Raw genomic sequence first — 57671 nt, 5'->3', positions numbered from 1 at the left:
GCCCTTAGCCTCGTCCAAGGAGGCCAAGGCCAAAAAATCGCCCTGGTATTCCCAAAATCCTCTTGAAATCCAACGAAGCCCTTGATCTGTTCTTGTATTGTAATGGGGAGATTCCGGTTCAGATCCTTCGGGATAGGGAGTAAGGAATTTAGGTTTTTCCCATTCTAGGCCATCCTTGCTGGTGGAGTATTTTACTACTTGTCCCACCCTGTCCTCAACCCCTGGACCATCGCTCCACATAATCCAATAACGATTGTCATGGTACGCCAGGTAATTGTGTTGGTTAACTCCGTCTGGGGTAACATCGCTTACCACGGTATGTTCCAAGGGAATTTTAGGGAGTTTGTCAAAATCAATTTCATGTGGATCTTGAAACCAATGCCCATCCAGCATCAATTTGGCTTCAGGATTGGTCACGGGATCTGGGTAGTCTTGGGTTTTATTCCCTTTACAACCATAGCACAGGAGGGTAACTGTAAATAACAGCAATATGGCCGTGAAATATAATTGTACCGAACCCCTCAAATTTCTCATGCTTATTTTTTGTTTATCATAAGTGTTTCCAGACTATCCCATCTACCATTTTCCTATGCCAGGTTATAGTTGCTTGGGGTCTATGACCACATGTTTAACGGACTGTCTTACATAGGTGTAGGTAATGTGCACCAAGCCATCCGCAGTTTGTATGATGGCAGGGTAGGAGTATCCTGATTCTGCCGGAACATTTTCCAAGGTCATGACAGGCTTCCAATTGATGCCGTCATCGGATATCGCCAGATTGATCATATTTCTGCCTTTGGGCTCTTCTCCTTCCTTGGTGGTGTGATTGTAAATAAGCAACTGCCTGTTATCTTTTAATGTCACGGCATCTGTTCCCGAATTGGGGTTGGGAAGTTCTGTGGCGGTCATTTTACTCCAGGTCTGGCCTTGATCCTCGGACCAACTTTGGGAAATTACATTTTGTCTTGTTCTACATAAAACCTGCATTTTCCCATTGGGGTAGGTAAGGATGCTGGGCTGAATGGCATCAAATTCCTTCCCGTCGTTTATTGGTCCGACTACCTCCCAGTTCTTGCCATTGTCCTTGCTTATTTCAAAGTGAACCATCCAATCCACATCGCCATCTTCCAATTTAATTTCCGTGCTGCTAGGGCTAATGATAGTTCCGTCTTCCAATTGGATAGGTTTATTTTTGACAGGGCCCAATAAGTGCCCAATTTTTTCGTCCGTTCCCATTTTTTCCGGTTTGGACCATGTTATTCCCCCATCGGAAGATGTCATCAACATGCCCCACCAAGTCCTTGGGTCTGGTCCCTCTTTATAGAACAACAACAGCGGACCTTCTGCCGGCTGAAATAGTACTGGATTCCAAAGAGGGTAACGCAGAGTGTCATTTTGCACGCCATTCACCACTTCTTCCGGCCATGTCCATTTACCATCTACCATGCGTGATACCCGAATACCAACATCTGGGTTCTTCTCATGGGTACCTGCAAAAAATGCGCTCACCAGCCCAGTGGGTGTTTCCACTATGGTAGAGGCATGGCATTCCGGTGTGGGTTTGTTATCCAAGGGGTAGATAAGCTCTCCGCTTAGATAGGCACCTTGACCAGGTTGGGACAAGGGGGGCAATGTGAAATTACCTGTAATATCGCTGCCGCTTTTAAGTTCTTCTGTTGTTGCAGTTTTCTCCGTTTTGCTCTTGCAGGAGAAAATGATAAAAGTGAGTGCTGTTAGAAAATAGTGAATGCTTTTCATGGTGATTTTTGTTTTATCTATTTGACAATCAATAAATGGGAACTTATTTTAGGCTGTATGTTTATGATAATGAAATTTAATCTTCAGTGGATGGAGGATCCCAAATGGTGGCCGCAATATAGCGTTCAGGACCAGTATCCTTGTCCATAAAATAATAGAGGGCTACAATTTTACCATCTGCACGCTGTACTACCCTTGGGTAGCCAAGATCTTTTCCGGATCCGTCGTCACGTAACACATAATCCTTGCTCCATGTACGTCCATTGTCATTACTAATTTTGGCCCTGATTTCACTCTTGTCCCGCTTGTTATTGATATCCTCCTCTAAGGCCCGGTAACCATAGATCAGGCATATTCTTCCGTCTTTCATTTTAACCATGGCTGGGGGATTGCCCTGGCCGCAATTTTCCACTGGGTTGGGCAAAGGGCTCCAAGTTGCCCCATTGTCCTTTGATAAGTAGGCGTCTATAAATCTGCGTGAATCTTCCCTTCTGCGGGTAGTGACCAAAATTTCATTATTGGACAATCTTACCGAGGCGGGCATTATGGAAAATCCATCAGGTTCTGGTCCAATCCATGAAACGAAGTCCCAGTTTTTACCGCCATCAATTGTTTTTACACACATAACACGACCCTCTTTTCCATTGGCTTTGGCAGCAGTAAGAAAGAGCATACACTCATTTTTATCATCAATAATATAGTCGGTCCGAGCTCCAATTCCAGGTGTATTAAAATTGGGCAAGTTATACGGACCTTCCCAATCGCGTCCCCTGTCATAGGAATACCAAATGCGTGATTCTGCACCATGATGATCTGTCATACGTACCGTAAAGGCCAGATTAGGGTTGGTAAAATCTATTTGTTCGGCAGGAATCGGTTCAGGTGCCTTTACGTCTTTTCTTATTAGACCGTGATAACTGCCGTTATCGGGAACCACCAAATCTCCGTCTACCGCTCCAGGGTTTTCCACCGTCCATGTTTCACCCCCGTCAAGACTACGGGCCAGCATATGAAGCTCCGTCTTTTCTTTGTCGAAATTATGACGGTCGGGACCCAAATCTTTGTAATTGCCCTTAGAAAAACCTACCAAAATCTCATCGCCCCAATTCCATGCGCCATGGTTGGCGGGCCAGCCGCCAAACATACCCGGCTCATAATATACTTTTACATGTTTTACAGATTCTTGTACAAGCTGTGCATGTAGACTGAGGGTACAGAAAAAGTACAGCAGCGCAATAATCAAAGTGCATCTTTTGTTAGTCATATATTTTGTGTCAGGGTGAGGACATAGTTTTAATTTTCTTCAATATATAAAATATGGTGGTTCCTTGCAGTCCGAAAAATCTGTTACTGGCTTAATAAAGTGGGCCGTAATTTTGGCAAGCCCTGTAATCGGCCGCTTCTTGGTCCATTCCAAAGGAAGCCCAGTCCTTGGGCCTAAAAATACGTTCGGGTTCAACATTGTGCATATTTACCGGAATCCTGAGCATGGAACAGAGTGTTATTAATTCGTCCCCAAAATGGCCATAACTGAAAGCGCCGTGATTGGCCCCCCAATTGTTCATGACACTGTATACGTCCTTAAAGGCTTGATCTTGGTTCAATCTTGGAGCAAACCAGGTGGTGGGCCAGGTTGGGTTGGTCCTCGCGTCCAAAGTTTTATGTACATCGTCAGGTAGTTCTACCGTCCATCCTTCCACTATTTGCATTACAGGTCCCAAGCCTTTTACCACATTGATCCTGCACATGGTTACGGGCATTTCGCCTTTGGTAACAAAATGGGAGGAGTATCCACCTCCCCCAAAATACTCGTACATAGCTGGTGGCCAGTCTGTGGCTTCCAGACATTTTGTAACTTCTGATTCTGAAATCTCCCAGAAAGGTTTCATGGCGGGTTTCCCGTCTATTTCCTGTTGTCCTGTACCATCCAAGGTTGAAGATCCAGAATTGATAAGGTGTATAATCCCGTTGGATGCCTTGCCCTGAAGCTTGTGACCAGTGACCCTTTCTACGGAAGCGGGACTCCAGTAGGTTCTTACGTCTGAAAACATTTGTGCTTGGTTGGTTAATAGATAACCAAATAGCATGGAAATGCCGTTTAAACTGTCATTTTCAGTGGCCATCATATATGGTGGCCGAATGCCGCTCCAGTCAAATGAGGAATTGAGGATGGCCTCCATAAAATCCCCGTTGGGCATATAATCGTTCCATTGTCGTTGCCCTTGGAATCCGGCGGCAATGGCGCCGTGTCCCAGCGCTTCCTCACCGAAGCCCAATGCTGCCAATTTAGGGTTGCCGATCATTAAATCTCTGGAAATCAAGGTCATTTTAACAACGGTTTCCCATTCTTCATCCATACGCTCCCTAGATTTTTGAAGCTCTTTGGCGTTGTAATTTTTACCTTCCTTGCAGTTATCCTTGGTCCATTTTAGGGCTTTTTTAAATTCTTCAGGATCAAATATTCCAAGTTGCATCCTACGGTTTACCTCGCTCATATCTACATATTCGTTGCGCATCCCCAGATAGTCTTGGAAGAAATTTTCGTTTACGATAGATCCGGCTATCCCCATGGATACAGAACCTATGGATAAGTAAGACTTACCGTTCATCATGGCCACTGCCAGTCCGGCTTTGGTGAACTGCAACAATAGCTTTTGAACGTCCTCTGGAATGTTTTCGTCATCGCTGTCCTGCACTTCCTTTCCGTAAATACTAAAGGCCGGCACCCCTTTTTGCGCATGTCCGGCCAAGGCTGCGGCCAAATACACGGCACCGGGTCTTTCTGTACCATTAAATCCCCAAATAGCTTTTGGTCGGGTAGGGTTCATATCTATGGTTTCGGTGCCGTAACACCAGCAAGAAGTTACGGTAATGGAAAGTCCCACTCCTTCCCTAAGAAATTTTTCCTCACATTTCTGCGCCTCCGGTACCCTACCAATGGTAGTATCCGCAATGACACATTCTACCTTGCTGCCGTTGTAGTTTCTTAGGTTGTTGGAAAGGAAATTGGCCACACGTTCGGCCATGGCCATAGTGGTCTGTTCCAATGACTCCCTAATGCCGCCTAAACGGGCATCGATTACCGGTCTAATCCCTACTTTGGGTATTGCTCCTAGATGGTTGTGTTTGTTTTGCATTACTTAAATTTTGATGTATTATATATTGTTTTTTTAGGCTTTTTGTAATTCTTGGGTTTCTACAAAATCGCCCAATGCGTTGTAATTTTTATACAGCTCCAAGTACTTTTTGGCATTTTGCGGGATAGGGAAGTATTCTTTTTGAAATCCGCTGCCCATAGCGTTTTGTGCGTCAAGAAAGGTGTTGTAGATTCCCGAGGCTACCGCTGCTGCCATGGCTGCACCCAGCGCACAGGTCTGTTCCGATTTAATTATCCGAATGGGGAAGTTGAGCACATCGGCCAGGATCTGCATCACGAATTCTGACTTTTGGGCTACCCCGCCAATAGCGATAATACCGTCTATACGGACTCCCTCCGCTTGGAATTGCTCTACTATTTTTTTTGATCCAAAGGCCGTGGCCTCTACCAAAGCTCTAAAGATATGTGGGGCCGTAGTTCCCAAGGTCAGACCTTGAATGGCTCCTTTAAGATTTTGATTGCAGTCTGGAGTTCTCCTGCCGTTCATCCAGTCGAGCGCAATTATTCCAGAAGTGTCGATTTCTATTTTGCTGGCAGCCAAAGTCAATTCGGCAAGGATGCCATCGGCCATTTCTTCCAACAATTTTGATTTGGTTTCCCTATCCAATAAGTTGCTGTCCCCAATGATTTTGTTTGCGGGCCACATCAACAATTCCCTATACCAGGCGTAAAGATCGCCGAAGGCAGATTGACCAGCTTCCAATCCGATCATATTGGGAATAATGGAGCCATCTACCTGTCCACAGATACCGCGGATGGCCTTTTCCCCAATTTCCTCCTTTGGAGCAACCATCATATCGCAGGTAGAGGTGCCGATCACCTTTACCATATGATAGGGTTTTATGGCACTGCCAATGGCACCAATATGGGCATCGATAGATCCGGTGCCTATAATTACATTCTTGGGTAGGCCTAGTATTTGTGCCCATTCGTCGGAAATGGTTCCAACGGCCTCATCGGAAGTGTAGGTGTCTTTATATAAACGCGCTCTTAATCCGGTTAGGAGCGGGTCCAATTTGGACCAAAAGGTTTCAGGGGGCAAACCGCCCCAGTCTGGGTGCCACATGGCCTTGTGTCCTGCCGCGCACCTGCTTCTTTTTATACTTAGGGGATCGGTATTTCCTGTGAGGAGTGCGGGAATCCAGTCGCAGTGTTCTATCCAGGAGAAGGCCGCTTCACGTACTTTGTTATCTACGCGCAGGGTATGCAGTATCTTGGCCCAAAACCACTCAGAGGAATATTCCCCACCACTGTATTTGGTATAGTCAATGCCATTTTCTTGGTGTGCCAATTCGTTGATTTCTTTGGCTTCCCCAATGGCTGTATGATCTTTCCAAAGGATAAACATGCCGTTTGGATTTTCTTCAAAGCCCGTGAGCATTGCCAAGGGCGTGCCCTCCTTGTTGATAGCTATGGGTGTTGAGCCGGTGGTGGCGACGGACAAAGCGGCTATACTGTTTATGACTTCCTGTGAAAGTTGGGCAATGGTCTCTTTGACCGCTTTTTTTAGGCTTTCAATGTAATCCAAGGGGTGTTGTCTAAACAGATTGGTTTCTGATTGGCAATACTTGCCTTGGCCCCATCTTTCGTATGTGGCAACGGCCTGACCCATAATCTTGCCATTGCTGGTATCGATTACCATGGTCCTTACGGAGTCCGTTCCATAATCGACTCCAAGGGTATATTTGCGGTTTTGCATGAGCGGTCTGGAATAATTATTCAAATTAATTTAAACGTTTAAGCAAGCAATGTAAAAAAATATCTCCATACTCCTGTTATAAATCCAATTTTTTAACAAATGGGGGTATAGGATAAGAATTGTGGCATTTTAAGGATAGAAATCAGGAAATTCCTAATGTTCTATCGCAAAAAATCGTTCAAAATGAGGGTCCATTGCAATTATTCAAAAACTATCCATAAAGTATCGAGTATTTTTATCAAATAAATTTTACTTTTGCACCCGCGGTTTTAGATAATGAACTGCCAATGGCCTCATAGTTCAACGGATAGAATAGAAGTTTCCTAAACTTTAGATCCAAGTTCGATTCTTGGTGAGGTCACTTTTTAACTTGTAAAGTGGGTTAATTTAATACAAATTAAACTGATTTACAGTGTTTTAGATATATTTTGATATCAAATGATGTCATTTGATATCAAACGATAGAGTTCACAAATCGTCAACATTTTTTTTAAATGTTTTCGTAACTTGAAGCAACTTATTTTCAAGGTCTAAGATGAACTTTTTTTGGTGATTTGACTTTCGTCTTCAATTTAGTTCAACTTAAAGATGATTGTTATGCGCTCTACCACAACATTTTCTATCCTATTCTGGATATACGCTAAAAGAACCAAGAATAACCTTGCTCCACTCTATGCAAGAATAACCGTAGATGGGAAAAAGCTCAATATTAGCCTTAAGAGGCGAATCGATATACAGCTTTGGAACCCTCAGAAGCAAAGGATAAAGGGAACGGGTAAAAATGCGCGGGACCACAATCAATACCTTGACGAGGTGCATTCCAATCTTTTTCAATGCTATCAGGAATTAAGGGCAGAGGGCAGGCGTATCACTCCCCAGATAATCAAATCCAAATTTGTTGGGGATGCTAAAGTAGTGCATTACACAATAAAGGATATTATCGAATATCACAATGCCAAAATGTTCCACAAACTCCATCACAATACTTCACGGCTATACCTCATTAGCCAAAAGTATATCCTACTTTTTTTAAAAAAAGAATACAAAATGGACAACATAGAGTTGTCGGAACTCGATTACCAGTTTATTTTGAATTTTGAGAATTTCCTCCGTGGTCATACACCTAGGCACTACCAAAAGAAAATTGGAAATAATGCGGTTATGAAACATATACAGCGACTTCGCAGAATGGTTACCCTGGCTTATCAAATTGAATGGATAGACAAAGACCCTTTCCGTAAATTCAAACAAAAATTGGTTCCCACACATAGAGGATTTTTAACCGCCAAAGAACTGAAGGACTTAGAGGAATTAAATATTGACTCTGAACGTTTAAAGACTGTAAGGGACATGTTTATATTCAGTTGTTATACTGGGATTAGCTATGCAGATTTGATGCTTTTGACTAAGCAGAGTGTGGTATTGGGGGTGGATGAAAGCTACTGGATTATTACCAAAAGGCAAAAAACGGGAAATGCAGTAAAGATCCCTCTTCTATCAAAAGCATTGGATTTGATAAGATGTTATATGGATGATAAACGGTCTGTAATCAACGGCACCTTGTTCCCAAAAATATCAAATCAAAAACTAAATGCCTATTTAAAGGAAATAGCCCAGCCGGCGGGAATCCAAAAGAACCTCACCTTTCATATGGCTAGGCATACTTTCGCTACCACTGTCACCTTAACCAATGGGGTGCCCATTGAAACCATTTCTAAAATGCTGGGGCATACGAAACTGGCAACAACTCAAATTTACGCCAAGGTCATCGAGAGAAAGGTATCAGATGATATGCAATTGTTAAGGGAGAAATTGGAAGTAGATATTGAAGTTGGGGTACCTGATTAAGAAAATGAACCGATTTAAAAACAACGACTTAATAAAATTAAGAAAACTAAGCAAGGCTAATAGAGTATATTACGGCCTATAACTCAAGATTTATATTGGCAGAATAGTATAAGAATTGATTAAATCATAAATTTAAAGTATGATGAACTTCTGAAAGTTTTTTTAAATATATTGGAAGTGTCTACTTGAATATTTCAATTTTGTGAAGATCACACTTTAGCATAATTATTATGAGAACCCAAAGAAATTTTTTTATATCTGTTATTTCTTTGTTTATCCTTCTTTTTTCGTGTGCAAAACAGACTGAAGAAGAGGAAGTGCGGATAGGTTTCTCGCAGGCCATGTTAAATGACGAATGGAGGCAATCTATGAATAATGCCATGGAAGTACAAGCCTCTTTGTACCCCAATGTTACTTTGAGCATTTCTAACGCAAACTACAATGTTCAACAGCAAATAGCACAGTTAAAGGAATTCATATCTGACAGTGTTGATATTATTATTGTTTCCCCTATTCAATCCAAACCCATTACTCCCATTGTGGAAGAGGCAATGAATGCCGGGATTCCGGTTCTGGTAGTTGATAGGAAAACGGACAATCAAAAATACACGGCATATGTAGGTGCAGACAATATTGAAGTTGGCCGTAATGCTGCAAAAATCATTGTTTCCAATGTACAGGATTCTTTAAGTGTTATTGAAATAAGGGGTCTAGCTGGATCTTCCCCTGCTGACGAAAGGAGTCTAGGCTTTCATCAGATTTTGGATAAATTTCCCAAAATAAAATTTGCAGGAACCATAGAAGGGGATTGGGAGAAGGAATCCATCACGGAAAGTTTACGAGAATTATTGTCAAGAACCGGACCTGTAGATTATATTTTTGCCCATAACGACAGAATGGCCAAGGGTGCCTGGGAGGAAGCTAGGAATTTGGGCATGGAAGGCCATATAAAAATCATTGGTGTTGACGGACTTAATGGACCTAACGGAGGCATACAATTAGTAAAAGATGGGGTTCTAAATGCGACGATATTGTATCCTACAGGTGGTGCTGAAGCAATTAAGATCGCCTTGAAAATTTTAAACGCTGAGGTGGTGCCTACAAATAATATTCTGAGCACCACTGTTATTGATCAGTTTAATGCTGATATAATGCAGAATCAATTCAGTAAAATAAATGAACAGCAAGGTCTCATTGAATCTCAGATTTCCGCTATTAAAAGACAAGAGCAGCTCTACTATTCACAAAATAATATTCTGAAAATCATTATTATATTTTCGGTAATTATATTTGGTCTTGCCGTTTATAGCATATATTCCAAAATAGCTATTTCCAAGAAGAATAGACAACTGGAGTTGATCAATAAAAAGATTACTGTACAAAGAAATCAAATAGAGAAAATAGCCAATGAGGTAAAGGATAGTAATGAGGCAAAATTGAATTTTTTTACAGGGCTATCCCATGAGTTTAAAACTCCTATCACCTTGATTATGAGTTCCATAGAATCGCTAAAGGAAACGGACAGGCAAAAGGGATTTAAAACTGGATTTGAAGTGGAGCTGATTCAAAATAACTCCAATCGATTACTAAGGCTAATCAATAATTTATTGGATTTTAGGAAAGTGGAGGACCAAAATTTCAATGTTAGGGCTTCCGAAACCAATATTTTCAGATTCTCCAATAATATATTTAAAGAATTTATCGGGGAGGCCAAAAAGAGGGGTATCAAATTCAATATTACCACAAATAATGAAGATTTGGACTTGTTTATCGATCGAAATTTAATGGATAAAGTCTATTTTAACCTTTTATCCAATGCCTTTAAATTTACACCGGATAATGGAAGAATAGATATTGAGATTCACGATAATTTGGGGGAAAGCACGGTTAATATTCACTTTAAGGACAATGGAATAGGAATTCCGGAAAACGAATTAAAAAATGTATTCACTCCATTTTTTAAGGGTTCCAATAATAGGAAAAATAGTTCAGGGGTAGGTTTACATCTTAGTAAACAATTTGTGGAACTTCATCTTGGTAAAATTGAAGTTAAATCCTATCACGGAACAGAATTTATTATTACCCTATTTAAAGGAAATACCCATTTTAATGAAGATCAAATTGTAATTGACCCAGATTTGGCGGATACAACGTTGAGTGATTTTACCGAAGATATTACTATGGATGATAACTATATGGATCTCGATACCAAGATTAGGGAGGATAGTTATTCAATTCTACTTATAGAGGACAATCGGGATTTGAGTTTTTTCCTAAAGAATAAACTAGGTGTTGAGTATGATATGATCTTATCCGATGGTACCGATGGTATTGAGTTGGCATTTGAGAATATTCCTGATGTTATTATATGTGATGTAAACTTGCCCGATAAAAATGGATTTGAAATTTGTGAAATCTTAAAGAACGATTTGCGAACATCGCATATACCAGTTATTATTTTAACAGCCTTGGGCAATAAGGATTCTTTTCTACAGGGACTTAAAAGCGGGGCCGATTTATATCTAACGAAGCCATTTAACTATTCCATCCTAACACAATCTATAAAGTCGCTCCTTTATAACAGAGAAAAGTTAAGGTATTATTATACCAATAACATTCATAAAATTGATCAGGGACAAGCGTTTGGGAGCCCTGAACAATTATTTGTACGGCAACTAAATGAACAAATAAAAAAGAACCTTGACAATACCAATTTTTCTGTCGAAAATTTAGCTGAGGCGCTTAATATTTCTAGGGTTCAATTGTATAGAAAGGTCAAAGCAATAATAGGATTAAGTGTAAGCGATTACATTTCCAATTATAGATTGGAAAATGCAAAAACCATGCTAGAAAACACAGATCTTTCCATGTCGGAAATAGGGTATAGTACAGGATTTTCCTCCCCAAATTACTTTTCCACGGCCTTCAAAAGTAAATATGGTGTTACTCCAGGGGCCTATAAAAAATCACTTTAGGGTAATTTAAGCTTTTTTCCTCACTACCATGTATCAATTTTGAACTTTTGGGTTACCTCAGTGTAACTAGGTCAATCCTTCTTTGTTAAAATAATTCTATTAATGTGCTGGTTGTCAGTGTTTTGGGTTTGTTTTAATTAATGTTAACGAAATCATAACAGATTGTAACATTGACAAAATAATTGCCAAATAAATTGTAATAATATAGTCTTCGTATTTAATAATTGCGATATGAAGAAAATATTGGTTTGGTCTATTACTGCAGCTTTGGCGGGATTTCTATTTGGTTTTGACACGGTAGTGATTTCCGGAGCGGACAAAAAATTACAGATGTTATGGGGTTCTTCCGATGTATTCCATGGTACAATAGTAATGGCCATGGCATTGTGGGGAACTGTAGTGGGAGCATTGTTTGGAGGAATACCCACCAATAGGATGGGAAGAAAGAAAACGCTGTTCTGGATAGGGATTTTTTATACCGTATCCGCCTTGGGTTCTGCATTCGCAAACGACCCTGTTACTTTTGCCTTCTTTAGATTTTTAGGTGGATTGGGAGTGGGTGCATCCACTATTGCCGCGCCTGCATATATTTCTGAAATAGCCCCGGCCAAGGATAGGGGTAAATTAGTAGGCTTGTACCAATTTAATATTGTCTTCGGAATATTGGTAGCCTTTTTTTCCAACTACTTATTAAGTGGTATAGGTGAAAATGCCTGGCGCTGGATGGTTGGGGTAGAGGCCATTCCTGCCGTAATCTATACCCTGTTTGTTATGACCGTTCCACAGAGTCCAAGGTGGCTTCTGACCAAGCTTCGTACCGAAGAAGCTCTAAATGTACTAAAAGTGATAAATCCTGGTCAGGATGTAGAAAAATTGATGTTGGAAATAAATCAGGAGAATGAAAACAAAGTACCGGGCGAAAACATTTTTATAAAGAAATACCGCTTCCCATTAATTCTTGCCTTTTGTATGGCCTTTTTTAATCAGGCTTCCGGTATTAATGCCTTTCTATACTATGCCCCTAGAATTTTGGAAGAGGCAGGTCTGGGAGAAAGTACTGCATTATTGAGCAGTATTGGAATAGGGGTCACCAATCTGCTTTTTACTCTCCTGGGTATTTTTCTGATCGATAGACTTGGTCGAAAACAATTAATGTACCTAGGATCTTTTGGTTATATCGTTTCACTCACCTTGGTGTCCTGTGCTTTTTTCTTTGATTGGGAAGGAATGTCCGTGGCTATATTTCTATTCCTTTTCATTGCCGCACATGCCGTAGGGCAAGGTACCGTAATCTGGGTGTTTATATCCGAAATTTTCCCAAATCATTTAAGAGGTTCCGGACAATCCTTTGGAAGTTCGGTCCACTGGGTCTTGGCGGCAGTAATCCCTTCCTTGATTCCGGTCTTGTTTTCCTCTATTGGAGCAGGAACAGTATTTGCCTTCTTTGCTTTTATGATGTTTTTACAATTGCTCTTTGTGGCTTTCATTATGCCAGAAACAAAGGGGGTTTCCTTGGAAGCTTTGAGCAAATCCTTGAGTAAGTCCAATGGCGGAAATACTAAGAAGGTAGAGGTGGTTAAAGAGAATAAATAGATAAAACTTAAACCCAATTTTTTGAAAGTATGAAAAAAAATAGATTAAAATTAGTTGTTGCCATTGCTGGTCTGTTCATGGTTTTCGCATGCAAGGAACAAGGGCAGAAAGAGAACACTGACATTATTGTCCAGCAGGAAAGTACTGCGGATGCGGAAGAGGAATTGTATCGTCCAAATTACCATTTTACACCTAAGGTTGGATGGATGAACGATCCCAACGGGATGTTCCATTACAATGGGTATTATCATTTGTATTATCAACATTATCCAGACGGTAATAAATGGGGTCCCATGCATTGGGGGCATGCCATAAGCACCGATATGGTAGAATGGAAGGAGCAGCCCATTGCACTATATCCGGATGATCTGGGATATATTTTTTCTGGAAGTGCAGTGGTGGATTTGAAAAATACCTCTGGGTTTGGGACAGGGGGACAAGTACCGATAATTGCCATGTTTACATATCATAATATGGAAATTGAAAAGGCCAATGGAATCGATGTTGAGTCTCAGGCCATTGCATATTCTTTGGATGAAGGGCTTACTTGGACCAAATATTCAGGAAACCCGGTCATAAAAAATCCAGGAATTAGAGATTTCAGGGATCCCAAGTTATCCTGGAACGAGGAGCATAAGAAATGGGTCATGGTTTTGGCTGCCCAAGATAAAGTTATGTTCTATGGTTCAAAGGACCTTAAAAACTGGGAGCTGTTGTCGGATTTCGGCAAGGAATTGAATAGGGAGATTGGAACTCATGGTGGTGTTTGGGAATGTCCAGATCTATTTCCTGTTCCAGTAGAGGGTACTGATGAAACCAAATGGGTCCTCTATGTAAGTGTTAATCCTGGAGGTCCAAATGGCGGTAGTGCTACACAATATTTTATTGGTGACTTTGATGGTACAAAATTTACCATGGATAAGGATTTTGAAACAGTCCTTAACAAGGGTCAGAACTTTTGGATCGATTTTGGGAAGGACAATTATGCCGGGGTAACTTTTTCCAATGTTACCTCCAAGAACGGAGGGAAATTTTATATGGGCTGGATGTCCAATTGGGAATATGCCAACGAAGTACCTACCGAGACCTGGCGTAGTGCCATGACCGTGGCAAGGGAGATAAAATTGATCAAGGATGCAGATTCCTATAGGTTGGCTTTTAAGCCAGTTGATGAAATTGACGCCTATAAAGGTGCAAAGTATAAGAAAGAAAATATTGCAGTGAATGGGGAATTGGTACTCATCAATTCAGAAAAGATAAATTTTTCTAGGGCTGCAATGAATTTCAATATTTCAGATATAAAAAAAGATAGCTTCACTTTTAAGCTTTCCAACAAGCAAGGGGACGAATTGCTCTTTGGATACAACGGCATCGATGATACTTTTTACATCGATCGTAATAAATCAGGTAAAACAGGATTTTCCGATACTTTCTCGAATAAGAAAAGTGTAGCAAAACGAATTTCCGGCAGTAAAATGCTGTCCGGGACTATCCTTCTGGATAAGACATCCATAGAATTATTTTTTGATGAAGGGTCCACGGTAATGACGGAAATCTTCTTTCCCAATGCACCATTCGAGACTTTTTCAATAGAGACGGTCAATCAAGACTTTGTGCTTGATTTGTTAGAAGTGAATCAACTTAATATTAACTAAATACAACTCAATTATGAAACTAAAACTCTTTTTATTGCTAATGACATTTGTTCCCCTGGGGCTATTGGCCCAAGAACAGATAAAAGGTACGGTGACCTCCCAGGATGATGGGATGCCATTGCCAGGTGCCTCTGTGGTAGTGGCGGGTACTACCAACGGTACAACAACAGATTTTGACGGTAACTTCACACTTGATGAAGTGCCTTCAGAAGCAACACTTTCGGTAAGTTATGTTGGTTTTTTAACCATGGAGATTCCGGTAAATGGACAGACAACCTTCACAATTGTATTACAGCCAGATGCGCAAATGTTGGACGAGGTGGTATTAACCGGGTATACTACGGAAAGAAAGGCCGATTTAACCGGAGCCATTACCGTTGTGGAACTTGGTCCTGTTGAAGGTCAAAGTTTAAGTTCGGGTAATGCTATGCAGGCTTTACAGGGAAGGGTGCCGGGACTATTCGTAGAGAAATCTGGAAATCCAAATGGTACCAGTAGCCGTATTCTAATTCGTGGGGTTACAACATTGGGAAATAATGATCCGCTATATGTAATTGATGGGGTGCCAACTGTTCGTCAAGAAGTCTTTTCAGGCCTTAACCCAAGTACCATAGAATCTGTACAGGTTCTAAAAGATGCATCCGCTTCTTCCATTTATGGTTCTAGGGCAGGTAATGGGGTCATCATAGTAACCACCAAGAACAGTACCAAAGCAGGAGGGGATGAAAAATATAGGGTAAGCATAAATTCTAACCTATCCGTGCAGTCAGAGAAAAAACAAAGGTATGATATGTTGAACTCCATACAACGTGGAGAGGCCTTGTGGAGGGCTTCCGTTAATGATGGTGCAGATCCAACCGGAGGTTATGGTGAAATCTATAATTTTGACTGGAACGGTGATTTTAATAATCCTGTACTAAATGGTGTTACACTTCAGCCTTATGTTGGTGGTGATACCAACGTGCCTGCCGGGGATACTGATTGGCAAGAGGAATCCTATGAAACTGGTTATGTTTATAATAACGAAGTTTCTATTTCTGGAGGAACGGACAAGTCCTTTCATCTCATTAATTTGGGGCATCTCAAGAATACAGGTATTTTAAAACATACAGGTTATGAAAGATTTTCCGGGAAATTAAATTCCAATTTTAAATTGTTCAATGACAAATTGAAAATCGGGGTAAATACTGCTTTTACCACCTCCGATGAAACTTTGGCCTCTACCGATATTGGTAGTGCCCCTACTCCGGCACTGGCAATAAGTTTGGCGCCTACCATACCTTTGTTCGACAGTAATGGTAATTATGGAGGGCCATTGGGTGCGGGATATTCAGATCGTAACAATCCTGTTTTGATGCAGTATTTAAATAGATGGGACAATACGGAAAGGACCAATATTTTTGGTAATGTATTTGCAGAACTTCAAATTTTGGACAATTTAACCTTCAGGACTAGTATTGGCCTGGATTATAATGATTTTAAACGCAAAGACATAGAGCCCAAGGTAGCCAATGGATTTGTCAATAGGAGCAATAATAGGTTGATTTTGGACACCAATAAATTTACTAGCGTTGTGTTCACCAATACTTTAAATTACAATTTGGAGTTGGGGGATCATCGTTTTGGTCTACTGGTTGGAACAGAATCCATTAAAAATGATTTTGATTCGGTTACCGCTATTGCCGATGGTTTTGCGGTAGAAACGGAATCTTATTTTGTTCTGGATGCGGCTACAGGAGCTAGGACCAATACAGGTCGTTCCAGTGGAAGCAGCCTATTGTCACAGTTTGGAAAATTGAACTATGCATTTGCAGATAAGTATTTAGCGTCAGTAACCGTGCGTAGGGATGGTTCCTCACGATTTGGTGATGAAAATAGATATGGTGTTTTTCCAGCGGCAACTTTGGGTTGGAGAATTAGTAGAGAGGATTTTTTCAATGATGAAGGAGCGGTGTCGGATTTAAAATTTCGGGCTGGATATGGTGAAGTGGGTAACCAATCTATTGGTGATCTGGCCAGATTTGGTCTATACGAATCCCGTTACGGTCCAAATCAGGATCAATATATTCCAGATTTTTTCAATCAATATTATAATGTTGGAACAGCTTATGATCTAGGCGGAAATAATGGGGGAACCTTGCCATCAGGCTTTGTTTCCATTCAAGCGGCAAACCCGGCATTGAAATGGGAAACGACCAAAGAATACAACTTTGGTGTGGATTTTGGCCTATTTAACAATGCGGTGGTGGGTACCTTTGATTACTTTACCAGAAAAACCAGTGATATCTTGATCACCCCGCCAATCGCTTCTGTTATTGGTGAGGGGCAACAGCGTGTTTTAAATGGAGCTACCACACAGACCAAAGGATGGGAACTCTCCGTTGCCTATTCCAAAACTTGGGAAAGTGGTTTTTCTCTGGGAGTATCTACAAATTTTGGTGCCTTTAAGGATGAGATTACATTTCTTCCAGAAGAGGTTAGGGCAGGTTTTCCTGGAACCGCTGCCAATTCTATTTTAGGTCAGTCTCAATTTTCAATTTTTGGCTACAAAACGGATGGGCTTTTCCAAAGTCAGGCAGATATCGATGCTAGCCCAACTCAAGTAGGTTCAAGACCAGGAGGCTTAAAATTCCAGGATCTTAACGGGGATAATGTAATAGATTCCGATGATCGTGATTTTATTGGAAATACATTGCCGGATCTAGAGTATGGTATCCGAATAGATCTTGGTTATAAGAATTTTGATTTTTCCGTTTTTGGTTCTGGGGTAGCAGGAAGAATTGGTCAGGATCCTTATATATTATGGAACAATTTTACGCAAGGAAGGGAGAATGCCGGACTTGGTGTTCTTAATGCCTGGACTCCGACCAATACCAATACCGATATTCCATCCTTGTCATTGGCATTCAATGACCTTAGAACTTCTGATTATTTATTTAGGAAGAATTCTTATTTCAAAATAAGAAATCTGCAAATAGGGTATTCTTTACCCGAGGAGATGATCAGCAAATTTTGGGGAATGACGGGATTACGAGTTTATTTTCAAGGAGAGAATCTATTTTGGTTTACTCCAAAAGATTATATCGGATCGGATCCGGAGCGTACAACTGTTGATAATATCCCAGTACCAACTGTACTGTCATTGGGACTTAACTTGAACTTTTAAAAATTGAAAATCATGAAAAGAAATATAATATTTATAATGGGAGTGCTGGTTTCGTTTTTGCTGGCTTCCTGTGACAAGGACTTTTTGGAATATGAACCAGAGGGGGTACTGTCCAATGAAAATGTGGCGACAGCTGATAATGCCGAAGCCTTAGTAGTAGCTGCCTACGCAGGGATTGCCAATGATGAAATGATAGGTCCCCTTACACATCAATGGGTGTATGGAAGTGTCCGTTCCGATGATGCCTATAAAGGTGGTGGAGGTCGAGGTGATGTAGATGTAGTAGATCGATATGAGCAATATAACTTAACCATTCCAGATTATGGGGATTGGATGGCACCCCGCACATGGACCAATTACTACAAGGCTATTTCAAGAGCTAATTTTGCGTTGACCGTAATCAACGACATACCTGATACGGAATATGCAAATAAGACCTTAAGACAGGCGGAACTTAGGTTTTTGAGAGGGCATTCCCACTTTATGTTGAAGCTTTTGTTTAAAAAGATTCCTTTTATAAAAGAGGGGCTGACCCAAGAGGAGACCTCAGCCGTTTCCAACGATGTGCCCAATGATGAATTGTGGAATACAATTGCGGAGGATTTTATTTTTGCTTATAACAATCTTCCCCAATCGCAAGATGAGGTTGGCAGGGCAGATAGAAATGCAGCTGCAGCCTATATGGCCAAACTTAGGCTTTACCAAGCCTATGAGCAAAATGACCAACATCAAGTAACATCTATTAATCCTGCCCGACTTCAAGAGGTTATTGATTACGCTGACGAGGTAACTGCTAGTTTGGAAGGGGATTACGGTAACAACTTTTTGGATGGTTTCGATAATGGTCCCGAATCAATTTGGGCTGCCCAATTTTCTATTAATGACGGTACAAAAGTAAGTAGGGTAAGTTTTGTAACGGGACTTAATTCTCCTCATGGATCTGCATTATACGGGTGTTGTGGATTTCATTTGGCCAGTCAGAATATGGTCAACGCATTTAAGACCGATGCTGCTGGATTGCCTTTTTTGGATAATTTTAATGATACGGATATATTCACTGCAGTTAATGAGGATGGAACAGTAACACCAGCGGTGGGATTAACGGTGGATCCTAGGTTGGATCATACCGTAGGGGTTCCAGGAAGACCTTTTAAATACAGGAATACAGTTAATACTACCGGTGATATGGTCTATAACTTTAGCTGGGCTAGAGATCCAGGGGTTTATGGTTATTTTGGAAATATGAAGGAACAACAGGCGCCAGATTGCTCTTGTTATGTTAAGGAAGGACCGTTTGTTGGTACTTCCAAGAATGTTGATTTTATAAGATATGCAGATATTTTGCTGTTCAAGGCAGAGGCCTTGATACAATTGGACCGCTGGGATGAGGCATTACCTTTGATCAATCAAGTTAGGGCTCGTGCAGCTGTAAGTACCCAGCGCCAGATTGATGCAGGTGCGACGGATATTTACAATGTTCAAGAGTACACTACTTTCCCGGATAAAGCCTATGCTTGGAAAGCCTTGAAATTTGAAAGGAGATTGGAATTTGGGATGGAAGGACCTCGTTTCTTTGACTTAGTAAGATGGGGTGAGGCAGCAGAAGTGTTGAACGCCTATTTAACCGAGGAAAAAACAAAAAGGGATTTCTTGTCTAGTGCAGTTTTTACGGCAGGTAGGGATGAATACTATCCAATTCCGCAACGTGAAATAGATTTTACAGGTGGACTTTATAAGCAAAACCCTGGATATTAATATAAGACCGAGTTAGTTTGAGTTAGTTTTTTAGGCACGGAGAGTGGTTTCTTCGTGCCTTTTATTTAAAGCTTGATTATGGAAAAAATAAAAGCAATTTGTTTTGGAGAGGTTTTATTCGATAATTTCCCAACACACTCAAAGATTGGGGGAGCTCCATTGAATGTTTCTTTGCGCCTACAGTCTTACGGTGTAGACGTTAATATGATAAGTAGTGTTGGCGATGATGTTGGTGGAAATAAAATAATTAAATATTTAAAAAGTTCTGGCGTCAAAACCGATGAGGTACAAGTGAGTTCCAGTTATGGGACAGGGCAAGTAAACGTTGTCCTTAATGACAAAGGAGTGGCATCCTATGATATTGCCTATCCAGTTGCTTGGGATAAAATTTTGCCAAGAAATCACTATGAAAGCATTTTAAAAGAAACAGATGTTTTTATTTATGGTAGTCTTGCCTGTAGGGACAAAACCTCACGTACCACTTTATTACACTTATTAAAATTTGCCCAATACAAGGTTTTCGATGTTAACTTAAGAGCACCGCATTATACTAGGGAACTGCTCCTGGAATTAATGCAACACGCTAATTTTGTGAAATTCAATGATGATGAGTTGTACGAGGTTGCGGAATATCTTGGTTCCAAATACAATTCTATGGAGCAAACCATTGTATTTGTCGCCAAAGAGACCCAAACAGACACAATTTGTGTCACCAAAGGGGCTTATGGCGCTGTGTTGTATCACCAAAATATCTTTTACTATAATAGTGGCTATAGAATTAAGGTTCTGGATACGGTAGGTTCGGGTGATTCATTTCTGGCTTCCGTAATTTATAAACTGTTTAATGGGGAAGGACCACAAGCGGCAATCGATTTTGGTTGCGCCGTAGGGGCTATGGTGGCTAAAAGTGAAGGCGCCAACCCTATTTTTACCAGGCAAAGAATAAACAAGTTTATGAATCCTTAAAGTTTTTGGGTCATGCTTAGAGGTTATCCAAATTTTAATAAATGATGATTTTTTTAGAAACTTTATTAAAATATCCAAGCAGTTAAACTTAATATCCTCAATGGAATAATTCATAAAAAAATGGTTCAAGGCAATTATTCTATAGCATTCAAAACTCTAAAATCTCGGTTTTTTAGGTTCTTAATATTGTTTTTATAGAATTTTTATTGTTAATAACTGTCATTATTCAAATAAGTGTTCATTTGAACAGTGATTTTATTTGCCATCATTTGATAGCAAATGATGGCAAATAAAATTGGTAAGTATGAAAGGCAATATTATTAGGTATAGTTTGTAGTAATTTGTTGTTATTCAAATAGTTGTGGACAACTATTTTCGTTTTCTCCCTTTTTCATTTTCCTATTTTTATATATTTAACCAACTACAATACTGTAGGAAGACAAAAGCGCTTTTGTTCATTCTGTAACCCTAAAAAAGAAACAAATGGACAATATATTGATACTCGAACGACTGGATCGTTTGGAAAGGCTCCTGACGGCCCATAAAGAAGTACTGACCTTTGAGGAAACCTGTGACTATACGGGAATTTCAAGAAGTTATCTGTACAAACTTACCTCCGCTGGGAATATTCCACACTCCAAGCCAAATGGAAAACTGATCTTCTTTGAAAAGAAGAAGCTGAACGACTGGCTCCTTCAGAATAATATTTTAAACCCAAGTCTTATCGATAACCATGGCAAGGGAAGCTCTTCCTTAAATACACGCCCATGATAGCAGGTGACCGGGGCGATCAACTTTACAAGGTAAAGGATGCCAAAAAAAAGACCATCTACGACTATACGATAGAATATCTGGAGGGGAAGTACGACATTATGTACAACGAGATATCCCATGATTTCCAGATATCCTGTAAACAGTCAACCGAATGGTCCTATCTGAACCTGAATTCCTTGATCATAGAACTGGCCAAGGCGGGTATCGATATCAGTACGGGGAAGCTGGAGATTCTGATACGATCGGAACTCATCCCTAAATACAATCCCATCAGGGCGTATTTCGAATCCCTTCCGAAATGGGACGGAAAGGACCATATCCTAAAATTGGCCTCCTACGTACCGACCTATGATGATGTGGCCTTTGTCTATCACCTGAAAAAATGGTTGGTCAGGGCTATAAAATGTGCCCTGGAACCAGGGTATTTCAACAAACAGGCCCTGATAATAAGCCATAAGGGACAAAGCTCTGGTAAATCCACTTGGTGCCGCTTTATCTGCCCGCCCGAACTCTCCGATTATATGGCAGAGGACATCAGCAACGATAAGGACGCACGTATCCAGTTGTGCCGCAATTTTTTGTACAACCTGGACGAATTGGCCGTACTGACCAAAAAGGATGTGAACGCCCTGAAATCATTCTTTTCCAAGACCTTTATCAATGAACGCCTTCCCTATGACAGGAAGAATACGACCCTTCCCAGGATCTGTTCCTTTTTGGGCTCCACCAATATGTCCTCTTTTCTGAACGACGAGACCGGGTCCGTGCGTTGGCTGTGCTTTGAACTCAAGGACAGGATAGATTTCTCCTATTCCAAGGAAATGGAGATCAAGGACGTCTGGATGCAGGCATACCATCTCGCCTATCATGATCCCAATTTCAATCCGGAGCTCACCTTGACCGATATTTTGGAGAACGAGGAGCGTAATAAAAAATACACCAAATTGACCACCGAGGAGGAACTGGTCTCGAAATACTTTGAAAAATCCAACGACATAGTGGATTTCGTGACAGCCTCGGACGTGTTGGTGAAGTTAAGGCACCTCAATCTGAGACTGAACCAGATCAACCTGGGGCGGGCAATGTCCGGGTTCAACTTCCAAAGGGTAAAACATCCCAAGCGGCAGGTCTATGGGTATCTGGCCAGACCGGTATTTACTGATAGCCCTCTGGAGATGGAAGTTTAGAAAGAGTGCATAAGTACCTACCTAGTTACCTAATGGACCATGACCTCCCCAACAGCGGGTGCTACCTTAAGGTAGGATATATTAACCTTTGGTTACCTAGGTATTACCTAACCTACCTTTTAGGGTAGGATGGGTAACATCAAAATCAGTACTACCTAGGTTCTTAACCTATATAAACAGGGACTTAGGTAAGAAGGTAAGAGAAAACCCAACAAAAGAACCGGCTGATGAAAAGAAAAAAAACATTTAGGACACGGTGTGAAACAGCCCGGGATTTTCCCATCGAAAAGGCGCTGGCAAAACTCGGGCACTTTCCCACCCGGACAACGGTCAAAGAAGCTTGGTTCCTGAGTCCTTTCAGGTCAGAAACCCAAGCCTCTTTCAAGGTGTCCAGGTTATTGAACAGATGGTACGACCATGGGGCGGGGAAAGGGGGCAACGTGATCGACCTGATCTGTCTTCTGAAAAGATCATCGGTTAAGGAAACCTTGGATTGGTTGGAAAACGGCCAGATCTCTTTTTCTTTTCACCAGCAACTTTTTAACGGATTTGAGGAAGAGAGGATCAAAATCAGGGATGTAATGGAACTGCGCCATCTTGCCCTAAAGGAGTATGTGGAAAAAAGGGGAATTTCCCTAACAACTGTCAAGAGACTATGCAGGGAAGTACACTATAGCTTGAGGGACGGCATGTACTTCGCCATCGGGTTGCAGAACGATTCTTATGGATGGGAACTACGCAATAAATATGTAAAGAACTCAAGTTCCCCAAAGGATATGACATACATCAATTATGGTAACCGTGGTCTTGTCATCACCGAGGGTATGTTCGACATGTTGAGCCTTTTGGAACGGGACAAAGAACTAAGAGAGGGGAACGACCTTCTGATATTGAACTCCCTGGCCTTTGTAGAAAAAGCGTTTGGACTAATTGATAGTTATGAATCCATAGCGCTCTATCTGGACAATGACAAAGCTGGAAAAAGAGCAGTTGGAATATTAATGGAACAGAGCCCAAAATTCAGGGACATGTCCTATGTGTACAAGGATTTCAAAGATGTGAACGCATGGTGGATGTCGAAAAAACTATGACCCTTCAGGGAAGGAATTCAAGATGTGTCTTTGTTGCCACAAAGACGATCTTGCTTTGCTCCCGAAGGTCGCAAAGAAGTAAAAAATGAAAAGGACCTATATCAGATTCAGATGTTCCCTATTCGAGAAGAAACTGCTAAGAATCAAGGCCAAAAAGAGCGGTCTGAGCGTCAGCGAATATTGTCGTCGTGCCGCTTTCGGGGACAAGATTATCGAACGTCTGACCGAAGAACAGATAGATATCTATAAGATGCTGATCAAGTATGCGGTTAACTTTAAACTGATCGGGAACATGTTCCGAAAACGAAATCCCAAACTAGCAGAAGAGGTCACAAAACTGGCCGAAGAAATACGGGACCACCTTTATAATTTCAAAAAATGATAGGCAAGGGCAAATCTATATCGCACACCGGGGCTTCCATGTCCTATGGCTGGAAACAGGAGAAGGATGCAGAGGTCGTATTCTCCCAACATCTGGCCGGGGAAAACCCCGAACAGATTACGGAAGAATTCAAGATCATCCAAGAGCAGAATGCCAGGTGCACGAACAATACCCTGAGCTTTGTCCTCAGCCCTACCATCGAGGACGGAAAGAAACTTAGCTCCAAGGCCCTCAAAGAGATTACGGAAAAGTTCCTCAAGGAAATGAAATTGCTGGAGCATCAGGCCATCGGCTTTGTACATAGGGACCAACAGCATACCCATGTCCATGTGTACGTGAACCGAATAGATTTTAATGGTAAGGCCTATAATGACAGTTTTATCGGAAAAAGGAGCCAGCAGGCCGCGGAACGGGTGGCGGAGAAATTGGGGTTCACCACGGTACGGGAAGTACAACTGGAAAAATTGGACCATATCAAACTTATACGATTTGAGATCAAACAGGTACATGAAAAGGTCATGGCCGAACACCGCCCCAAGGATCTGGACCGGTATATCAGATTAATGGGGGAAAAGGATATAAATGTTGTGCCCAGCATCAACAAGTCGAACCAATTGCAGGGATTCCGATTTGAATTTAAAGGACATAGCTTAAAGGGGAGCGAGGTGCACCGTTCCATGTCAGGCAGCAGATTGGCCATAGGGATAGAGGAACATGCAGGAAGGGGCTTCGTCAAAAACAAGGACAATACCGTCAGCCTCTTAGGAAAGGCCACGGAGCTCAGTGGGAACATTGCCATGAAGGTAGCGAAAAAGGTTATTGTGAAGACCATTAAAAAAGGTATGGGAATCGAGATAGGATAGTAATAATTAAAGATTAAGATATGGCAAGGTTGGACGAGATTACGGAACTATTGACCGACGAATTGGATGGATTGAAACAGATGCTGGTGAAACTGGAGACCTTGAGCAAGGAACTCACGGGTTCGGAAACGGTACAGGATATTTCGACGATCAGAAAAGAACTGAAGGAACTCAACAGAACACAGGAGGATTATTTTAAAGTACAGGATGGACGAACGATTCAAATAGAGGATCAATTGAAAAAGTCGCAGATTATCCCTGAATGGCTATTGTTCATGGTTAGTTTGGTCCTTATCCTATCCCTGTCAATATCTGGCTATTTGGGCTATCAGGTGGTACAGTTCGAAGAAGAAAAGGTGAAAGCCTTCGAAGAAGGAAAAGTGGTTATTTCAAAGGAACTGAATAGCTTTTTTAAACAGCATCCTGATATCTATAAGGGGTTTCTGGAATGGTCCAGAAAAGCGGAAAATACAGATCAAAACTAGGTTGAAGTTTATATACACCCCACTTATTAAATATAGATAATCAATACTTTTATTCCAGTTCCATTTTGGTGATCTCAAATGGCATGGCGCATATATCCTCCGTTTCAAAGGTCTCGTACATATACCCACTAAACCTTACCTTTAGACCATCCTCCTTAAATTCTTCTGAAAGGTTGCAGGGGGCCAAAGGGAGGTATATGTTAGGAGGTGTAGAAATTCCAATTATGGTATAATTTGACTGACAGCCATCATTGTCAATTTCGCCAATAAGATCTGTAAACCTTGCTTCAATTTTTCTGTTCTCCTCCTGAAAACAATTCGGCAGGGAGTCATCATTGGAGCACGAGTTAATGGTGACAAGTAACACTAATATTTTAATCACAATCCTTATATTCATAATGACTTTTTTTAGAAATGAACATACACTGTAGAAAAACATTGTTCTAGATTATATATTGATGATGCATTTAAATCAAAATAGTTGCTCGTTCGCAACTGAAATATCTAATTAATAGTTTATTGGGGAAGTAAAAAAATAGACCAAACTTACTTCCTTGTACTCAGAAGTTGATCGTTAATGTTTGGTTGCAAATTTATCCAGTAATTAGGATAGTTTGTGGTAGTTATATTACCCTGAAACTAATTTTCCAATCAAGGGTCAGTAGGTTGCGCCCTAATTCGATTTTATGTAACGCTTATCTACCTGAACACTATAAAATCGAAATAGGATCCACGCGCAAAGTTTTTGTAAGATTTGGGGAGAAAAGCTCTAGCCAAATTAAGACCTGTAACAGCCATCAAAAAATTAATAGTGGGGTCAAATTCAATAATTCTGTATCTTTACGTAAAAGCTATTTAAAATGGACCTACAATCTAGAAAAATTAAGTTTGTACAGGAGTTTTTGAAATTACAAAGCGAAGAGGTCATTTCCCATCTTGAAAAAATATTGAGCAAAGAAACCAAAACTTTAACTAACCAAGAGTTTGAGCCTTTTACGATCGAAGAGTTTAATGTCCGAATTGATCAATCGATGGACGATTCCAAAAATGGGAAATTAATCAAGGCAAGCGATTTAAAAGCCAAAATTGACAAATGGGCCTAGAAATATTTTGGACTGGATTCGCTGAGGATCAACTTCATTGTATATTTAAACATTACCAGAAAAAAGCTGGTAATCGCATTGCCAAAAAACTTGTAGATGGAATTTTTAATGAGCCTTCTAAACTAAAAATCCAACCCGAAATCGGCCAAATCGAAGAATTATTAAGAGACAGAGAGCTCGGTTTTCGATATTTGATCTACAAAAAAAATTATAAAATAATTTACTGGATAAACGAAGACGAAAATCGAGTTGAAATTATAGATGTTTTCGACGTTCGGCAATATCCCCTAAAAATACGGAGATCGCAATAAGTCCGAAAGTTTAGTCATAGATTAACTCATAAGCGGAGGGATTTTCTCGATTACTATTCGATTTTAAACAATACCATTTATATCCATTTGACTACATTTGTAAAGACGGAATAAAAATCCTCAAAAAAGTTCACAAATCGTCAACATTAGAAACTTAAAAAATGTGAACCCCTAATAAATAGGGCGCTCACAGAAAGAAGTTCGATTCTTGGTGAGGTCACGAACCAAAGGTGCGCAGCACCAAAAGCGGTAGCTTTCGGATCGAAGCCCGTACTGAGCGGAGCCGAAGTGATTCCTGGTGAGGCTACGAAGTAGGCTAGACTGAGGTGTATGGCACGGTCATTTCTTTAAAAGTAGAACTATACTTTCTTCATTGTTCTGCATTTCCTTTTATTAATTCTTGTGTATTTGATGAGGTTGGCGTGAGGTGGTAAAAAAGAAATTCATATTTAATAATAAAATACGCCCCTGAGCATCTTAATCCTGCTCTAACGTAATTGGCGATTTTCAAGATTGCGTAATTGCATTGTTATATTGGTGGAATACTCTGGATCAGGAACAATTGTTGTGTTTATGTAAAATTGGGATTAATTTGATCACTTATGTTTTTTGAGCAATAGTTTTAATTAATAGGAGCAATCTAGAAAAACCAACGATTAAATTATTCTTTCATTTTACTCAATTGGTCGTTATTGTTATTTATTGGATTTCGTGAATCTTCGATTTCTTTGCTTTCCAATGAAACCGACGCAGGAGGTTCATGAATACCTTAATATAAAATAGAAAGGCAATGAATAAAACGAAACAAACCCGCCTTGCCGTCGGGCAGGAGAAAAGACCCTTCTTCACTAGGTGGCCCCTAAAATCTCTGGATTTTAAGGACCGATGCCATGGCCTAAATTATTTCCAAGGCTTCAACAATTCTTAACGGCCATGCCATCTCCACGACGGAAGAAGAACGACCAAACCATAGGCATGGAGGACAATGTCCAAAGGTATTTAATAACGGAAAATGACTTATCTCCACATGAAGGTTGACGGAAAGAATGGACCGGCCTATTTTCAATTTCGTCTTAAATCAAGTGGTTTCCATATTGGGTTCAGGTAGCTGTCCAAAGAGCATTTCGCTTAGAGAAAGCGGCCTGGACGGCGCGGCTGTGGAAATTGCGTAGATTTAAAGAAATTTAAAATCAGCCTCCTAGGCTACAACTGGCTCCTTCTAACCAAGGTACACCGTACCTTGGTTATTCAGCCCTGGTCGTTTTTTGGGCGATGCAAAAAATGAACAGAACACAAACTTGAGATAGTAAATTATATCTTTTTGTAATTCACACACAACTTTTGGGACTGATCCAATACTCTTCTCAAAATAAAGCTGTTTGCCATTAAGGATTTGTTTGACGTTTTGTATAGGACAGATATTTATCAGGTTAATTATAAAACAGTTAGAGCAAAGAGAGGAATGTGCACTTCATTAAATTTATATGTTATTAACATTAAAATTTATAACAATGATTACCGAAAATAAAAATCAAGATAAGAAGTCAGTTTTAAAGGGTTTGAATAATGAGGTTCAACAAAATCGTGGACTTGACCTAGAAACAAACCCTAATGGGGATTCAAATAAAGGGGTGGGCAAACCGGTCGACAACGGAGGTGTTGCAACGTCAAAATTTGATAAGCATTTGGAAAAGCAATGGTTGGCCGTACGGGATAATTATCTCGCAAATTTTCCGGAACTAAACGATATGGACACCACATATGACAACAAGGGTTTTAGTACTCTAATACAAAAGCTGGCGAAAAGAAGACGGCGAACTTCAGAGCAGGTGCGGGAGGAAATAATGAATTGGTCTTCTTCCCAATAATTACCGTATTTCTTTACCGCCCTATTTTCTGATATTACCGGGCAGTTTCTGGGCATGGCCATAAGATTCTTCCCTAAATTAAGTTTTGGTTACCATAAAGAAGTCCTGGACCGCTCCTAGATGTCATCATGAAAGCAAAGTGGAATAGATAAGGTGACTGAAGCTACATCTATTTAATTTAGTAACTTGCATAAGAGCTATTTAAACAATGTTAAACATATATCCTTTATTACTACAATTGCCAATAGGCACTCGAAATCCGGATGATAATAGTCCTATTGATCTTACCAATGCATTCGATGTTATTGTTTATATAATTCTGCCTATTTTAATGGTTATCTTTTATGTTATTTGGAGAAAGAAAAAGAAGAAAGATTAACATTCTGGAAATCACTTTTTATTAGTGAAACTCAATTTTGAGAAGTCAGTAAAACGCACTGAAAATTGCAAGTTGAACCTAGATCCCGCCTTTTTCGGCGGGATCTAGGTTCAATACCTCGACCCTTGGGTAGATTCCTATTATTGGGTTCAGGGCTTGCCCTGAGGTTTAATACCTTTTATTTGTGCTCAGGTACAATAAACGATTTATAATATTTAAATAACCCAAGGCAATTCTGGCTGGTTCCCGATCCAAGAGAAAAGTTGGAGGACTCTTGATGGAAGATTTGAATAATTAATACTTAGAACCTATAGAAGTTGAAGGGAATATCTTAATAACACCCTTCTTCACATGTTTTAAATCCGTATCTTTCTTAAGATTGATAATGATTATGGCCATTTTTTTACTAAATTGTACTAAAGGCATAGTATAAATCCGCAAAAACAAATGGATTTCCCAATGGGAAATTCCTGCCTTTTAATAAATTTAATGAGCCCGCAGAAATTATTCGGGCGTTTCCCCATTATTTAATTTTGAACAAGTATCTAGGCCTTGGTCTAAAGAAAAGCTATATGGTAAAAGGTATAATAAACACATTGTGCGCATGATTGTGCAATCTGACGTTGCGATGGAGCCGATAGCAATTCGTAATCGGGTTTTTAAGCATATGTTGGCAACACGCGATTGGAAGTACCGGATTTTTTTGCGTTATCTGCGTTTCTTTAAATACGCCGCTTTTGCCCCGATAAGAGGTGAATTCTTGGAATGTTATTACGTTTTAATGCGATTTCTAGATGATATTGTTGATGGTGACGCGCCTATGCCAAAAGGGTATTTAAGTGGAAAGGATTACTTATTGGAAAAAATAGAATTCTCAAAAAATACGATTCACCCTAAAGACGAAGTAGACCATTTAATGGTTCATTGTTTTAAGCTGGCAGAAAAATTTGGTGAAGATTTCAGGGAAGAAACTGCCGATATCCTTAACTCATTACTTTTCGATGCAAATCGACGCGGTAAAATGATCATTTTTCCCAAAGAGGATTTGATACATCATTTCCACTTATTGGATATCAGGGGTACTATAAAAGCTACTTTAAAGGTTTTTAAGGATAATCCGGAGAAGTATACCTTGTTGGAGCCACTTGGGATGGCCTGTAGGTACCAATATGACATAGAGGATATAGCTGCGGATTTGGCTGCAGGTTATGTTAATATCTCCCAGGAGGAATGCATACGGCTCCAAATTTCCAAGGAAGATCTGAATAACCCCGCTTCCAAAAGAATAAAAAAATGGCTGCTTGAACGTGCAGAAAAAGGGATGCAACTTCTTGAAGAGCATCATAGGAGATTGCCTGAGGGGAATTTTTCACTATTGCAAAAATGGGCATTTACCTTGGTTTATGAGATTCCCGCGAAGAAGGTTTTTAAACAAATTATTTCGGACAATCAAAACAATTAAAAGCAAGTGGCAATATCCAATTTTCATCTGAACAAATGGTTTCTCGATTTTATAGGGGACAAAGGTGAAGCAATGATCTTTTACGCCGCAAAATTAACTTGGAATGGATTCTCGGCCCATTATGCAAGTTGGATACAATATGATTCCGAGAATGGGGTTAAGATATCTTCCCATTTTCGAAATGTAATAATACCTAAGAAAAAGGAAAAATTGATCAGTTGGCACGATGACAAATTTAAGGTTTCTGGACAGTGGGAATCTGTTGCTAAACCTCTACAAGCCCGGATATATGATGCTGATCATGGGTTTCTGGACTGGAACTGTTTTCAGCCTGCTTCTAAAGTGAAGCTGAATATTGGGGATAAGGTTGTTAAAGGCAACGGATACGTTGAACAATTGATTCTAACCGCCCCTCCATGGCATATCCCTATGAACGATCTGCGTTGGGGGAGATTCCATTCGCTGGGCAATACCATTGTTTGGATAGAATTACGAGCGGAAAAACAACAGCAATGGATATGGCTTAATGGCGAAAAAATAACAAATTGTAGTATAGAAGACAATTGCCTTTCATCAGATGAAAGGGCTTTTTCACTAAAGCTCGATAGAGGTGTAGTTATTGAATCCGAAAAAAAAATACATCAGGTAGTGCACAAACTTCTAAGATACTTACCTGGATTTAATAAGTTGATGCCCTCCAAGTTTTTGATGGCTAAAAATCACAAGTGGTTAAGTAAAGGTGAATTTCAAAAAAATGGGGATCCTGTTATAAATGGCATGGCCATCCATGAGTGGGTTGATTTTAACGTACAGGATCAATGATTTTAAAGGCTGAACATATCGCTAAATCCTTCGGAAGAAAAAATGTCCTCAAAGATATCTCCTTTCAATTGGAAGCGGGATCTATCACGGGCGTTGTTGGAGAAAATGGTTCCGGGAAGTCGGTTTTAATGGAGATCATTGTTGGACTTCACAGTGCGCATAGGGGAAGTGTTAAAATTATTGGCAGTATAGGTTATTGCCCACAAAGGGCAGTTGTTTTTCCACATCTTACGGTGCAGGAACATTTCGATTATTTTTCTGTGGCCTACGGTGTTAACAGTGGGCTATCTAAGGTGCGGTATGAAGAACTGCTCCTATACTTCAATTATAAAAAGTACCAATATGAAAAAATTATTAATTTGAGTGGGGGTACCCAACAAAAACTTAACCTCTCAATAGCTCTTCTGCATGAGCCAAACTTATTGATATTGGATGAGCCGTATAATGGTTTTGATTGGGACACCTATCAGCGGTTTTGGAATTATACCACTGAACTTAAGAACAGAGGCTGTGCCATACTAATAGTTACGCATTTGCTGAATGAAAAGGTAAGACTTGATCAAATTTATCAACTTGAAAACGGGATATTGGTATGAAGCTGAATAAGATCACAATAGGTTTATCCATGATTTTGAGAATGCTCGTTCGCCAAAAGATCGTGATTATTTTGCTTTTGCTCATTCCCGCATTTTTCTTGACGATGGTACAGATTACGACTTCGGACAGAATACTTCCTTTTCAATTGGCTTCAGTAGGTGAGGAGGTTTTTATAAATATTAGTGAAAAAGCTATTTCCTTCATCTTTTTCGCCGTAGCCTCATCTGGTTTTCTGGTTGCATTTTTGGCCTTAAACCTAGTTCAAAAAAACAATGATGTTAACCGTAGGCTTATTCTTTGCGGCTATCATCCCATAGAATTATTAATTTCTATTTTGCTTGCCTTGTTTTCGGTGATTGTAGTAATTGCTATTTATACAGGGCTGCTTACAAGTGTATTTTATTCCATTGATCACCTTGGTAGTTTTATTATTGGGTTAGTACTTATTGGCTTTGTCTACGGAAGTTACGGCCTGGTCATTGGCAGTCTTGTCAAGGCAGAGTTGGAAGGTATTTTGTTAATCGTGCTGCTTGTAAATATAGATGCAGGTTGGCTGCAGAACCCTTTGTTTTATGCTGAAGCACAAAATCAGCTAATCATAAAATTCCTCCCGGCCTATTTCCCTTCCCAATCGGCCATTATTACTGCGGTAACAGATTTTTCTGCCACTGTAGCCACTGTGAACAGTTTGGTTTATGGTTTCGGCTTTTTAGTTATTTCCATGCTTATTTTTTTCTATAAAATGCGAATGAAATGAATACAAGGAATCGAATAAACAAAACACTATATGCCGTCCTCTTTCTCATCATTATCCCCCTAATGTTAGTTCTTTGGGCAAAATATACTGAAGACGTGATCGACTTACCTGCAATTGAATCGATATTGACGGGTTGGATGTTTATTGGATTTGGGGCATTCCTAATGGTAACGGCCATGTTCTATTTAAAAAAATATGGGGAAGGATTGCCTATGAATGCCTATCCTCCTCGAAAATTTGTAACCAAAGGGCCATACCATTACCTGAAACATCCTATCTATTGGGGTTTCGGCCTTTTAGTAATTGGGTATTTTATTTTGACCAAGTCGGCAAGTGGCCTCTGGCTGGTAACACCTATTACCATCCTCTCTATGATAGCCCTTGTTTTGGGGTACGAAGCCATAGATTTGAAGAAAAGATTTCCAAATGAGGCCAAGTCCACAATTTTGGATATGACTGAGGGTACAACCGGGTTGGCTGATAAAAGTTCGCGTTTAGTATCCATATTATGGGTATTGGCATTTTTATTTTTGTCTAATTTTGTTATATCCTTTTTGGTAGGAGACAGCAAGGCTGCATGGGGAAAACCGTTGAATTTGCCCATAAATACTGAAAATCAGTATTTGCTCTTATTGAGTTTGTTTTTTTTAATCGCAGTGCCTCTTTTTATTGAGAGGAAGGATTTGTTAAGGAACTGGGTAATTGTATCTATCCTTGCTATATTTATTTCTTCCTATACAGCACTGTTATTTCCTAGTGTATGTGCACAATATCTTCCGGGTCAAAATAGCTTTTTCTATTATGTTCCCATCTTTTTGATGTTGCTTTCGGTTAAGATTATGTACAAACAATCAAAGACCAAGGGTATTATATTTGGGCTACTGGCAATTGTATTCAGTTGTATACAATTATCTTTCAGCAATTCTGCAGAGCTTCATTTACTTTGTTCTGCCCTAATATTTCTAATAGCTGGTAATTATTTTAAAATTTGGACCTTTTTAAGGAAAAGAGCTGAAAAAATAGCCAATTCATGGCAGGAATGGGTATTTGGAAAGCTAAGGGTGATAAATCATGGTTTCTATGTAGGCTTTGGTACCTTTTTTGGGATTTTTCTTTCCGGGATTTTAGTGGGCGATGCCTATGCTTGGGCAATCTTGGTGTTTTCTTTTATAGTAATTGTATTTTCTGCACTTTGGGCGCAAATAATAGAAGGCTCGGAGAAATTGAAAAGACCCTATGGTTATTATGGTGCCTTGGTGGGGATTCTTTTTGCAAGTATAGCCGTATGGGCTATGGGTTATAATGTGTGGGTAGTTATTGGAGTAATATCGGTATTTATGCCATGGGTCCAAGCCATTGGTCGCTTTCGTTGTTTGGTAAATGGATGTTGCCATGGTGGAAAGGTAGACAACCCGGACATTGGAATTAAATATTACCATTATCGTTCTCGCGTTTGTGGTATTTCAGATTTGAAAGGCGAACTGCTTCACCCAACGCCTTTGTATGCCATGATTTGGCTTTTTTTGGTTGGGTTTATTCTTTTATCACTTCATAATAATGATTTTCCTTCGCCATTTATTTTTGGCCTGTATTTAATATTGACAGGGATAGGCCGTTTTGTGGAGGAGGCATATAGGGGAGAGGTGCAAACACCTATTGTAAAAGGGTTAAGACTATATCAATGGACAGCAATCGCATCCGTTCTTGTTGGCATGTTTATGACCATCCTACCTGTAGATGTAGTGTACCTAACACCGGCTGTTGGTTGGGAAACCTTGGTATCTGCATTGGTCGGTGGGCTTTTTACGGCTTTTGCCATGGGGGTGGATTTTCCTTATTCAAATGCACGTTTTTCAAGATTGGTGTAAATATAGCTAGCAACCCAATTTGAACCTTTGGTCTGCCAAAAAGTTTCCCAGTTGTAGGACTTTTCAATACGGGAATTTGGGTAGTTCCGGTGTAGTTTATCGGCTTAGGAAACCATTTTGTTCATAACCTAAAATTCCTGAATGTTGATTACCTTAGCGCTAAACTATTTTCCATGGAAAAGAGCAAAATTAAAAATGTATTTGTAGCAGGTGCAATAAGCCCGGAGTTCATTGCCAATTCCATTGCCAAGCACCAGTCCAAGACCACTATCGGGGCCCACGATATCTTTTTGGGCCAGGTAAGGGCAGATCTAATTGACGGACAGGAAGTGGCCGCTATAGAATATACGGCCTATGAGGAAATGGCCAATTTAAAATTTCACGAAATTAGGGAGGCTACCTTTGCCAAGTTTAACCTAAGCTGTATGCATATCTATCACAGTTTGGGAAGGGTAAATGTTGGGGAAATATGCCTGTTTGTTTTTGTGTCATCTCCACATCGAAAGGAAGTTTTTGATGCCTTGCACCATGTTGTGGAAGAAATAAAGAACCAGGTGCCTATTTTTGGAAAGGAACTGTTTGAGGATGATTCTTATCAATGGAAAGTAAATAAATAGAAATGGTAGATATTACCCATAAAAAACCTACGTTACGCACTGCAATTGCTCAGGCTATAGTCCAAGTAAGTTCAGAGGATACTATAGAGGCGATAAAAAATAATACGGTGCCCAAGGGCGATGTGTTTGCCATGAGCAAGGCTGCCGGTCTATTGGGCGTAAAGAAGACGGCGGAACTTCTGCCGGACTGTCACCCCTTACCGATAGAATACACCAATATTTCGTACTCCATAGACGGCTTGAAGATTACGGTTTTGATTACTGTAAAGACCATTTACAAGACCGGGGTGGAAGTGGAGGCCATGCATGGTGCCAGTATTGTGGCCTTGAATATGTACGATATGCTTAAGCCTATAGACAAGGGTATTGAAATACAAAATATTAAGTTGCTTAAGAAAACTGGGGGTAAGTCAGATATAGGTATAAAAGAATAACCCTCAGTTATGATTTTTAACAAATATTTTGGAATATCCCTTTATATCTTTGTGGTATGAAAAAAACAAGCTTCTTGCTTTTTTTTAGGATTCTAGCTCTTATACTTTTCTTAAGTATAGGCCAAGTCTCCTTGGCTACAATCAAAGAGGTCAAGGAAGTTAAGTCCGGGGTTAATGGTGAGATCCAAACGGACCATCATTTAACCTATGAGTTGCCCAACTCAGGGCACACCATGCTTTTGGCAGAAGGTAATTATAAATTGCCAACAGTTAACGAGCTGAGGCCCGATCTTAATTTATATGTACCGAATACCATAAGTTGCCTGTCCATGCTCAAAGCAAAGGAACTTATGTCCTTAAAAAGGGAGGTCCAAATTATTGCTAGTTTGGACGCACTCACCATTATCTATCCCTTTCACACCTTTTTATAAATTTTTCCATTAGTCACACCTAATTCCGGAATAAGCAATTTTGGAAATTTTCCCATGCCATAAATTATGTTTGGACTGTGGGGATGTAATTAATAAATGGAATAATTTAAAAAAAAATACAATGAATACATCAATGTTGTTGGTATCAGTTTTATTGGTGCTTTGCACCGTCATACCTTTTGTAATCCTTAATAAATCAGGAAAAGGGGATTTAAAATTAATGTCAAAGGAAATTAAAAATTTAGTGATCGAATCAAAACTGAAATTCGATTTAAAGGAAAGTTGGGGCAATTCTTTTATTGGCCTGGATTCCAATAATAAGAAGCTTATTTTTTCCAAAGTATTTGATGGTGTTGTGGCACTGGAAAATATTGATCTCAATGAGGTGTCCAATGTCAAAATTGAAAAGAAAACCTACGAGCTCAAGTCCAAAAATAAAAGGGAGACGGTTTTGGAAAAATTGGATTTGGAGATAAGCTTTTTGGATCATGAAAAGCCCGCCAAGATCCTGAATTTTTATGACATCAATAGTATTTACATGGAGGATTATGAACTTGTCCGAGCCGAAAAATGGAATACTGCCATCAATGGGGTTTTAAAAACAAATATAAAAAGAGCCAAGGTGGCCTAATTTCCTAGCTTTATTTTAGTTATAAAAGTAAAGGGCAATCTGTATTTTGGAAAATTGACTTTTCGCAATACAGTTTGCCCTTTTTTGTTCAATATATTTTTGCAGGAAAAGGATCCGGTATTACTCGCGTATTGACCAAATTTCGTTTAAGGGATCGCCCTTACTGCTTTTGCCCGTATGGTGCCAATCCTTGCCATTTAATTTGTAATCAAAGGAAAGTGCGGCCCCCACGCGGGAATTGTCTCTGGAGAAATAGGCTATATTTTCTGTGTATTTGCCATTGGTAGCGTCATAGATGCCGCCCCCACTACCAAAAAACTCGAAGGTTTCGGTGTTGTAGGCAATCCATTGAAAATGTCCGTTCAATAAATATTTCATAGTCTTTCTTGGCCTGGAGGTATCCCTTCTCTGCTCCCCCTGGTCCGTTACACGGCCAGTCATTAACCACTTACCGTCCAGATCCTGGGAGCCAAGTGTGGTAGGGGTAAAAGTCATTGGCTTGGGCCCTTCGAGTATCAAATTTCCCTTTTGTAGTTTATAGGGAACATTTATACTGGTTATTTTATCTTCTTTATGATTGGAATTAAACTCAAGGTCAACCTTTAGGTTGTTGCCGGAGGTGGTATAGTAGCCTCCTATTGTTTTTATAAATTCTGCGGGGGACTCTTTATAGATGGTATGCACGTAGTAATCCGCGTCCAATTTCAACTCGTGATGAAGGGTTCCGTCCTTGCTTTTTTCCTCAAAATGATAGACGTTGGCCGGAATTTGGGCCGTAATTTTATAAAAAAATGAGAGGAATAGAATTAGACCTATGGAAACACTAATTTTTGTAAGCTTCATAACTATCTGGTTTTTATTTAAAAATAGTCAAGAAAAGGTTAAAAATCAACGGTTTAAATTTAATTTTTAGTTAATTTTTTGTTATAGGGAAAATTCATTTTTTACTTCAACGTAAAATTTTTCAAAACGCTTGTTTTTTCATTTTTTTTGTTTTCATTTGTCACATCAATTTAGCCTTAAATTTTATCTTGATAATAGCATCTAGTAGCGTACAATGAACCATACTTACAAATTTAGGCTTCTGGCAACAGAAAGATTCAGGCAACTGAAATTTAAAGGTATAGGTAGCCAAAATTTACTTGGTATTCCAAATTTTTCTTCTATCGTGTGCAGTCAGCACGACTATTTTTTTATACCCACCACTGAAAAGCAGATAATTGTTTAGGGATTTAGTTATAATTTCTAATATTATTTGCATTTGGCGATGCTATTTACTTATTTACAATTCATATATTTATTTAAATGAACACGAAGTACATTAATCTTATAGATCAAACCTATTATTTCCCACAGGAGGAATTTACCTTGGAGGGCGAAAACCTAAAGTTCCATGGAATTCCACTAATGGATTTGGTGGAGGAATACGGTAGTCCTTTAAAGTTTACCTATTTGCCCAAAATTTCCGAAAATATCAATAAGGCAAAGGAATGGTTCAGGATAGCCATGGAAAAAAATAACTATAAAGGTAAATACCATTATTGCTATTGTACCAAAAGTTCCCATTTTAAACCGGTTTTGAACGAGGCCTTAAAGAATGATATTCATATTGAAACTTCTTCGGCCTTTGATATTAATATCGTTGAAAAATTAAAGGAAAAGGGTAAGATAAAGGATAACACCTTTGTCATATGTAACGGGTTTAAAAGGGATCAATATATTACCAATATTGCCAATCTAATAAACAAGGGACATCAGAATTGTATTCCTATTATAGACAATTACGAGGAAATAGACCTTTTGTCCGATGCCATCAACGATACTTTTAAAGTTGGAATCAGAATTGCATCCGAGGAGGAGCCAAAGTTTGAATTTTATACCTCGCGACTGGGAATTGGATACAAAAATATTGTACCTTTTTATGAGAATCAAATTAAGGACAATGACAAGGTAGAATTGAAGATGCTACACTTTTTCATTAATACCGGTATTCGTGACAATGCCTATTATTGGAACGAATTGGTAAAATGTTTAAAGGTGTACGTGAGACTTAAAAAGATATGTCCATCCTTGGACAGTCTTAATATTGGTGGTGGTTTCCCCATAAAAAACTCTTTGGCTTTTGAATACGACTATCAATACATGATAGATGAGATCATAAACCAAATTAATATTGCTTGTCAGGAAGCGGATGTTGCCGTACCAAATATATTTACCGAATTTGGAAGTTTTACGGTAGGTGAGAGTGGCGGGGCCATTTATGAAATACTATATCAGAAGCAACAGAACGATAGGGAAAAGTGGAATATGATCGATTCTTCCTTCATAACCACATTACCGGATACCTGGGCCATCAATAAACGTTTCATTATGTTGGCCATTAACCGCTGGTATGATGAATATGAAAGGGTATTGTTGGGTGGATTAACCTGCGATAGTGATGATTATTACAATAGTGAGCAAAACATGAATGCCATTTATTTGCCCAAGTATAGAAAGGATAAGCCCCTGTATATAGGGTTTTTCAATACAGGCGCCTATCAGGAGACTATTGGAGGTTATGGCGGGCTGCAGCATTGTTTAATACCACATCCAAAACATATTTTAATAGATAAGGACGAAAACGGAAATATAACGACCAAATTATTTAGTGAACAACAAAAGGCAGAGGACCTGCTTAAAATTTTAGGATATGAAATGAAACCCAGTGCTAAAGCCGAAGTTAGCCAAAGCATTGAGAAGCAAATTAAATCTGACCTTTAAAATCAATAAACTTTAAACAAATGAATACAACTAACAATTACGCTGGCATACCAGACGAGTTTGCGCAATTGGAAAAGGCAAAGGTTGTTTTGATACCTGTGCCTTATGATGGAACCAGTACCTGGGGAAAAGGAGCGGACAAAGGGCCGCAGGCTTTTTTGGAGGCTTCGGAAAATATGGAATGGTATGATATTGAAACCGACACGGAGGTCTATCAGCAAGGGATATATTTGGCGAATGCCGTAGAGGAGGACAGTTCTCCGGAAGCTATGGTAAACGCGGTACACAAGGTTACCAAGGAGTATATTAAACGGAACAAGTTTGTTACCCTTTTCGGGGGCGAGCATTCAATTTCCATTGGTACCATTAGGGCCTTTAATGAGTGTTTTGATAACCTTACCGTGTTGCATATAGATGCACATGCAGATATAAGGAAGTCGTACAATGGCAGTAAATTTAATCACGCTTGCGCGGTTCACGAGGCAAGTCAGACCACCAACCTTATCCAGGTTGGGATACGCAGTATGGATGCCATTGAAAAAACCTTTATCGATGAGGAGAAAACATTCTTCGCACATGATATGGTAAATGATGAGTATTGGACGGATAAGGTAATAGATCTTATGACGGACAATGTCTTTATAACTTTTGACCTGGATGCATTGGATCCGTCCATTATGCCATCTACCGGTACTCCAGAACCGGGAGGCTTGTTTTACTATGAGACCCTGGAGTTTCTTAAACAAGTATTCGAGGATAAAAATGTTGTAGGATTTGATATTGTGGAACTTTGTCCCAATAAAATGGATAAAACTTCCGATTTCCTTGCAGCCAAATTATATTACAAAATGCTTAGCTATAAATTTATGGGTGAGGCCGTAGAAGACGAATACGACAACACTTATGACGTTGATTCCAAAGTGGGAGGCAACAATAATTCAAAATTCGACGATGACGAAGACTAAAGGAGAGATCTCCAATTTTATTGAAAAGTATTATTTACATTTTAATGCGGCCGCTTTGGTGGATGCCGCAAAGGGATATGAGGATCAACTAAAACAGGGTTCCAAAATGCTGGTCTCTTTGGCAGGGGCCATGAGTACGGCAGAATTGGGGAAGATATTTGCTGAGGTTATCCGTCAGGATAAGGTGCATATCGTATCCTGTACAGGGGCCAATTTGGAAGAGGATATCATGAACCTGGTGGCGCATTCCCATTACAAACGCGTGCCCAATTACCGCGATCTGACCCCTCAGGATGAGTGGGACCTGTTGGAGAAGGGCTTGAACAGGGTAACGGATACATGTATTCCGGAGCATGAGGCCTTCCGAAGATTGCAAAAGCATATTTTTGAAATTTGGAAAAAAGCAGAGGACGCTGGGGAAAGATATTTGCCACATGAGTTTATGTACAAATTGTTGCTTTCCGGGGTTCTGGAAGAATACTATGAGATAGATCTTAAGGATTCGTGGATGTATGCTGCAGCGGAGAAGAACTTACCTATAGTTTGCCCAGGTTGGGAAGACAGTACCATGGGGAATATTTTTGCTTCCTATGTAGTAAAAGGCGAATTAAAGGCCAGTACCATGAAGTCCGGGATTGAATATATGACCTTTCTGGCAGATTGGTATACCGCCAATTCTGAAAAAGGGATCGGATTTTTTCAGATAGGTGGTGGAATTGCCGGAGATTTCCCAATTTGTGTGGTGCCTATGTTGTACCAAGATCTTGAAAGGACAGATACGCCGTTTTGGAGTTATTTTTGCCAAATCAGCGACTCTACCACAAGTTATGGTTCCTACTCTGGCGCAGTGCCGAATGAGAAAATTACCTGGGGAAAATTGGATATAAATACCCCTAAGTTTATTATTGAAAGTGATGCAACCATTGTTGCGCCCTTAATTTTTGCGTACCTATTAGACATGTAGTATATGGACAATTTAAAAAGAGTTATTGTAGACTTTAAAAAACTTACTCCCGAAGTTTTGAAACTTTTGGTTGAGAAGTATCCGGATGGGTACGACGATCTTAATATCATCTCCTTCAAGAATGCCCAAGGGGAGCGTATCGAGGCCGTTGAAGTGACCACCGAGGATACCAAATATCTTGTCAAAATAAGTGCCAAGTTGGAAAAGACTATGGCCAATTACGATGAGGATGATTATGAGGACTTTGACGATGACGATCCAGAGGCTATTCCAGATGTGGATCTGGAAGGAGTAGAGGGAGATGATGACGATGATTAACGCGTGATGTTTGAGGTTGTTGCCGTTCATATAGCATCTTCGATCAATATTAGGCAATGTAAATCCCAATTGCCTTTAAAAATATTGTTTTCGGACAGTGATGAACTCTATTTGAAAAACGGCGAAAAAAAATTCGTATATATCTTTCAATATGGTCTGGTATCCTTTTTTAATCATTCCGAGGATGAAAAAGCGAAGATTCTAGACGCCCTTTCCGCTATTACCAAGGAGAAAAATTCTCCCCAATTTACAGAAACAATACAAGTAGAAATAATCGAAGGCCACCAAAAGGTGGCTTTCGATAAAGTAATCTTGCCCAGTTTTGATGCCGAGTTTATTAGATTGGTAATGTTGAATACTTCCCAATCGGTAGCCTTGGACCAATATTCCGAAATTTCCCAACAGCTATTGGAAGAGACCAATGAACACACTCAATATTTGGAAAAGAAAGGAAAACTGAATATTTCGGGAATTAAGCTCAGGAAGTTTATTGGGAAGGTCCTGAATATTAAAAATCAGATATCGGAAAACCTATATATTTTTGACGAGCCCGACAGCACTTGGGAAAATGAGCAGCTGAACAGATTAAACCTGGAACTAAAACAGACGTTCGATCTAAAGATCAGGTATAGAAATATTCACGAACAATTGGGGATTGTAAAAGAAAATCTGGAATTGTTCAAAGATATTTGGGACCATAGGGAAAGCAGTAGATTGGAATGGGTGATTATAATATTGATATTGGTAGAAGTTTTGGATCTTTTTGTATTTAGATTATGGAGGTAAATTGTAATTGATCTTTTTACTACCTTAGTTAAAGCATCAAAAATAAAACAAAGCCTTATGAAATTAGCCAGTATAATTTTTGAAACTACCCTATTATTAAGGGGAGTTGATGTATAATGGCGAATTGCACCCGATAGGTGTCGGGATGATCTCATTTATTAAGAATTAAATATAAACAGATGAAAAATGCACCTTTCCATATGTCATTGCCCTGCCTAAGTATAAGCAAAACAGAAGATTTTTACGTAGACGTCATCGGTGCCGAATTGGGAAGGCACTCTTCCCGATGGCTGGATATTAATTTATTTGGAAACCAGATTACGTTCACCAAGGCAGGCATTTTTAATTTTGCCTTTAAGACTTATAAATTCGAAGATACCGTGTTGCCTTCTTTTCACTTTGGGGTCATTGTGGATGAAGACACTTGGAATAAGTTGCATGCCAAATTGACGAAGTCGGAATATGAACTTACGATCGAGGTCGTATTTTTAAAGGATAAGATAGGCGAGCATAAGTCCTTTTTTATTCAGGATCCCAATGGGCATATGGTAGAATTTAAATGTTTCAAAAAACCAAAAGAGATGTTCTTGTCCTGATTTTCAGGATTATTTCCCAAGGTCTATCGTCATTCAATAAATTAATAATCAATTATTCTTGATTCCCAGGGGTCAAGTGTTTTATTTTGCAGTTAATTAAAAAAATATAAATATAGAAATGAAGTATAAGGACCTGGATATTATTGGTAGTGAGGAATGGTGTGTATTCGAGGATTTGGAGATTCCTGCTATAAAGGCTAGGGTAGATTCCGGGGCTAAAACTTCTTCCATACAGGCAAATAATATAAAAGTGTATACCAAAGGGGCCCACGAATGGGTAAAGTTCGAGGTTAATCCTTTGCAGGACAATAGGGGGATTAACATAGACTGCAAGGCGCGTTTGGTAGACCGGAGGACGGTAAAAAGTTCTTCAGGGATATCCGAGGAGCGTTTTGTGATTAAGACCCCGGTACGGGTTGGCAATCATACTTTTGATATAGAGCTCACCTTGGCCAATAGGGACACAATGGAGTACCGTATGCTTTTGGGCAGGGAGGCACTCAATGAGCGTTTTGTGGTAAACCCCGCGGTTAGTTTTAATTTGGGGGAGTTTACGGCAACGGAAATAAGTCAGAGGTACGCCTCCCATTTTAAAGAAAAGACAGGGCTTAAAATTGCATTGCTGGCCAGTAACCCATTGTTGTACAGCAATAAGCGAATAATGGAGGCCGGTGAGGCTATGGGGCATGATATGGTGTTTTTAAATGTGGAGCACGCCTATATGAAACTCGATGCCAATTCCCCGGAGATTAGATATAGGGGAGGGAACATATTAAATGAGTTCGATGCCATTATACCTAGGATAAAACCAGCGGTTACCTTTTACGGTTGTGCCTTGATAAGGCAGTTCGATAACCTTGGGGTGTACTGCTTAAATTCGGCAGAGGCTATAACCCAGTCCAGGGATAAATTGTTTGCTTCCCAGCTTTTTTCCAAAAATGATATACATATCCCTATCACCGGATTTGCCAAATCGCCCATGGATACCAAGGATCTTATCAGGATGGTCAACGGGGCACCTTTGATTATAAAGTTACTGGAAAGTACCCAAGGTAAGGGCGTGGTCTTAGCAGAAACAAACAAGGCTGCAGAAAGTGTTATCAACGCCTTTAAGAGCGTACAGACCAATATCTTGGTACAAGAGTTCATTAAGGAAGCAAACGGTCAGGATATCCGCTGTTTTGTGGTAAATGGAAAAGTTGTGGCTTCCATACAGCGCCAAGCCGAAAAAGGAGAATTCCGGGCAAACCTTCACCAAGGGGGCAAGGCATCCATTATAAGAATTACTGCGGAAGAAAGGAAGTTGGCGGTAAAGGCGGCCAAAGTACTAAATCTGGCCGTAGCCGGAGTGGACATCATTCGTTCCAACAAAGGTCCCTTGCTGCTCGAGGTTAATTCATCCCCAGGATTGGAAGGGATAGAAAATGCTACTGGGAAGGATATTGCCAGTATCATGATCCGGGCTATAGAGAGCAAGATCAAATTCAGTGTCTAGTTCCTAATTCTAATTAAAAAGGATACGTTGGGAAGCTGTGGCCATTGTTCATGCCTTCCCAATTTTACTTACTAAGTGAGATTTGAATGCGTTGGGGTAATTGCTTAAAGGACCCGGTTATAAAAATTGAGTTTTGCCTTAAAGCTTGGTTAAATATAAATGCTACCAAAGCTAGCGTTTATTAAAATTTGTACCTTCGCCCTATGGGAAGAATATTGTTTTACGTCAGTGTTTTTATTTTGTTGGGCTCTTGTAAACAACAGGGAAAGATAGAGGCCGTTGAAGAAAAGGCGGAAGTGTTTTTTAGCGTTGATTCGCTCCCCAAGCCCAAGGAAATAAATGAACAGGCCATGACAATAATTAAGGAATGGCAGGAGTTCATCGGTTTGGAAAATACTTTTGAATCACTGTATCGGGTGGCAAATAGGGAGGATTTGGTACTGGTCATTGAAGATTTGATAGAGAAACAAAAAACGCTGGAAGCATCTACTTACCCGGCAACATTTGATAAGCCACAGATTAAGAGCAGGCAAAAGGTTTTTAAGACCTATATTCTTAAAACAAAGGGGAATTTGGAATACAGGGATGGTACAAAGGCATCCACCATAGAAATGATCGATGCTTATAACGCATTTAGGAACCAGTTCAATGTTATTGTAAACAGTAAGTTGGACACTATACTCATATTAAGTGAGTAGGGTTCTAGTGTTTGTTTTGATGGTCTTTTTTACCTTACCGTTGAGGGCCCAAAGACCCCAGGATAAAATAGAAATAGGGAATATTCTGGATAGCTGGCACATAGCGGCAGCAAGCGCCGAATTTGATCCCTATTTTAATTTAATGACTTCCGATGCCGTGTTCATAGGTACGGATGCTTCCGAGAATTGGCAGTTGGAAGAATTTAAGGCCTATGCAAAGCCCCATTTTGATAAGGGTAGGGCATGGAACTTCAAAGCCGTGGAACGAAATGTATATGTCAATGACGAGGGGGATTATGCCTGGTTTGATGAATTATTGGATACCCAGATTAAACTATGTCGTGGTTCAGGAGTACTTAGAAAAGAGTCCGGAAAATGGAAAATTGCACATTATGTGCTCTCCCTGGTTATTCCCAATGAAAATGTTTCCGAGGTAATCCTGATAAAGCAGGAAAAGGACAATAGGATAATCGAAGATTTAAATAAACAGTAGTCCCCTGTTAGGAAGGGGAAGCATATATCTTTAGAGCAACAAAAAACCACTGTATAGCAGTGGTTTTTTGTTGTTTTCCATTATTGGGAGCCAATAAGGTTAATTCCAGTATATTTCGATTATTGCTTAGTTGCTTGTGGCTCCTTATTCTCTTGTTTCTCTTTTCTGGACTGTAAAGCTTGTCTACTTAAACTGGCCAAATTAAAATTGGGGTCTATTTTTAAAGCTTCATCAATGGTGGCCAGGGCACCATCTATATCGGTTTGATCCTTATTGAATTCTACTAGGGCCTTTAAATGTATAAAGGCAGCCTTTAAGGAAACCTCGTATGGTTGTTGCCTTTCATAGAATGCATATTTCATTTCTTCTTTGGCATTGGCAATTCCATATTCAATATTGGCGGCTGCACCTTCATTGTCACCGGTCTGTATTTTTAGGTCTGCCAATTCGTATGCCAAATAAGGATTTGGTCCTCTCTTATTAAGAATTTCAAACTGTTCCAAAGCCCTCTTTGGTTGGTTCAATGCTTTTAGGGAAATAGCTTTTACCTGTACGGCCAAATCCGAGTCCGATTCGTTCTTTTCAATCCCAATCGTGTTTAAAGCTTGTAAATGCTGATTGTCCGTGGTGTAAATGTAAGCCAGGGTGTCGTTACGCTCTTTGCTGGGGGAAAGTATGTTTAGGTGGGTAATGGCGCTAATTACCCCGTTTATATCGCCCTGTTGTCTCATTTGGTCATAATAGGCCTCATAATGCTTAAGCAATTCACTTTTTGTCTGTGAATTTGCAGTAAATCCTACCATAATTAGGAGGATCAGTACTATTTTCTTCATTGTTCTAATTTTTAGTGTGCCAAAACTAGTAAATTATTTCTAACCATTTGTTAAGGAATGTCTTAAACCTTGGATAGGCAATAAAAAAGGATGCCGATCGGCATCCTTTTTCTAATATGGTTGGTCTGGGTCTGGGTTAAACAACGGTGAGCGTAACATTCCTGTTTTCGTATGCCCTTATAAGTCTGGCGTAAAATGCAATACTCACATTGTCCTTGTCCAAGCTAGAACTTAAAAACTCCTTTAAATTCTTAAAAAGTAAATTTGCCCTAAGAATTGGAAGGCTGGAATTCACTTTTTTCGGGTCATAACAGCTGTCGTCCATAACAATATCCATGATGACCCTCTTTCTGTGATAGTCGATGGATACATCTGCAGCATTGTAATATTTTTTCAATATGGCAACATGCAGTTTTTGAAATTTTGGGGACATTTTGCTTTTGGAACAGCTTTTGGAAATTAATTTTTCAATTTCGGTAAGCACTCTCGTTTTTAGACCTGAATTTTCCATGATAATTGAATTTATTCGTTTATTTAAAGATACGTACTAATCGATAAACGGTTAATAATCAAGGATATAATTTAACCTAAAGTGGGCGACTTTGTTGTGAAAGTTGAAAAAAGTGTGGTGAATCAACTTACAATTGAAGTGTTATAATGGTAAATTTTAACATTTAAATACTTACTTTCTATGCTTTTGTTTCCTATTTTATCTAAGTTTTTGGTGTGCATGGGCGGTAAAAGTCCTCTTTTTAAAGCTTCCGAGGTATAATAAGCCTCCTTTGTAGGGTGCAGGGGATACACTCCATTAACCACTTTATTCTCCCAATTTCCATTAATGACCAACTTTATAATTCCCATACAATCATTTAGATGGATGAGGTTTACAGGGTCAGTGCCATTACTAAGATCGGTTTTACCGGCCAAAAAGGTTACAGGATGCCTGGATGGGCCAATTAGACCCCCAAATCTTATAATGGTGGTATTAAGGCTTCCATCGTTCAAAAAAATATTTTCCGCAGCCAATAACTGCTTACCGGACTCGGTATTGGGTCGGGTAGGGGAGTCTTCTGTGACCCGTCCTTCTATGTCCCCATATACTGAGGTGCTACTAATAAAAATTATACGGCCTAGACTGGTCTTATTTATTTCGTCATATAAATGCTGCATTTTTTTGATATAGCTCTCTTTGGGGGTCGAGCGCAGCTTTGGAGGGACATTTATGATCAATAGGTCTAATTCTGCGAGAAAGCCTTTGATGTTGCCTTTAATTCCATTCTCTGTTAGATCAATGGTATATGGTACTATATTGGCTTTATGCAATAGTTCCATTTTGGAATCGGAGGTGGTAGTTCCAAACACCGTATGTTTATCATCAATGAGGGATTTGGCCAGGGGTAACCCTAACCACCCGCAACCTAGAATGCCTATTTTTTTGTTCAAAACTTTATCTTTTTGCTGATCAAAATGGCATCATTTAGGACAAAAGGCATAGGAATATTGTCTTCGGGCCTTGGGGGCACCGTAAATAACGGATTGTTCAATAGATCGTTGGAAGCCTCATACAAGGTAAGTTCCAAAGCACTGTCCTTGGGAATAGTGATTTGTAATTCGGTATAATCGTTATTGCTGACATAGTGGGTTATCAACTTATTGTTCATCCTATTTTTGAGATAGTAATCGGATAGTTCAATTTTATTTATATTGGCCTTAATAATTTCTACAACGTTCGTAAATATTTCCAAACGGTTGGTGCTTCGCTGTGGCGTAATGCATATTTCCAATTTTCTATGGTCCCCGATAATGGTATCTAAAGTAGTTTCTATTGTAGGAGGGGCAATATTTTTTACCGGAGCTTCTGAAGTGTAGGTGAACCCCGTTCCATATTTACTGCTTAAGACGTCATAGGCTGCATTTTTTGGCTCGGCCTTGTTCACATCAATATACTGCGATGTCCAACTGGATAGCACATGATCATAGGTGGCCCATTGTGCAGTGTTTTTGTCCGCGTCAAGTATATAGACCAAACTCGTAGGTTTCGCGTTTTCTTTATCAAAGCCCGAAGAAAAATGGGCGGACAAAAGAAAACCAAAACAGAGTAGTAGCAATATATAGGCCAAACGGTTTTTGTTTTTTAAGGGACCGAAAACTGGAAGCAATAGGAAAAAGGTCAAAGAGGTCAGAAGGGTAGCGGTAATCATCATTTTAAGACCAAGCCCCACTGGGAACATTTTAATAAGAGGGGAATAGATCCATATGGCAGGCAAAGCCAAAAATAACAATAGGTATGGACTTGGCGATTTTTGGTGAGTTAGGATAAGCAAAGAGGCGAGCAATGCAATTACGGGAATTATAAAAAAGCTGGCACCTTTTAAATATACGGCAACTAGGGCGCAAAGAATTAGCCACAGCAACAACGGGGCAATTAAGAGGTTTTGGGTTTGGGCCTTGCCAAATTTATGATAGGCCCAAAAACCTACTGCCACTGAAAAGAGTACGAAAGCTGCAATGTATGCATAACCGTTATAAGTGAAGCCATGAAGTATGTCCTGGTATTGCGGGTACACATTGGTAAGTGCGGTCCAACCAAAATACCCGACCACCCCGTTAATGGCCAAAATCAGGAATAGGGGAACAAAGCCCCTACCAATTTCTTTGATCTCCAAGGAGCTATTTCTAAGTCCCAGGATCAAAAGTGTTAAAAAGCCTATTATGGCAAGTGCCAACATAGGGAAAATCCAATCGAAGGGATATGAGACCAATCTAAAGAACGGAATGTTAAAATATATGGAATCGTTTGGGCTTTTCAGGTCGCTGAGGTCGGAGTTGCCAAAGTGCTTTAAAAGGGGCATGAGATAACTGCCTTGGTGTGCTAGGGTATTTCGGTCCAAACGCTCATAATTATCGCGTGCGGTATGGTAGTCATAATGGTCGTCTATAAAGGCAAAATTGAGGCCCTCTATGTCCATATCCTCACGGAACACGGTTAGGTCGGTATCATTGGGAAGCATTTTGTAAACACTATAGACTAAGGAATTGGCTGCAGGATATTTTGGATTTGCCTTAATAAACTCGTCAATCACTTTGGAATTTCCCCTATTGGTTTCCAGTAACATATAGGAAGGCCCCCCACTGCCCCGAGCTTCAAAATTTAAGACCAATCCTGTTTCCTTGACCCATGGGTGATTGTTTACAAATAAATCCGCTCCGTTAAGTCCCAATTCCTCAGCATCTGAAATTAGAATAATGATATCGTTCTTAGGCGTATTGTTTTGTTCCAAATAAGCCCTTACGCCTTCCAATATGGTTGCCACCCCACTGGCGGCATCGCTGGCGCCTATAGATGAATGGGGATTGCTATCGTAATGCGAGAGTAAAAGAAGGGCCTTTCCCTTTTCGCTGCCTTTTATCCTAGCCAATATATTGGTTGCGCTACTAAAATTCCCCCAGTCCCCAGCGGTATAACCTTGTTGGGTAGTTGTTTCCAGTCCCAACTTGGTCAATTCCGATATAATATAATCCCTAACTTCTGAATGTGCAGGAAATCCCACGGCATGTGGTTTTTCGGACATATTTTTTACATGGACCAGGGCCCTGTCCGTTGAAAATGAAACATTTTCAATATTGGCGTCCGGAGTGTAGCTTGGCATGGCGGCTTCGAAACCCCAATAAATGGCAAGCAGAAGAAGTAGAAGGGTTATGGGAGAAGAATATTGCTTCATAGTTCGTATGTGGTAAAAACTTAAAAGTAAGAAATTATCCCTGTATTACATTGCTGTGTGAGGTATAACCGATAATATGTGATTTTTAAAATTTCCCTTATTTGAATTATATGTAACATTTTTAATGAAAATTTATCAATACAACTGATTAAATCTTAAATAGTTGTGTAATTATCTAAAAAAGATTATCTTTCAAATTAACCTAAAAATAAACGGTATGGGAATAAAAAGTTTTCAGGGAGTTCGCAAGGTCGTAAAAAAGGAATTTGATGCTCCCATTTTAGTAGAGGACTACATGACAAAAAAGCTGATCACCTTTAGTCCTGATCAATCTATTTTAACGGTTATGGAGCATTTGGCCAAATATCATATTTCTGGAGGTCCGGTATTGGACAACAACGGATTTTTGGTAGGTATTATCTCCGAGGCGGATTGTATGAAACAGATTTCGGAAAGCCGCTATTTTAATCAACCTATTTTGGACAAAAGTGTTGAGCGATTCATGACAAAGGAGGTAGAGACCATACCTCATGATATGTCTATTTTTGATGCCGCAGGCATTTTCGACAAACATAAAAGAAGAAGATTGCCGGTTATGAAAAACGGGATATTGGTAGGGCAAATAAGTCGTAAGGATATTGTAATTGCAGCCCTTAAATTAAGCGGACATAACTATAAATAGTAAGCTGCTTTCACCTCCCCTGGGCTGACGGCTAATAAAACAACAAAACTTATATTTTTATGCCCTTTAACTGTTTCTTGAAACAGTTAAAGGGCATTCTTTATCAAAGGTAACGTTCTACTCCCTTTTCACGATCATATAATAATCATTGTCCAACGGAAGATAGCCCAGATCATATACAAAATAGTAGGTGGTTCCTTTTTTGGTGGTATATAAATTGGTGATATATTCAAAATCGAAACCCTTGTCCATTAATCGGGTCTTGGTGGTTTTGGTCTTGCCATCGGTTAGGGGATAACTATCCAAGATTCTGTAATTTTTACGGAGACGGTTATTTATGTTCCTGACGAGATTTTTACTGTCTTTGTTCAGTTTATTATTGTAAGCATTTCTACAATAGTCCGAGCAGAACTTCTTGTCTATCCGGCCCAAAATTTTGTCCCCGCACTCCAAGCATTTTTTTTCCATGGTTCGTTCAGTTGTTTTGTTCTATAAGCTCCAATCGTTTTACTACGGATCCAGAGGATAATATAGTGCCTGGGGAAAGTACGGCATTGGCCCCAATTTTTGAATTGTCCCCGACCAAGGCACCAAATTTGATGGATCCGGTATTGGTCCTAATACCATTTACTTGGGCCCAAATGGTCATATCGGACCTTTCGTTATAGTGGTTGGCAATAAGTGCTCCCGCTTCAAAATTTACATAAGCACCAATAATGCTGTCTCCTATAAAATTAAAATGGGCCATGGCCGAATGATGGCCAATAATACTCGACTTTATCTCACTTCCAGGGCCTATCCTCACCCCCTCGTCCAAAAACACTCCACCCCGTAGATAAGCGTGGCTGGCAACAAAACAGTTTCGGGAAATAATGAGGGGTCCTTTTAAAATTGCCCCTTTTTCGATTACGGCAGTTTTGTGGATGGCCATTCCATTATTAACGGCATAATCCTCAGAATTGAGTTCTAGGATCTTTTTGGTAATTATGGATGATAGGGAAGGAGTTATTTCCCATGGAGGCACTCCTTTTTGGCCGGGAAAATGGGTGTAAAAATGCGCTATATAAGTGGCTATAGTGGTCATTTTTGGTAGAGTTCTATGGGTAAATTGTCCGGATCGAATATAAAAGTGAATTTTTTCTGGGTAAACTCGTCAGTACGAACAGGCTCTGCCAGAATGCCTTTTCCGGACAATTCCACTAAGCTGGTATCCAAATCGTCCACCTCAAAGGCCAAATGCCTTAATCCCGCTGCTTCTGGCCTTGTGTTTCTTGGAGGTGGTTTGGGAAATGAAAATAGTTCTATGATGTATTCGCCGTTCAGTGCCAAATCCAATTTGAAGGAGTCCCTTTCATCCCTATAGATTTCTTGCAAGGGTTCCAAACCTAGGTCTTCCACATAGAATTTTTTCGATTTCTTATAATCAGAGCAAATGATGGCAATATGGTGTACTTTGTTTAAGATCATTTTTTATAATTAAACTTAACTTCCTCTTTGGAGCCATTTTCCTGCTCGATTACGACATAGATATTAATTTCTGAGTCATTTATCTTCTCGAAAGTAAAGTCATCAAAATAGACGCGATTACCGTCCAGTTTTACTAGTTTAAAGTCGACTGTTTTCTCTTTTTCCTCCCAAGCTGTCAAATTTCCATTGAAGTGTCTCAATTGAAGTATAAGGGTTTCCCCTTCCTGTCTAATATGGCCAAGCTCGTAAATAGCCACCTTGTCGTCTACTACCAATTTAAACACGAACATCATGGAATCTCCCAGCGGAGGACTCCAAATTTCTTCTGTTATTCCGCCAAATGCCTCTCCCTTCCAGTGTCCTGCTATCCATGAAACATCAAAAAGGCTGGCCTTAGGAGATGGTTTTCCGTTAGAAAAGGAAATGGTATTCTGACCAAAGGAAGGCGCGTAGGCAAAGAGCAATAGTATTAGGATCCACTTCATGTGCTGATTGGTTTTGAAAGTAATAAGGTACAAATTATCCGATTACAAACGATTAATTCTTTGTTGCTCCTTAGCTTATCTGGATATTGTACTTCTTTAATAGACCTAGGGCTCCTTCCTTGGAGAATTTGGCTTTGGCAATTTTATTCCTTTCCGGATCCAGGGTAAAGTTAAAAGCAGTCTGAAAATCGGCCTTTTCTAGGTTGCAATGCTCAAAGACTGCCCCTTCAAGATTGCAGGAATCGAATTTTGTTTGGGTTAGGTCGGCTTCCGTAAAATCGACCGAAATCATCTTGCAATTATTGAAGGTAGTATTCTTGAGTTTTAATGTATAAAAAGAGGACAGGTCCAAGGTGCAGTCATGGAAATTGAATGACAGTAGAAAATCATTGCAATGGTCAAAACGTATTCCCAAAAGCTTACACCTTTTAAAAAGAGTTTCCTTAAAGGTGGTATTCTTTAGGTTTACATTGCTTAGATCGCAATCGGTAAAAACACATTCCATAAAAGCGATGTTGGATATATCCCCTTTGGAAAAGGTGCAGGAGTCGAAAATACAGTTCTCATAATCTCCTTTGGATAGAGGTTTGGAAGTAAAGTCGATTCCTTTAAAGGTTTGGTCCGAAATAAATGGATTGCTCATACTCATATTCCAATTTTGATCAATTAAATATTCTTTGGGGAAAGAAAATGCAAAGGAAAGAATATTATAGCTAGCGAATAGGTTACTGCTTATTTTGATTTTGTTTGGTCCATAGTTCTATGATTAAAAGTAAGAAACAAACCACTGTAATAAAAGTGCTATTAGAGCTGGTAAGGCCTGCACCACGAATATTTTTTTACTGGCGGACCAAGCACCATAAATGCCCGCAATGGCCACACAGCTAAGAAAGAAAATGGAGATATTGGTGCTCCAAGCTGGGTCTTTGATAAAAAATGTCCAAATAAGCCCGGCGGCCAAAAATCCGTTGTAGAGTCCTTGGTTGGCAGCCAGTCCTTTGGTAGGTTTAAACATATGCTCCGGAAGTGCTTTTCTAAATGTTTTTTTGCCCAAGGTTTCCCAGGCAAACATTTCCATGTACAAAATATAAAGGTGTTCAAGGGCTATAATGCCTATAAGAATTTTTAAGACGATCTCCATATTGTGATTATGCAAGGATTATTTTGTTCTAAATATAGGGGATTCCATTGATTTATCGTCGTTGCAAGTCAGTGTATTGTGGAGGGGTTTATGAACCATAAGGGGGGGGCTATATACATTTACAAACGACTACAAACGATAACAAACGAAATTAAATACTTTTCAACCGAATAACATTTGGAGGGCAAGCTAAGTTTGTCCCATCAAAAATCATTAACTGTTTAACCTTTCCCGTGGATTCGGGATTTAAAAATTATGTATTATGAACGCACTTAGAAACAGAGTACAGTTGATTGGGAACTTGGGTAACGATCCGGAAATTATTAATCTAGACGGAGGTGGCAAATTGGCCAAATTCGCCATTGCTACCAATGAGACCTACAAAAATGCCAAGGGGGAAAAGGTAACGGATACCCAATGGCACAATGTTGTGGCTTGGGGCAAGACGGCTGAAATTGTGGAAAACTATCTCAACAAGGGTAAGGAAGTTGCCGTTGAAGGAAAATTGACCACTCGCTCTTATGAAACCAAGGAAGGGGAAAAAAGGTACATCACTGAAATTCGATGTAATGAACTCCTGATGTTGGGAAAATAACCCGGTATATCAGATCCGGAAGTTTTTACCGGACATAGTCGCGTAGCAAGAAGTAATCCTATGGGTCTGTTTAGGGAACTAAGGGTTGCTTCTTTTGCTTTTTTGGGAGGGTATTTCCGTGCGATTACTAATTGGAGAATTGCAAATGAATCTAAAAAAGTTATTGTTAGCCCCAATGAGGCGTCATTGCGAGCCTGCCTAACGGTAGACAGGGAACGTTAGTGACGTGGCAATCTGTTTGATTTTGGTTACTGCTGTTTATTCTTGGCGCACAACTATGGGATTGCTTCACTAGGCCTGTCTATGGACAGTCCCATTGGCAATGACGGATTGTTGGATCGGAAATCAAAATTTGCAACGTCATTGCGAGCCTGCCTATCGGTAGACAGGGAGCGATAGTGACGAAGCAATCTGTTGGTTCGGTGAGCACAACTTTGAGATTGCTTCACTAAGCCTGCCTGCGGGCAGTCAAGTTCGCAATGACGTGCAACTATGGTCGTTAAGGCTTTTTGGTTTGTTAGTCCCAATGAGGCGTCATTGCGAGCCTGCCTATCGGTAGACAGGGATCGTTAGGGACGTGGCAATCTGTATGATTTTGATTACTGCTGTTCGTTATTGGCACACAGCTGTGAGATTACTTCACCGTGCCGCGATTATCGTAAGTCAATTAAATGCGCAATGCTCGAAATGCGCAAGGTTGTCAAAGTTTACGCCACCTTCTTCATCAGATCAAAACAAGGACAGCGACTGCACCTTTTGGATTCCGACTTTTTGTATTTGTCGCAACACTTGGTCTTACAGCCATGTGGAACCATTTCCTTGAGAGCCGCTTTTTGCTCTTTTTTTAAAGCCTTTTTAAGCTTTTTTTCCTCTTTCTTGCCCTGTTTCTTCTTTTTACCCACTGGAGATTGGAATAATAACTGGGCAAAAGTATTTATTTTTATTAAATCTAAATAAGATTAAATGTTAAATTTATGCCTTTGGTGTTATGGCCGCACTATTGGCTGTAATCTGCTGTATATCACGATCGAACAAATAAAGGCCGCCTTTGTCGTTCCCAATAAGGTTGATCTTGTCCAAAATATTGCGGGCCAAGGCCTCTTCCTCGATTTGTTCTGCCACATACCATTGAAGAAAATTATGGGTAGCATAGTCCTTTTCCTGCAGTGTTACATGTACCAATTCGTTAATGCTATTGGAAACAAAAATTTCATGCTCCAATAACTCGTGGAACATTTTCTGAAAACTGCCAAAGTCGGTTTTTGGTGCGTTAAGAGCAGAAACAAAGGCGTGCCCGCCCCTTTCATTGATGTATTTTACCAGCTTGAGCATGTGCAAACGCTCCTCATCCGATTGGTTGTACATAAATTGTGCAATACCCTCCAATCCTTTGCCTTCGGCCCAAGAGGCCATGGATAAATATACCTGTGAAGATTCGGCCTCTATACGGACCTGTTCGTTCAATGCTTTTTCTAGTTTTTCGGACAACATAAGTTTCAAATTTTAACTAAAGTTACAAATAAATGGCTCTTTTTGCCAGCTCTTAACTTAAGATTTGGAGTTATTTGTGCAATGCCAACTGTATACGTTTTCTGGGAATGTCCACTTCCAGCACCTTAACGATAATTTGTTGGTGTAAGCTAACATGTTCGTTCACATCTTTTACAAAACTATCGGATAGATTGGAGATATGGATCAGTCCACTTTCCTTGATGCCTACATCTACAAAACAGCCAAAATTGGTAATGTTGTTCACTATTCCCGGTAGTAATTGTCCCTCTTTTAGATCGGAAATGGTCCTGATGTTCTGATTAAAGGTAAAGACCTTGGCCTTTTCCCTAACGTCCAGTCCCGGTTTCTCCAATTCCTTTACAATATCCTGTAAAGTGGGCAATCCCACGTTTTCGGTGCAATATTGTTTTAGATCGATTTTTTTTAGGACTTCCTTGTTTCCTATTATTTCAGACAGGGGCACTCCCTGGTCTTTCACCATTTTTTGTACAAGGGAATAACTTTCCGGATGCACTGCGGAATCATCCAGCGGATTCTTTGCCTGCTTGATACGTAAAAATGCAGCCCCCTGTTCAAAGGCCTTTTCTCCCAAACGGGGCACTTTTTTTATTTCGCTCCTACTGGTAAAGGCGCCATTTTCGTTCCTATAGGCAACAATATTTTCGGCCAGTTTAGGGCCAATTCCGGAAACATAGCTGAGTAAGGGTACACTGGCCGTATTAATGTTTACGCCTACGGTATTTACACAACTCTCCACCACAGTGTCCAAGGAGTTTTTTAATAGATTCTGGTCAACGTCATGCTGATATTGTCCGACCCCGATAGATTTGGCATCTATTTTTACCAATTCTGCCAGGGGATCTGCCAGGCGTCTTCCGATGGATACGGCACCCCTAACGGTAACATCGTAATTGGGGAATTCTTCCCTCGCAATTTTGGAAGCGGAATAAATGGAGGCACCGGCCTCACTGACCACAAACACCTCAATATTATTCTTGAATTGAATCCGCTTTATTAATTGCTCCGTTTCCCTGGAGGCGGTACCATTACCTATGGCTATGGCTTCAATCTTATAGGCATCCGCCAAGGAACTTATTTTCTTTATAGCGCCGGTACTGTCGTTTTGAGGTGCATGGGGATAAATGGTCTCGTTGTGCTCCAAATCGCCCTGAGCGCTAAGACAAACCACTTTACAGCCCGTTCTAAAGCCGGGATCTATAGCCAAAATTCTTTTTTCGCCCAAAGGTGACCCCAACAACAGCTGTTTCAGGTTTTTGGAAAATACCTGAATGGCGGACTCATCCGCTTTTTCCTTGGCAGATTTTAGAATTTCATTGGAAAGGGAGGGGAATAGCAACCTCTTATAGGCATCTTGTATGGCCAATTGAAGATGGGGGGTGGTTGCATTATTGTTTTTGATGATCCTATACTCCATATTGGAGATGGCCTTTTCATCGTCTATTTCAATTTTAACACGGATAAAACCTTCGTTTTCCGCTCGTAGTATGGCCAGGAGTCGGTG

At 39.9% G+C, this 57671-nt stretch carries 56 protein-coding genes and 1 tRNA gene (2 of these 57 only partly in view); 37 read left to right on the top strand and 20 right to left on the bottom strand.

Features of this window, described 5'->3' with window-relative positions:
* The 5 genes from BUA60_RS00870 to BUA60_RS00850 all read right to left on the bottom strand — a co-directional run.
* A protein-coding gene (locus BUA60_RS00870; RefSeq protein ID WP_072859871.1) for an exo-alpha-sialidase crosses the window boundary here: on the bottom strand, positions 1 to 534 show its 5' end (the start). Its footprint begins 687 nt before the window's first position; 534 of the gene's 1221 nt are visible here — the first part of the coding sequence; it begins with the start codon at positions 532 to 534; the stop codon falls past the left edge of the window.
* Positions 535 to 597: 63 nt separating this feature from the next.
* The gene (locus BUA60_RS00865) at positions 598 to 1758 is read right to left on the bottom strand and encodes a sialidase family protein (RefSeq protein ID WP_084532440.1); all 1161 of its coding nucleotides are present in this window, start codon (positions 1756 to 1758) and stop codon (positions 598 to 600) included.
* A 76-nt stretch (positions 1759 to 1834) separates the two neighbouring features.
* Entirely contained in the window at positions 1835 to 3022 is a 1188-nt protein-coding gene (locus BUA60_RS00860; protein ID WP_084532439.1) for a sialidase family protein, read from the bottom strand.
* 91 nt (positions 3023 to 3113) lie between these two features.
* Complete coding sequence (locus BUA60_RS00855; protein ID WP_072859870.1) at positions 3114 to 4895, bottom strand: L-fucose isomerase; 1782 nt, start codon at positions 4893 to 4895, stop codon at positions 3114 to 3116.
* Positions 4896 to 4928: 33 nt separating this feature from the next.
* Positions 4929 to 6614 carry a ribulokinase gene (locus BUA60_RS00850; protein ID WP_072859869.1) on the bottom strand — a complete coding sequence of 562 codons (1686 nt, stop codon included), beginning with the start codon at positions 6612 to 6614 and terminating at the stop codon, positions 4929 to 4931.
* 289 nt (positions 6615 to 6903) lie between these two features.
* On the opposite strand from BUA60_RS00850, the gene BUA60_RS00845 reads away from it, so the two are divergent.
* From BUA60_RS00845 to BUA60_RS00780, 14 genes are all read left to right on the top strand, one after another.
* A tRNA-Arg gene (locus BUA60_RS00845) sits at positions 6904 to 6975 on the top strand.
* A gap of 236 nt (positions 6976 to 7211) precedes the next feature.
* Positions 7212 to 8462 carry a site-specific integrase gene (locus BUA60_RS00840; protein WP_072860786.1) on the top strand — a complete coding sequence of 417 codons (1251 nt, stop codon included), beginning with the start codon at positions 7212 to 7214 and terminating at the stop codon, positions 8460 to 8462.
* Positions 8463 to 8692: 230 nt separating this feature from the next.
* Entirely contained in the window at positions 8693 to 11437 is a 2745-nt protein-coding gene (locus BUA60_RS00835; RefSeq protein WP_072859868.1) for a substrate-binding domain-containing protein, read from the top strand.
* Positions 11438 to 11668: 231 nt separating this feature from the next.
* Positions 11669 to 13030: a sugar porter family MFS transporter gene (locus BUA60_RS00830; protein WP_072859867.1), complete on the top strand. Its 1362-nt coding sequence runs from the start codon at positions 11669 to 11671 to the stop codon at positions 13028 to 13030.
* 29 nt (positions 13031 to 13059) lie between these two features.
* The gene (locus BUA60_RS00825) at positions 13060 to 14685 is read left to right on the top strand and encodes a glycoside hydrolase family 32 protein (RefSeq protein ID WP_072859866.1); all 1626 of its coding nucleotides are present in this window, start codon (positions 13060 to 13062) and stop codon (positions 14683 to 14685) included.
* 13 nt (positions 14686 to 14698) lie between these two features.
* Positions 14699 to 17851, top strand: coding sequence for a SusC/RagA family TonB-linked outer membrane protein (locus BUA60_RS00820; RefSeq protein WP_072859865.1), 3153 nt, complete (start codon positions 14699 to 14701; stop codon positions 17849 to 17851).
* 12 nt (positions 17852 to 17863) lie between these two features.
* Complete coding sequence (locus BUA60_RS00815) at positions 17864 to 19606, top strand: RagB/SusD family nutrient uptake outer membrane protein (protein WP_072859864.1); 1743 nt, start codon at positions 17864 to 17866, stop codon at positions 19604 to 19606.
* Positions 19607 to 19684: 78 nt separating this feature from the next.
* Complete coding sequence (locus BUA60_RS00810) at positions 19685 to 20572, top strand: carbohydrate kinase family protein (protein WP_072859863.1); 888 nt, start codon at positions 19685 to 19687, stop codon at positions 20570 to 20572.
* Between the two features lie 483 nt (positions 20573 to 21055).
* Positions 21056 to 21343: a helix-turn-helix domain-containing protein gene (locus BUA60_RS00805; RefSeq protein ID WP_072859862.1), complete on the top strand. Its 288-nt coding sequence runs from the start codon at positions 21056 to 21058 to the stop codon at positions 21341 to 21343.
* Positions 21340 to 22533 (top strand): virulence-associated E family protein, encoded by a 1194-nt coding sequence (locus tag BUA60_RS00800; RefSeq protein WP_072859861.1) that lies wholly within the window; start codon positions 21340 to 21342, stop codon positions 22531 to 22533. The genes BUA60_RS00805 and BUA60_RS00800 overlap by 4 nt, the downstream gene beginning before the upstream one ends.
* Before the next feature lie 227 nt (positions 22534 to 22760).
* Positions 22761 to 23624 (top strand): toprim domain-containing protein, encoded by an 864-nt coding sequence (locus BUA60_RS00795; RefSeq protein WP_072859860.1) that lies wholly within the window; start codon positions 22761 to 22763, stop codon positions 23622 to 23624.
* A gap of 85 nt (positions 23625 to 23709) precedes the next feature.
* Complete coding sequence (mbpA, locus tag BUA60_RS00790) at positions 23710 to 24006, top strand: mobilization protein MbpA (RefSeq protein WP_072859859.1); 297 nt, start codon at positions 23710 to 23712, stop codon at positions 24004 to 24006.
* Complete coding sequence (locus tag BUA60_RS00785; protein WP_072859858.1) at positions 24003 to 24869, top strand: relaxase/mobilization nuclease domain-containing protein; 867 nt, start codon at positions 24003 to 24005, stop codon at positions 24867 to 24869. The genes mbpA and BUA60_RS00785 overlap by 4 nt, the downstream gene beginning before the upstream one ends.
* A 20-nt stretch (positions 24870 to 24889) precedes the next feature.
* The gene (locus tag BUA60_RS00780) at positions 24890 to 25354 is read left to right on the top strand and encodes a DUF6730 family protein (protein ID WP_072859857.1); all 465 of its coding nucleotides are present in this window, start codon (positions 24890 to 24892) and stop codon (positions 25352 to 25354) included.
* Positions 25355 to 25403: 49 nt separating this feature from the next.
* On the opposite strand, the gene BUA60_RS00775 is transcribed toward BUA60_RS00780, so the two are convergent.
* The gene (locus BUA60_RS00775; RefSeq protein ID WP_072859856.1) at positions 25404 to 25751 is read right to left on the bottom strand and encodes a hypothetical protein; all 348 of its coding nucleotides are present in this window, start codon (positions 25749 to 25751) and stop codon (positions 25404 to 25406) included.
* Positions 25752 to 26214: 463 nt separating this feature from the next.
* Between BUA60_RS00775 and BUA60_RS00770 the strand changes: the two genes are divergently transcribed.
* From BUA60_RS00770 to BUA60_RS00710, 12 genes are all read left to right on the top strand, one after another.
* Positions 26215 to 26457: a hypothetical protein gene (locus BUA60_RS00770; protein ID WP_072859855.1), complete on the top strand. Its 243-nt coding sequence runs from the start codon at positions 26215 to 26217 to the stop codon at positions 26455 to 26457.
* Positions 26448 to 26768, top strand: coding sequence for a type II toxin-antitoxin system RelE/ParE family toxin (locus BUA60_RS00765; RefSeq protein WP_072859854.1), 321 nt, complete (start codon positions 26448 to 26450; stop codon positions 26766 to 26768). Before BUA60_RS00770 ends, BUA60_RS00765 begins: the two co-directional genes overlap by 10 nt.
* A gap of 1511 nt (positions 26769 to 28279) precedes the next feature.
* Positions 28280 to 28636, top strand: a complete 357-nt coding sequence (locus tag BUA60_RS00760; protein WP_072859853.1) for a hypothetical protein — start codon at positions 28280 to 28282, stop codon at positions 28634 to 28636.
* 983 nt (positions 28637 to 29619) lie between these two features.
* Complete coding sequence (locus BUA60_RS00750; RefSeq protein WP_143153102.1) at positions 29620 to 30477, top strand: class 1 isoprenoid biosynthesis enzyme; 858 nt, start codon at positions 29620 to 29622, stop codon at positions 30475 to 30477.
* 6 nt (positions 30478 to 30483) lie between these two features.
* Positions 30484 to 31299, top strand: coding sequence for a hypothetical protein (locus BUA60_RS00745; RefSeq protein ID WP_072859850.1), 816 nt, complete (start codon positions 30484 to 30486; stop codon positions 31297 to 31299).
* Positions 31296 to 31895, top strand: coding sequence for an ABC transporter ATP-binding protein (locus BUA60_RS00740; RefSeq protein WP_072859849.1), 600 nt, complete (start codon positions 31296 to 31298; stop codon positions 31893 to 31895). Before BUA60_RS00745 ends, BUA60_RS00740 begins: the two co-directional genes overlap by 4 nt.
* Positions 31892 to 32653, top strand: coding sequence for an ABC transporter permease (locus BUA60_RS00735; protein ID WP_143153101.1), 762 nt, complete (start codon positions 31892 to 31894; stop codon positions 32651 to 32653). Before BUA60_RS00740 ends, BUA60_RS00735 begins: the two co-directional genes overlap by 4 nt.
* The gene (locus BUA60_RS00730; RefSeq protein ID WP_084532438.1) at positions 32650 to 34521 is read left to right on the top strand and encodes a prolipoprotein diacylglyceryl transferase family protein; all 1872 of its coding nucleotides are present in this window, start codon (positions 32650 to 32652) and stop codon (positions 34519 to 34521) included. Before BUA60_RS00735 ends, BUA60_RS00730 begins: the two co-directional genes overlap by 4 nt.
* Positions 34522 to 34694: 173 nt before the next feature.
* Positions 34695 to 35138, top strand: coding sequence for a molybdenum cofactor biosynthesis protein MoaE (locus BUA60_RS00725; RefSeq protein ID WP_178346946.1), 444 nt, complete (start codon positions 34695 to 34697; stop codon positions 35136 to 35138).
* Positions 35139 to 35140: 2 nt separating this feature from the next.
* Positions 35141 to 35572 (top strand): cyclic pyranopterin monophosphate synthase MoaC, encoded by a 432-nt coding sequence (gene moaC / locus BUA60_RS00720; RefSeq protein WP_072859846.1) that lies wholly within the window; start codon positions 35141 to 35143, stop codon positions 35570 to 35572.
* 56 nt (positions 35573 to 35628) lie between these two features.
* Positions 35629 to 36003 carry a hypothetical protein gene (locus tag BUA60_RS00715; protein WP_072859845.1) on the top strand — a complete coding sequence of 125 codons (375 nt, stop codon included), beginning with the start codon at positions 35629 to 35631 and terminating at the stop codon, positions 36001 to 36003.
* 121 nt (positions 36004 to 36124) lie between these two features.
* Complete coding sequence (locus BUA60_RS00710; protein WP_143153100.1) at positions 36125 to 36634, top strand: hypothetical protein; 510 nt, start codon at positions 36125 to 36127, stop codon at positions 36632 to 36634.
* A gap of 120 nt (positions 36635 to 36754) precedes the next feature.
* Here BUA60_RS00710 and BUA60_RS00705 read toward each other — a convergent pair whose 3' ends face one another.
* Positions 36755 to 37477 carry a hypothetical protein gene (locus BUA60_RS00705; RefSeq protein ID WP_072859843.1) on the bottom strand — a complete coding sequence of 241 codons (723 nt, stop codon included), beginning with the start codon at positions 37475 to 37477 and terminating at the stop codon, positions 36755 to 36757.
* Positions 37478 to 37939: 462 nt separating this feature from the next.
* Between BUA60_RS00705 and BUA60_RS00700 the strand changes: the two genes are divergently transcribed.
* From BUA60_RS00700 to BUA60_RS00660, 9 genes are all read left to right on the top strand, one after another.
* Positions 37940 to 39397: a type III PLP-dependent enzyme domain-containing protein gene (locus BUA60_RS00700; RefSeq protein ID WP_072859842.1), complete on the top strand. Its 1458-nt coding sequence runs from the start codon at positions 37940 to 37942 to the stop codon at positions 39395 to 39397.
* A 20-nt stretch (positions 39398 to 39417) separates the two neighbouring features.
* Positions 39418 to 40362, top strand: a complete 945-nt coding sequence (speB, locus tag BUA60_RS00695; RefSeq protein ID WP_072859841.1) for an agmatinase — start codon at positions 39418 to 39420, stop codon at positions 40360 to 40362.
* Positions 40349 to 41326, top strand: a complete 978-nt coding sequence (locus tag BUA60_RS00690) for a deoxyhypusine synthase family protein (RefSeq protein WP_072859840.1) — start codon at positions 40349 to 40351, stop codon at positions 41324 to 41326. The genes speB and BUA60_RS00690 overlap by 14 nt, the downstream gene beginning before the upstream one ends.
* A gap of 3 nt (positions 41327 to 41329) precedes the next feature.
* Positions 41330 to 41644: a hypothetical protein gene (locus tag BUA60_RS00685; RefSeq protein WP_031442019.1), complete on the top strand. Its 315-nt coding sequence runs from the start codon at positions 41330 to 41332 to the stop codon at positions 41642 to 41644.
* 6 nt (positions 41645 to 41650) lie between these two features.
* Entirely contained in the window at positions 41651 to 42430 is a 780-nt protein-coding gene (locus BUA60_RS00680) for an RMD1 family protein (protein WP_072859839.1), read from the top strand.
* Between the two features lie 179 nt (positions 42431 to 42609).
* On the top strand, positions 42610 to 43026 hold the full coding sequence (locus BUA60_RS00675) for a VOC family protein (protein WP_072859838.1): 417 nt from the start codon (positions 42610 to 42612) through the stop codon (positions 43024 to 43026).
* A gap of 118 nt (positions 43027 to 43144) precedes the next feature.
* Positions 43145 to 44521, top strand: a complete 1377-nt coding sequence (gene rimK, locus BUA60_RS00670; protein ID WP_072859837.1) for a 30S ribosomal protein S6--L-glutamate ligase — start codon at positions 43145 to 43147, stop codon at positions 44519 to 44521.
* A gap of 203 nt (positions 44522 to 44724) precedes the next feature.
* On the top strand, positions 44725 to 45219 hold the full coding sequence (locus BUA60_RS00665; RefSeq protein WP_072859836.1) for a hypothetical protein: 495 nt from the start codon (positions 44725 to 44727) through the stop codon (positions 45217 to 45219).
* Positions 45212 to 45712, top strand: a complete 501-nt coding sequence (locus BUA60_RS00660) for a nuclear transport factor 2 family protein (protein WP_245802483.1) — start codon at positions 45212 to 45214, stop codon at positions 45710 to 45712. Before BUA60_RS00665 ends, BUA60_RS00660 begins: the two co-directional genes overlap by 8 nt.
* Before the next feature lie 119 nt (positions 45713 to 45831).
* Here the strand turns inward: BUA60_RS00660 and BUA60_RS00655 are convergent, their stop codons facing one another.
* The 4 genes from BUA60_RS00655 to BUA60_RS00640 form a co-directional block, all read right to left on the bottom strand.
* Positions 45832 to 46545: a hypothetical protein gene (locus BUA60_RS00655; protein ID WP_072859834.1), complete on the bottom strand. Its 714-nt coding sequence runs from the start codon at positions 46543 to 46545 to the stop codon at positions 45832 to 45834.
* 136 nt (positions 46546 to 46681) lie between these two features.
* The gene (locus BUA60_RS00650) at positions 46682 to 47056 is read right to left on the bottom strand and encodes a hypothetical protein (protein ID WP_072859833.1); all 375 of its coding nucleotides are present in this window, start codon (positions 47054 to 47056) and stop codon (positions 46682 to 46684) included.
* 122 nt (positions 47057 to 47178) lie between these two features.
* On the bottom strand, positions 47179 to 47988 hold the full coding sequence (locus BUA60_RS00645; protein ID WP_072859832.1) for an SDR family oxidoreductase: 810 nt from the start codon (positions 47986 to 47988) through the stop codon (positions 47179 to 47181).
* The gene (locus tag BUA60_RS00640; RefSeq protein WP_072859831.1) at positions 47985 to 50267 is read right to left on the bottom strand and encodes a M28 family peptidase; all 2283 of its coding nucleotides are present in this window, start codon (positions 50265 to 50267) and stop codon (positions 47985 to 47987) included. Before BUA60_RS00640 ends, BUA60_RS00645 begins: the two co-directional genes overlap by 4 nt.
* Positions 50268 to 50484: 217 nt before the next feature.
* Here BUA60_RS00640 and BUA60_RS00635 point away from each other — a divergent pair, with 217 nt between their 5' ends.
* Positions 50485 to 50949, top strand: a complete 465-nt coding sequence (locus tag BUA60_RS00635) for a CBS domain-containing protein (RefSeq protein ID WP_069859037.1) — start codon at positions 50485 to 50487, stop codon at positions 50947 to 50949.
* 117 nt (positions 50950 to 51066) lie between these two features.
* On the opposite strand, the gene BUA60_RS00630 is transcribed toward BUA60_RS00635, so the two are convergent.
* The 6 genes from BUA60_RS00630 to BUA60_RS00605 all read right to left on the bottom strand — a co-directional run bounded on the left by BUA60_RS00630 (position 51067) and on the right by BUA60_RS00605 (position 54042).
* Complete coding sequence (locus tag BUA60_RS00630; RefSeq protein ID WP_072859830.1) at positions 51067 to 51417, bottom strand: hypothetical protein; 351 nt, start codon at positions 51415 to 51417, stop codon at positions 51067 to 51069.
* Positions 51418 to 51424: 7 nt separating this feature from the next.
* Positions 51425 to 52033: an LbetaH domain-containing protein gene (locus tag BUA60_RS00625; RefSeq protein WP_072859829.1), complete on the bottom strand. Its 609-nt coding sequence runs from the start codon at positions 52031 to 52033 to the stop codon at positions 51425 to 51427.
* A complete protein-coding gene (gene gloA2, locus BUA60_RS00620) occupies positions 52030 to 52416 on the bottom strand; it encodes an SMU1112c/YaeR family gloxylase I-like metalloprotein (protein ID WP_072859828.1) in 387 nt (128 codons plus the stop codon). The genes BUA60_RS00625 and gloA2 overlap by 4 nt, the downstream gene beginning before the upstream one ends.
* Positions 52413 to 52901, bottom strand: coding sequence for a DUF6265 family protein (locus BUA60_RS00615; protein WP_072859827.1), 489 nt, complete (start codon positions 52899 to 52901; stop codon positions 52413 to 52415). Before BUA60_RS00615 ends, gloA2 begins: the two co-directional genes overlap by 4 nt.
* Before the next feature lie 70 nt (positions 52902 to 52971).
* Positions 52972 to 53550: a pentapeptide repeat-containing protein gene (locus tag BUA60_RS00610; protein ID WP_317043173.1), complete on the bottom strand. Its 579-nt coding sequence runs from the start codon at positions 53548 to 53550 to the stop codon at positions 52972 to 52974.
* Positions 53551 to 53667: 117 nt separating this feature from the next.
* Positions 53668 to 54042, bottom strand: a complete 375-nt coding sequence (locus BUA60_RS00605; protein ID WP_072859826.1) for a DUF1304 domain-containing protein — start codon at positions 54040 to 54042, stop codon at positions 53668 to 53670.
* Between the two features lie 262 nt (positions 54043 to 54304).
* Here BUA60_RS00605 and BUA60_RS00600 point away from each other — a divergent pair, with 262 nt between their 5' ends.
* Positions 54305 to 54637, top strand: a complete 333-nt coding sequence (locus BUA60_RS00600) for a single-stranded DNA-binding protein (RefSeq protein WP_031442041.1) — start codon at positions 54305 to 54307, stop codon at positions 54635 to 54637.
* Between the two features lie 707 nt (positions 54638 to 55344).
* Here BUA60_RS00600 and BUA60_RS00595 read toward each other — a convergent pair.
* The 3 genes from BUA60_RS00595 to BUA60_RS00585 form a co-directional block, all read right to left on the bottom strand.
* A complete protein-coding gene (locus BUA60_RS00595) occupies positions 55345 to 55539 on the bottom strand; it encodes a hypothetical protein (RefSeq protein ID WP_072859825.1) in 195 nt (64 codons plus the stop codon).
* Positions 55540 to 55609: 70 nt separating this feature from the next.
* Positions 55610 to 56128 carry a ferritin gene (locus tag BUA60_RS00590; protein ID WP_072859824.1) on the bottom strand — a complete coding sequence of 173 codons (519 nt, stop codon included), beginning with the start codon at positions 56126 to 56128 and terminating at the stop codon, positions 55610 to 55612.
* Positions 56129 to 56198: 70 nt separating this feature from the next.
* On the bottom strand, positions 56199 to 57671 hold the 3' portion of the coding sequence (locus BUA60_RS00585; RefSeq protein ID WP_072860783.1) for a Tex family protein. It continues 651 nt past the right edge of the window; the window shows 1473 of its 2124 coding nt (coding positions 652–2124); its start codon lies beyond the right edge, outside the window; the stop codon is at positions 56199 to 56201.

This window comes from Arenibacter palladensis (assembly GCF_900129275.1).
Taxonomy (GTDB): domain Bacteria; phylum Bacteroidota; class Bacteroidia; order Flavobacteriales; family Flavobacteriaceae; genus Arenibacter; species Arenibacter palladensis.
This window is presented reverse-complemented; position numbering and strand designations above follow the sequence as displayed.

Coding starts and splice junctions, on each gene's coding strand:
- BUA60_RS00865 (WP_084532440.1), bottom strand. CDS start 1,758: ATGAAAAGCATTCACTATTTTCTAACAGCACTCACTTTTATCATTTTC.
- BUA60_RS00860 (WP_084532439.1), bottom strand. CDS start 3,022: ATGACTAACAAAAGATGCACTTTGATTATTGCGCTGCTGTACTTTTTC.
- BUA60_RS00855 (WP_072859870.1), bottom strand. CDS start 4,895: ATGCAAAACAAACACAACCATCTAGGAGCAATACCCAAAGTAGGGATT.
- BUA60_RS00850 (WP_072859869.1), bottom strand. CDS start 6,614: ATGCAAAACCGCAAATATACCCTTGGAGTCGATTATGGAACGGACTCC.
- BUA60_RS00840 (WP_072860786.1), top strand. CDS start 7,212: ATGCGCTCTACCACAACATTTTCTATCCTATTCTGGATATACGCTAAA.
- BUA60_RS00835 (WP_072859868.1), top strand. CDS start 8,693: ATGAGAACCCAAAGAAATTTTTTTATATCTGTTATTTCTTTGTTTATC.
- BUA60_RS00830 (WP_072859867.1), top strand. CDS start 11,669: ATGAAGAAAATATTGGTTTGGTCTATTACTGCAGCTTTGGCGGGATTT.
- BUA60_RS00825 (WP_072859866.1), top strand. CDS start 13,060: ATGAAAAAAAATAGATTAAAATTAGTTGTTGCCATTGCTGGTCTGTTC.
- BUA60_RS00820 (WP_072859865.1), top strand. CDS start 14,699: ATGAAACTAAAACTCTTTTTATTGCTAATGACATTTGTTCCCCTGGGG.
- BUA60_RS00815 (WP_072859864.1), top strand. CDS start 17,864: ATGAAAAGAAATATAATATTTATAATGGGAGTGCTGGTTTCGTTTTTG.
- BUA60_RS00810 (WP_072859863.1), top strand. CDS start 19,685: ATGGAAAAAATAAAAGCAATTTGTTTTGGAGAGGTTTTATTCGATAAT.
- BUA60_RS00805 (WP_072859862.1), top strand. CDS start 21,056: ATGGACAATATATTGATACTCGAACGACTGGATCGTTTGGAAAGGCTC.
- BUA60_RS00800 (WP_072859861.1), top strand. CDS start 21,340: ATGATAGCAGGTGACCGGGGCGATCAACTTTACAAGGTAAAGGATGCC.
- BUA60_RS00795 (WP_072859860.1), top strand. CDS start 22,761: ATGAAAAGAAAAAAAACATTTAGGACACGGTGTGAAACAGCCCGGGAT.
- mbpA (WP_072859859.1), top strand. CDS start 23,710: ATGAAAAGGACCTATATCAGATTCAGATGTTCCCTATTCGAGAAGAAA.
- BUA60_RS00785 (WP_072859858.1), top strand. CDS start 24,003: ATGATAGGCAAGGGCAAATCTATATCGCACACCGGGGCTTCCATGTCC.
- BUA60_RS00780 (WP_072859857.1), top strand. CDS start 24,890: ATGGCAAGGTTGGACGAGATTACGGAACTATTGACCGACGAATTGGAT.
- BUA60_RS00775 (WP_072859856.1), bottom strand. CDS start 25,751: ATGAATATAAGGATTGTGATTAAAATATTAGTGTTACTTGTCACCATT.
- BUA60_RS00770 (WP_072859855.1), top strand. CDS start 26,215: ATGGACCTACAATCTAGAAAAATTAAGTTTGTACAGGAGTTTTTGAAA.
- BUA60_RS00765 (WP_072859854.1), top strand. CDS start 26,448: ATGGGCCTAGAAATATTTTGGACTGGATTCGCTGAGGATCAACTTCAT.
- BUA60_RS00760 (WP_072859853.1), top strand. CDS start 28,280: ATGATTACCGAAAATAAAAATCAAGATAAGAAGTCAGTTTTAAAGGGT.
- BUA60_RS00750 (WP_143153102.1), top strand. CDS start 29,620: ATGATTGTGCAATCTGACGTTGCGATGGAGCCGATAGCAATTCGTAAT.
- BUA60_RS00740 (WP_072859849.1), top strand. CDS start 31,296: ATGATTTTAAAGGCTGAACATATCGCTAAATCCTTCGGAAGAAAAAAT.
- BUA60_RS00735 (WP_143153101.1), top strand. CDS start 31,892: ATGAAGCTGAATAAGATCACAATAGGTTTATCCATGATTTTGAGAATG.
- BUA60_RS00730 (WP_084532438.1), top strand. CDS start 32,650: ATGAATACAAGGAATCGAATAAACAAAACACTATATGCCGTCCTCTTT.
- BUA60_RS00725 (WP_178346946.1), top strand. CDS start 34,695: ATGGAAAAGAGCAAAATTAAAAATGTATTTGTAGCAGGTGCAATAAGC.
- moaC (WP_072859846.1), top strand. CDS start 35,141: ATGGTAGATATTACCCATAAAAAACCTACGTTACGCACTGCAATTGCT.
- BUA60_RS00715 (WP_072859845.1), top strand. CDS start 35,629: ATGAAAAAAACAAGCTTCTTGCTTTTTTTTAGGATTCTAGCTCTTATA.
- BUA60_RS00710 (WP_143153100.1), top strand. CDS start 36,125: ATGAATACATCAATGTTGTTGGTATCAGTTTTATTGGTGCTTTGCACC.
- BUA60_RS00705 (WP_072859843.1), bottom strand. CDS start 37,477: ATGAAGCTTACAAAAATTAGTGTTTCCATAGGTCTAATTCTATTCCTC.
- BUA60_RS00700 (WP_072859842.1), top strand. CDS start 37,940: ATGAACACGAAGTACATTAATCTTATAGATCAAACCTATTATTTCCCA.
- speB (WP_072859841.1), top strand. CDS start 39,418: ATGAATACAACTAACAATTACGCTGGCATACCAGACGAGTTTGCGCAA.
- BUA60_RS00690 (WP_072859840.1), top strand. CDS start 40,349: ATGACGAAGACTAAAGGAGAGATCTCCAATTTTATTGAAAAGTATTAT.
- BUA60_RS00685 (WP_031442019.1), top strand. CDS start 41,330: ATGGACAATTTAAAAAGAGTTATTGTAGACTTTAAAAAACTTACTCCC.
- BUA60_RS00680 (WP_072859839.1), top strand. CDS start 41,651: ATGTTTGAGGTTGTTGCCGTTCATATAGCATCTTCGATCAATATTAGG.
- BUA60_RS00675 (WP_072859838.1), top strand. CDS start 42,610: ATGAAAAATGCACCTTTCCATATGTCATTGCCCTGCCTAAGTATAAGC.
- rimK (WP_072859837.1), top strand. CDS start 43,145: ATGAAGTATAAGGACCTGGATATTATTGGTAGTGAGGAATGGTGTGTA.
- BUA60_RS00665 (WP_072859836.1), top strand. CDS start 44,725: ATGGGAAGAATATTGTTTTACGTCAGTGTTTTTATTTTGTTGGGCTCT.
- BUA60_RS00655 (WP_072859834.1), bottom strand. CDS start 46,545: ATGAAGAAAATAGTACTGATCCTCCTAATTATGGTAGGATTTACTGCA.
- BUA60_RS00650 (WP_072859833.1), bottom strand. CDS start 47,056: ATGGAAAATTCAGGTCTAAAAACGAGAGTGCTTACCGAAATTGAAAAA.
- BUA60_RS00640 (WP_072859831.1), bottom strand. CDS start 50,267: ATGAAGCAATATTCTTCTCCCATAACCCTTCTACTTCTTCTGCTTGCC.
- BUA60_RS00635 (WP_069859037.1), top strand. CDS start 50,485: ATGGGAATAAAAAGTTTTCAGGGAGTTCGCAAGGTCGTAAAAAAGGAA.
- BUA60_RS00630 (WP_072859830.1), bottom strand. CDS start 51,417: ATGGAAAAAAAATGCTTGGAGTGCGGGGACAAAATTTTGGGCCGGATA.
- BUA60_RS00625 (WP_072859829.1), bottom strand. CDS start 52,033: ATGACCACTATAGCCACTTATATAGCGCATTTTTACACCCATTTTCCC.
- gloA2 (WP_072859828.1), bottom strand. CDS start 52,416: ATGATCTTAAACAAAGTACACCATATTGCCATCATTTGCTCTGATTAT.
- BUA60_RS00615 (WP_072859827.1), bottom strand. CDS start 52,901: ATGAAGTGGATCCTAATACTATTGCTCTTTGCCTACGCGCCTTCCTTT.
- BUA60_RS00610 (WP_317043173.1), bottom strand. CDS start 53,550: ATGAGTATGAGCAATCCATTTATTTCGGACCAAACCTTTAAAGGAATC.
- BUA60_RS00605 (WP_072859826.1), bottom strand. CDS start 54,042: ATGGAGATCGTCTTAAAAATTCTTATAGGCATTATAGCCCTTGAACAC.
- BUA60_RS00600 (WP_031442041.1), top strand. CDS start 54,305: ATGAACGCACTTAGAAACAGAGTACAGTTGATTGGGAACTTGGGTAAC.
- BUA60_RS00590 (WP_072859824.1), bottom strand. CDS start 56,128: ATGTTGTCCGAAAAACTAGAAAAAGCATTGAACGAACAGGTCCGTATA.